Source organism: Pseudomonas sp. NFACC08-1 (assembly GCF_900106735.1).
Classification (GTDB): domain Bacteria; phylum Pseudomonadota; class Gammaproteobacteria; order Pseudomonadales; family Pseudomonadaceae; genus Aquipseudomonas; species Aquipseudomonas fluorescens_Q.
Window position 1 is genome coordinate 1 of sequence record NZ_FNNL01000023.1, and the last position, 57,671, is coordinate 57,671.

The window sequence follows — 57,671 nt, forward strand, 5'->3', positions numbered from 1 at the left end:
TGGTAGTGTGGGGTTTCCCCATGTGAGAGTAGGTCATCGTCAAGATTAAATTCCGAAACCCCTATCTGCTGATGCAGGTAGGGGTTTTGTTTTTGCCTGAAACAAAAAGCTTTAGCCAAAAAAAGGATGACCTGTAGAGTTCATCCTTTTTTGCATCCGGCCCTTAAGCCCCGGGTACTGGGCAGCTCAGATCCCCTTCCTTGCACTTGAGATAGGTCTTGAATGCCTCGATCCGGGCTTTAGTCTGGGCGGTGATGCAGTTGCTGTAGATCAGCGGGTAGACGCTACCGCCCTCGACTCCGGAGGCGGAGAAATTGCATTCGGCATCACGGAAGCCTATCCAGGCACGCTGCGCCTTGACCAGCATCTGTTTGGCCTGCGGGTTGTCCTTCAAGCGTGCTGTGATCAGCTTGTACAAGCTGTTCAGCTCGTTGTCGGCGGCCTTGTTTTCTTTGGCTGCGCATTGGTTCATTTCGCCTTGAGTGGTGGCGTCGGCGCAGTTGTCAGCCTGGGCAACAGTGACGAAAAGCAGCGGCATCAGGGCCAGAAGCAAGCGCAGGGACATGTTTGGTCTCTCCTTGAGGGGATTGAAGACGCCGGGTGAGTTTACATCGCTCCCTGCGGTTTTAAAGAAGGCGATACTGATACAACTTTCTGGTTGGCGTTGTGGTCTTACAAGCCTACTGTTGAAACACAGGAGGTGACCCATGCATTCATCCGACCGCATTGAAAGAAAGATCCTGCTCAAGGCCCCGCGCTCCCAGGTATGGCGTGCCCTGGCCAATGCCGAAGCTTTCGGCCAATGGTTCGGTGTTGCCCTTGAGGGGAAACGGTTTGTGGCAGGGGAGCGTACCCAGGGGCAAATCACTTATCCAGGTTACGAGCATCTCATCTGGGACGTGGCGGTGGAACGGGTGGAGCCCGAGCGGGTGTTCTCGTTTCGCTGGCATCCTTACGCTGTCGAGCCGCAGGTGGATTACTCTCAAGAGTCCGAAACCCGGGTGCAATTCGAACTTGAAGACATGGATGGCGGCACCCTGCTCAAAGTCGTGGAGTCGGGTTTCAACAACATTCCCGAGGCTCGCCGGCTCAAGGCTTTTCGCATGGACAGCCGTGGTTGGGACGAGCAGATGGCCAATATTGAAGCCTTCCTGGGCAAGTCTTGATAGGAGGGACTGCTGAGGGGCTAAGGGTTTTCGGAGGGGGCGGTGTAGCGAATGTCTTACACGAGATGGTAGCTATGTCGTCTATTTCGTTTTGGATCCGAGGCGTAATCTGGACTCATCCACTGAAGCACAGGAAGTGCTCAGGATCAGGGACGATCGACCTTGCAAGGAAAGCTATCGACAGGGAGTCGTAATGGTCTTGGAAAAACCCGCTTCGGCGGGTTTTTTTTCGCCCGCAAAAATCTGAGAAGGCCCTATAGCGAAACGCTTACACGCCTTTGCTGCTTTCTCGTCTTTTTCCAAGATCCCCATGGGCCTAATCTATGTTCATCCACTGGGTACAGGGAGTGCTCGGGGTCATGGATGATTGGACCAGGCATGGAATGCCGGACAGGGAGTCAAATTGGTCCTCAAAAAACCCGCCTAGGCGGGTTTTTTTTCGTCTGCTAAAAAGTGGCCTGATCATGCCAGGCGCCGGGTCATGGTGCGGTCGGAACCATCGGCAGCCAAGGTCTGGCCTCCCGGCGTCCGGTCCGCACCATCGGCAGCCAGGGTCTGGCCCCCAGGCGTCCGGTCTGCACCATCGGCAGCCAAGGTCTGGCCCCCAGGCGTCCGGTCTGCACCATCGGCAGCCAGGGTCTGGCCCCCAGGCGTCCGGTCCGCACCATCGGCAGCCAGGGTCTGGCCCCCAGGCGTCCGGTCTGCGCCATCGGCAGCCAGGGTCTGACCCCCAGGTGTCCGATCCGCGCCATCGGCAGCGAGAGTCTGCCCTCCAGGCGTCCGATCCGCACCATCAGCGGCCACAGGCTGCTGGTAATCGCTAGCCTGGGTAAAGAAGCGGTCTTGCTGCTGGCTCGGCAGGGCAAACGCACTGACGCTCAGGGCGAAGGTGGTAACGGCGATCAAGGTGTTGAACGTTTTCATGGTAAAGACTCCGGTCATATCAAGGGTTGAGTGCCGGGTCGTTCAGATGTCGTGATCTGCTGAACCCGTTGCAGCGGCGACGGTTGTCTTGCTGCATGGGTTCAGATTAGGGGCGAGGCGGCGGTGGGCGTTAGATGGATACTGTCCTGGTTTTGCCTGATCCTGTTTGTGTGCAGGATCAGGCGCTACTGGCTTGCAGCGCCTGGGCACGCAAACGAGCGATGTCCTTGCTCGGGGAGGCGCCAAATAGACGGCTGTATTCACGGCTGAACTGCGAGGGGCTTTCATACCCCATCTTGTAGCCGATTGACGAAACGTCGCTGTTCTCCGCCAACAGTAACCGTCGGGCTTCCTGCAAGCGCAGTTGTTTCTGGTATTGCAGCGGACTCATGGCGGTCACGGCTTTGAAGCGGTGGTGCAGCGCCGAAGGGCTGAGATTGATCATTTGTGCCAGGCTGTCGATGCTCAACGGCTCGGCGTAATGGGTATTGAGCCATTCGATGGCACGGCTGATGCGATGGGTCTGGGTGTCGGGAATGGCGATTTCGTGCAAGCGCTGGCCTTGGGCGCCACGCAGCAGCCGGTAGAAAATCTCCTGTTGGGCCAACGGCGCGAGGGTGGCGATATCGTCCGGGCTGTCCAACAGCCGCAGCAAGCGCAACACTGCGTCGAGCAATGGCGCATCAATGCGATCCAGGAACAGCCCGCGCCCGGTTCTTTCGGCCGGCACGCCGATAGGGCTGGCGTCGGCAATCAAACGGCAGATCTGTGCCGGGTCGATGTCGAGGCGGATGCACAGGTAGGGGCGCTCGGGGCTGGCTTCAATCACCTGGCCGGCCAGTGGCAGGGTCACCGAGACGACCAGATAGTTGAGCGGGTCATACACGTAGCATTCGTCCGCCAGGCGCACTTCCTTGCGCCCCTCGATAATCACGCATAAACCGGGTTTGTGCACGGTGTGCAGGGCTTCGGTTGGCTGGTCGCTACGGATCAGGTGCAAGGCCTCGATGGCCGTAGGGTGGACGCCGAATTCCGGGGCGAAGCGCTTCATCAGGCTCGCCAGTTCGGCGCGGCGCTGGCTGACGCCGTCGTCTGGCGCAATGTGGATGGACGTGGATACCGACATGCCGATCAATCTCCCTGGCCAAAATGAATAGACCGCGCTAGTAAAGCCGATTGCGCGGCTGTCGACCAGAGTCGGATCTATCGCTACAGGATCGTGCAAGTGCGCAGGAGGATCCGGCTAACCCAGGCCGTGGTCGGTTCCCTAATCTGGACCTGTCAAAACGCTCCCACCGGGGCCATCACATCCAGACGAGGAAACCATCATGTCCGACATTCAAAACAAAGTAGTGGTCATCACCGGCGCCAGCAGCGGAATTGGTGAAGCCGCGGCGCGGTTGCTCGCGGCTCGCGGTGCCCGTGTCGTGCTTGGCGCCCGGCGCATCGATCGTCTGCAAACACTGGTGCAGGAACTCGAAACCGCCGGCCAGCAGGCTGTCTGCAAAGCGGTGGACGTGACCCGCCGCGACGATGTCCAGAACCTGATCGACTTCGCTGTCCAGCGTTTCGGCAGGGTCGATGTGATCATCAATAACGCCGGGGTCATGCCGCTCTCCAAGCTCGAGGCGCTGAAAGTCGAGGAGTGGGACCGCATGATCGACGTCAACATCCGTGGCGTGCTCCACGGCATTGCCGCCGGCCTGCCGCTGATGCAGCGCCAGCGCAGCGGGCAGTTCATCAACATCGCGTCGATCGGTGCCTACACCGTCAGCCCGACTGCCGCCGTGTATTGCGCCACCAAGTTTGCCGTGCGGGCGATTTCCGAGGGCTTGCGCCAGGAGGTCGGAGGGGATGTGCGCGTGACGGTAATTTCCCCCGGCGTGACCGAATCGGAACTGGCCGAGAGCATTTCCGATGAAGGTGGACGTGCCGAAATGCGCGAGTTCCGCAGGATCGCCATTCCGGCCGAAGCCATCGCCCGGGCAATCGCCTACGCCATCGAACAACCAGCGGACGTAGACGTCAGCGAATTGATCGTGCGGCCCACCGCCAGTCCATTCTGATCGACTTGACCGACAGGAGGAGATGTCCCATGAGAAAGGCATTTGGAGACCAGGATAAATTCGTCGGCCTATGGGTGACGGCTGATGGCATGATTCGCCATAGGCTGCTGCCGGGCGGACGCTATGACGAAGCGCGAGGTGCACGTGAGCGCGCATATCAGGGCGACTACTGGCTGCAGGATGACCATATCGAATACCACGACGACACCGGTTTCACCGCCGATGGGGATTTTCGTGAAGGCGTGCTCTACCACGCGGGGATGGTGTTGTATCGCCAGGAGGGATGATGAACCGATAACCTTTGCGGTGAGGGGACAACTCCCCCTCACCACGGATTTCATTTCCATCGGGACTGATCGTTACGCCCGTTCCAAGCGCGCCGCAGCACGCTGGGTGATTTGCGAGCGCACCCGGAACGACTCGGCCGCACGCCGGTTCGCTTCTTCCAGCACGCGCGTCGGCGCGGTGTCCGGGCTGCCGGCGTTGAACGGCGGGGCAGGGGCGTACTCGAGTTGCAGTTGGACCAGCTCGGCGGTGTCCTGGTCGAACAGTTCGGCCGCCAGGGTCAAGGCTAAGTCGATTCCGGCCGTGATGCCGCCACCGGTGAGCAGGTTGCCGTCGCGGACCACGCGCTCCTTGATCGGCGTCGCGCCCAGGGTTTGCAGCAGGCTGTGATAGGCCCAATGGGTGGTGGCGCGCTTGCCTTGCAACAGGCCCGCGGCACCGAGCACCAGCGAACCGGTGCACACGGACGTGATGTATTTCGCCTCGGCGGCCTGCCGCTTGATGAAGGCCAGTGTCTGTTCGTCTTCCATCAGCGGCCCGACGCCGGTCCCGCCGGGAACGCAGATCACGTCGAGCTTCGGGCAGTCCTCGAACGTGGTGGTGGGCAGCAACACCAGCCCGGTGCTGGCAGTGACCGGCGCCAGGTCCTTCCAGACCAGATGGACCTTCACGTCTGGCAATGAGGCCAGTACGTCATAAGGGCCGGTCAGGTCCAACTGCTGGACTTGGGGGAATAACAGCAAACCGATCTGCAGCGTCATGTCGCGTGCTCCTTTGGATGATGCCCGAGGGGTGGACGGTTTTACTTTAGATCCGTAGGCTCTGGCGTATACGCCAATAAGCCCACGAATCACGCCAATATGCCCAACGCTCCGAAAACTGTTCATGTCCTGGCCTTCGCCAACGTGCAAGTGCTGGATGTCACCGGGCCCTTGCAGGTCTTCGCATCGGCCAACGACCTGGCTCGCCAGCAAGGCCTGCCGCTGCCGTACACGCCGACGGTCATCGCCGTGGGCGGTGGCGCGGTGATGTCCTCGGCAGGCTTGGCGCTGATGGCCGAGCCGCTGCCGAGTGAAGGCAGCGACACGCTGTTGATCGCCGGTGGCTGGGGCGTGTACGAAGCGGCGAAGGATCCGGCGCTGGTGGCCTGGGTCAAGGAGCACGGCCTGCGTTCGCGAAGGGTGGCGTCGGTGTGCACCGGGGCGTTCCTGTTGGCCGCCAGCGGCTGGCTGGACGGACGGCGCGTGGTGACGCACTGGACCCGCTGCGAACAACTGGCCGAGCAACATCCGCAATTGCGGGTGGAACCCAACCCGATTTTCATCAACGACGGCCCGGTCTGGACCTCGGCCGGGGTCACGGCCGGCATCGACCTGGCCCTGGCGCTGGTCGAGGAGGACCTGGGCCGTGCGGTGGCGCTGGAGGTCGCCCGGCACTTGGTGGTGTTCCTCAAGCGTCCCGGTGGGCAATCGCAGTTCAGCGTGACCTTGTCGCTGCAAAAGCAGGGCAGTCGGTTTGATGACCTGCATGCCTGGATCGCCGAAAACCTCACCCGCGACCTGGGCCTGTCGAGCCTGGCCGCCGAGGTCGGTATGAGCGAACGCAGCTTTGTGCGGCACTATCGCGCCGACACTGGCCAGACCCCGGCGCGGGCGGTGGAGTTGATTCGCGTGGAAACCGCTCGCCGCCTGCTGGCCGACACGGCGGTGTCGATCAAGCGGGTGGCGGTGCAATGTGGCTTCGGCAGCGAAGAAACCCTGCGTCGCAGTTTCCTGCGGGCCATGGGCGTGACACCCCAGGCCTATCGCGAGCGGTTCGCCGTCAGCCCTCAAGCAGATCCAGCAATGCCTTGAGCGTGGCCTCGGGGGCTTCCTGGGGAATGTTATGGCCAACACCGGGCAGCACTCGGCGCTCATAGAAACCCGTGAAATGCTCGACGTCTTCGTCGTGTTCCGACGCGGGCCCCACGCCGTCGTCGGCACCGCACAGGGAAATGCTCGGCACGCTGATGGCCGGTTGTGCCGCCAGCCGTTCCTCCATCCACTCCAGCGTCGGGTCGCCCGGTGCGTACATGAACCGATGACGGTAGGAGTGGATCACCACGTCGACGAAGTCCGGGTTGTCGAACGACGCAGCACTGAGGGGATACCGTTCGGCGCCACGTTTCCAGGTCGGTGACCACAGGCGCCAGAGCAATTCACACAGTTCACGTCGGTTCTGGGTCAGGCCCTCGACACCCCGCGCCGTGTGGAAATAGTACTGGTACCACAGGCGATGTTCGGTTTCCGGGTCCAGCGGCTGCGTGGAACGTGGAATGTCCTGCAGGTTGTAGCCGTCGCCGGTCACCAGGCAGCGAACGCGCTCGGGCCACAGCGCCGCGACGATACACGCCGCCCGACCGCCCCAGTCGTAGCCGCACAGCGCCGCCTGGGGGATGGAGAGTGCGTGCATCAGGTCCAGCAGGTCCTGGGCCAACGCCGCTTGCTGGCCGGAGCGCAGGATGGCCGGGTTGTTGAACCGGGTCGGGCCGTAGCCGCGCAGGTAGGGCACGATGACCCAATATCCACGCTCGGCCAAGGCGGGCGCGACTTCATCGAAAGCCCTGGGGTCGTAAGGAAAACCGTGCAGCAGGATGACTGGCTCGCCGCTGGCGGGACCCTGTTCTTCGTAGGCGATGCGCAACAGCGGCGTCACTGCGAAGTTGACCTTGGGATCGAGGTTCATGTTGGCCTCCGGCATTGCTCGGTTGCGGTCAGGCGGGTTCCTGGTTCACGTATTTGGCCCGATCCGGCGTGAACGTCACGATCATGTTCGTGCTGGAACAGGTCAAGGTGCGCTCTTGGCTCATGTCGATGTCCAGGTCCTCACCGCGCAGCCCCTGCCATTGGGCGAGATACTTGAGACAGCCGAATTTTTCGTTTCTCTTCAGGCTGCGGCTGACGCCACCTTTCCAGCCCAGTACCGGCAACTCACCCTCCAGGCAGCGTTGCGCCAGTTCGGGAAACTTCATCGCGCGGTCGCGGCCGATTTCCCAGCATTTGATCAAGCCCCGGTCCTGGCCTTCCCAGAGGTCTTCGCGGGTCAGGCCTGTTCGGGGTGGGGTGGTGATGGGGCGTTTGATATGGGTCATGTCAGGTCCTTGAGTCGGGTTTTTATCGGGCAGCTCCGCTGCACCCGTGAGCATCGATCTTAGGAGGGGTTGGCGGGGCTGGCAACTTCTAACGGGACGTCACGATAAATGGGAAGCCGGTACTGCAATGCTCTTGTGGCGAGGGAGCTTGCTCCCGCTGGGTTGCGAAGCGACCCCACGATTTTTGCGCCTGCTACGCAGTCGAGCGGGAGCAAGCTCCCTCGCCACGGGGTTTGTGTCCTACAAAAAATTAGGTGAACCGGAATTTTCTGACGAGTCGTGTCGGTTGCCGGTTCGGAAGGGGCGGGGATAGGCTTTGCTCGTCGCTGCAAAATCAGCGACCGGGTTTGGTCACCCGTCCAATGTCAGGCGCACACGCGCCAACCTCAGCATGTCGGCGCTTTTTTGTGTGCTTGTCGGTATGCTTTGCGGTGGGCTGTGCGCGGGGCACTTTCGAGTGCGCCGGGTGCCTGACTTCCCGGTTGACCAACCTGCGTATAGCCCACCACCCTCGTTTGGTCACGAGGTGGGTGAGCTCAACTTCAAGTCAGGAGTTTCACAATGGTCAAGATCACCCCCAACCCTCCACGCGCCGAAGACCTTTCTGCCTACACCACCCTCGACACAAAAAAACTCCGCGAAGCCGCCGACCGGGCGTTGAACATTCACTTGTCTCCCACCCCAGCCAAACCCGATACCCAGGACGGCCAGGTGTTCACCGTGGTCCCCGGCCTCAACACCGAATCGGTGCTGACCACCCTCAGCGAAACCCTGGCTTCGGCCGATGCCATGGTCAGTGATCTGGCGTTCGAGCTGGAAGGGTCGCGGCGGCATGTGGCGTTGGGTATTCAGCAGTTGATCGAGCTGGCCAAGTTGCTGGCCAATCGAGCTTTGGATGACATCGAATTGGCCGACTCAACGCGATAGCCAGCGCACCGCTTTCCCTGTGGCGAGGGAGCTTGCTCCCGCTGGGTTGCGAAGCGACCCCCATACCAGACGCTGATTCTTTGGAGGCTGGAAGATTTTGCGCCTGCTGCGCAGTCGAGCGGGAGCAAGCTCCCTCGCCACAGGGACTGTGCCCAGTCTGAAGGGCTACTCAGTTCACGGCTGCCAATGAGTCTTCTCCCCACTCAACTTGCGATCCAGGAAGCTCGCCGCGCTGATCAACGCCAGATGGGTCAAGGCCTGGGGCGTGTTGCCCAAGTGGTAGCCGTGGCTGTCGAATTCTTCAGCGTACAGCCCCAGCGGGTTGGCGTAGCGCAGCAGTTGTTCGAATTCCAGCTGGGCTTTTTCCACGCGGCCGGCGCGGGCCAGGCATTCGACGTACCAGAACGAGCAGGCCGCGAATGAGCCTTCGATGCCGCTGAGGCCGTCGATGGGGCTGTCGTCGTTGCGGTAGCGATAGACCATGCCGTCGCGCACCAGGTTTTTTTCGATGGCATCGAGTGTCGAGAGCCAGCGCGGGTCGCGGGCGCTGACGAACCGCACCAGCGGCATCAACAGCATCGAGCCGTCCAGGGCGGTGCTGCCCAGGCGCTGGATGAAGTGCTGGTGTTCGTCGTTCCAGAAGTTCGTCCAGATGTCCTGGTAGATGGCCTGGCGCGTTTCGTCCCAGCGGGCGAACGGGGCGGGCAGGGAGCGTTTTTCGGCCAGGCGGATGGCGCGATCCACCGCGACCCAGCACATCAGCCGCGAATGCAGGAAATGCTGTTTGTCGCCGCGCATTTCCCAGATACCCACATCCTTGTCCTGCCAGACCTTGCACACTTGATCGACCACGTCGACGGTGTGTTTCCAGCCTTGATGGGAGATCGCTTCGCCGTATTTGTTGACCAGGTACACCGCGTCCATCAGCTCGCCGAAAATGTCCAGCTGCACCTGTTTGTAGGCCAGGTTGCCGATGCGCACCGGTCGGGCGTTGCCAAAGCCACTCAGGTGCGGCAGCTCGGTTTCCGGCAGTTCCAGCCTGCCGTCCAGACCGTAGAGAATATTGAGTTTGGTCGGTTGATCACAGCAGTCACTGACCCGACCGCGCAGCCAGCGCATGTAGGCGTTGGCTTCTTCGACGAAGCCCAGGCGCATGAACGCATAGACGGTAAAGGAAGAGTCGCGGATCCAGGTGTAGCGATAATCCCAGTTGCGTTCGCCGCCGCGGGTTTCTGGCAGGCCGAAGGTGGCGGCGGCGAGGATGGCGCCGTGTTTGCGCGAGGTCAGCAGCTTCAGCGCCAGGGCCGAGCGGTTGACCACTTCCCGCCAGCGTCCGCGGTAGGTGGACTGGCCGATCCAGCCGCGCCAGAACGCCAGGGTGCGTTCCAGGCAAATCGCGCTGACATCGTCCTGAAGGCGCGGGTCGTCGATGCCACCCAGCAGGAATTCGGCGCTCTGGCCCTGCGCCAGGGTGAACTCGGCCACCGCCGCATTGCCGTCCAGCGTCATGGGCTGGTCGGAGCATAAGCGCAGGCTCGGTTGCCCCGGCGCCTCGAAACAGATGTGGGCAGCGTCCTGGCGCGCAGTGGTGGCGGCCCGGGCGTAGTCATGCCGTACGGCGCAGCGCATGCGAAACGTCGCGCTGCCGACGGTCATGTGCACTTTGCGCATCAGCACCGGTAAATCATCCTCGCTGTCACCGATGGGCAGCAGGTCGGTGACTTCCACCACGGCGCCGTCGCTCAGCCAGCGGGTTTGCAGCACGTTGGTGTCGGGCAGGTAGATCTGCTGGCGGCGGGCATTCGGCAGGTCCGGGGCCAATTGGAAAATGCCCGCTTCGGGCGTATCCAGCAGCGCACAGAAGATCGATGGGCTGTCGAATTCCGGCCAGCAGAAAAAATCTATGCTGCCTTGGTCATTGACCAGCGCGGCGCTGCGCATGTCGCCGATGATGCCGTGGTTCTCGATGGGGCTTTGCGGTTCGTCATGATCAGCCATTGCCGCGAAACCCCGGATAAAGGCTCATCCCGCCATCGATGAACAGCGTGGTGCCCACCACATAATCGGACAGGTCCGAGGCCAGCCAGACCACCGCGTTGGCGACGTCCTCCACAGCGCCGACGCGACCGTAAGGAATCAGCTCCAGCAGTTTCTGTTCCTGCTCGCCCTCGGTGGCGTCATGGTTGATGGGCGTGCGGATGGCGCCGGGGGCGATGCTGTTGATGCGGATGCGTTGGTGGCTGGTTTCCTGGGCCAGGCTCTGCATCAGCAGATCGACCCCGCCCTTGGACGCGGCGTAATTGGCGTGGCCCGCCCAGGGAATGCGCTGGTGCACCGAGCTCATGTGGATGATCTTGCCGGCGGCCCGGGACACGCCCTGGCGAATGCCCTGGCGGGTGAAAATCCGCAGGGCGGCACGAGCGCAGAGGAACTGGCCGGTGAGGTTGGTGCCGATCACGGTGTTCCAGTCTTCCAGGCGCATGTCGACGGTGGCGGCGTCTTTTTGCAGGCCGGAGTTGGCGACCAGGATATCCAGCGCGCCAAACGCTTCGAGGGTCTGGGCGAACAGCCGCTCGACGTCCGGCTCCTTCGACACATCGGCCCCGACGGCGATGGCGCGGCCGCCGTTGGCGTTGATTTCACAGGCCAGGTCTTGCGCCGGGCCTTCGCTGGAGTGGTAGTTGAGTACCACCGCGGCACCCGCGTCTGCCAAGGCCCTGGCCGCGCCTGCACCAATGCCGGAGCTGGCACCGGTGACCAGGGCAACCTGTCGGGCGAGGGATATCTGCATGGGCTTAGCACCTTGAGTGGAGGGCTTTACCTGCTGACTGGTGTGAGGTGGTTGGAGTTCACTTGGGTGAAGCGATCTTCACACTTCAGCCACGTACGGACGCTAAACCTGTGGCGAGGGAGCTTGCTCCCGCTGGACTGCGCAGCAGGCCCTCCAAAGGTAATCTCAATCTACCTGAATGATCGAGGTGTCAGGTTTTGGGCCTGCTTCGCAGCCCAGCGGGAGCAAGCTCCCTCGCCACAGGTCTGTGTTCACACAAGTAGTGTTTGACCGCTACCAACCCCGCCCCGAATTCACCCAGAAATTCACCGACAACGACGTGGACACTGACTCCACCTGATGGAACCAGCCTTCCGGCAAAAACAGCAAATCCCCAGCCTCCAATGTCACGCGCAGGAAGGTCACGTCGCGAGCGTGGGGGAAGCGTTGGTAGTCCGGCGCGTCCGGGTTGAAATCACAGCCGTCCAGCCCACCTTGGGGCGCCGTGGACCAGGTGCCCAGGGCCTCGCGGTGGTGAGGCGCGGCGAGGGTGAAGGTTTTCTGGCCCCAGACCTGGGCGAACAGGTTGTCGGTGTCGTCGCGGTGCAGCGGCGTCAGGGTGCCCTTGGGGCCGATCCAGATGCGCGGTGGGATGAACAGCGACGGGTCGAAATAGGGCGGGTATTGGATCTGCTCCATCAATTGCGCCGGCAGGATGTTGTTGCCCATGTAGGCCGGTGGTTCGCCGTCGGCGCCCTTGACCGCCGGGCTGTCGAGGGAGGCAATGAAGTCGGCCATGGACGTGGAGCGGAAGTCCCGTTCGGTAGAGAAGGTTTTCTTCACGTAGTCGCCGTGACGGGTGATGCCTTGCAGTTCGGCAAAATGCACCAGGGACTCCTCGCGGCTGAGCTTGAACAACGGCCAGTCCTGCAAGGCATCGCTGATAACCACCGGAATGCCATGGGGCAGATAGCGTGCTTGAAACTCCTGCACCGACAGCTCGCTGCGAGGACGACGCTCGACGCTGCGTTGAGTGGGCAGGCTGGCGGTGAGTTTTTCGCTGAAGCGCGACGGGGTGGGGTAGCGCTTGTTCATGTCGACCTTTTCCACCACGCCACCGCCATGCCGGGCATGGTCGATGATCTGCGGCAGCAACGTCGCCAGGCCCATGTTACCGCCGATCTTCAGGCGCCCGCTGGCGAACAGTTCTTCGACATTGGCCATGCCCGCCATGATCCCGAGAAAATCCTTTTCCGCCACCTCGATGGTGACGTCGGGGCTGCTGTGGCGGCCAACCTGGGTGCGACTGCTGGCCTTGACCTCGGACCAGTACGCCTGGTGCGGGCCGAACACGAATTGGAAGACGCCTTCGATACCAACGGCGCCGGCATTGGCGAACAGCTTGCCCAGGATGGTTTGCAGGTCCACGGCGGTCACTCTTGCGGGTTTTTGGTCTTAGTAGGTAACGAGGGCCTGGAGCAGAAATTTAGCCCCCATCGCTGCGTCATCGACCGTCGCCCTAGCGCGTCGCGACCATGAACACCCGGGGAAATGGCAGCAGCACGGTGCCATCGTCCAGGGCGGGATAAGCCTGTTCGATCGCCTTGAGGTACTGCGCCAGATACTGCTCGCGTTGCGCCTCATCCAGCGGTTCGAGGAACGGGCGCAAGCCGCTGCCCTTGAACCACTCCACCACGCCTGCGGCGCCACCGGCCAAGGGGTGATGGTAGGTGGTGCGCCACACATCGACGCGGCTGCAGTGGGGCTTGAGAATCGCGTAATAGGTGCTGGCGTCCTCTACCTCGGTCCGTGAATCAGCCGCCCCGGCCAGTTGACTGGCCCACGGGCCGTTGGCGGCGATTTCCCGCATCAGGCGGTGGGAGGGCTGGTGCAGGGTGTCGGGCATCTGGATCGCCAGGCTGCCACCGGGGGCGAGTTTGCCCACCAGCGAGGGCAGCAGGGTGGCGTGGTCGGGCAGCCATTGCAGCACGGCGTTGGCGAAGATCACGTCGTACGGCCCGGGTTCATCCCATTGGCTGATGTCGGCGGTGTCGAACGCCACGGCGGGCAGGCGTTTGCGTGCGGCCTCGACCATGTCGCTGGAACTGTCCAGGCCGCGCACCGTGGCGCCGCTGAAATGTTCCACCAACAGTTCGGTGGAATTGCCCGGGCCACACCCCAGGTCGATCACCGAACGGGCCTGTGTGGGGGGAATGGCGGCGAGCAGGTCCCGGGACGGACGGGTGCGTTCCTGTTCGAAGGTGACGTATTGCTTGGCGGACCAGCCCATGGCGTTCTCCTGTGCGGCGCAGTGAGTCGAGGTGCCGTCAGTATAAGGTCGGGCGAAGACGATGTAGCGAACGTAACGGTTTTGACTAATTCTGTAGGTTACGATTTCGTTATCTTCCCTACACGACCGATCGGAGAAAACCGCAGTGACCCAACTGACCCTGCTGTGCCTGCCTTATTCCGGCGCCAGCGCGATGGTGTACAGCCGTTGGCGGCGCACATTGCCGCAGTGGCTGCATGTGCAACCGGTGGAACTGCCGGGGCGCGGGGCGCGCTTCGACGAGCCGCTGCACACCGACATGGGGCCGTTGGCGATGCAACTGGCGCGGGAGTTGTCCGCGACGCTCCAGGCCCCTTACGCCTTGTTCGGTCACAGCCTGGGCGCGCTGCTGGCCTGCGAGATCGGCCATGCCCTGCGTGAGCTCGGCTGCCCGGAGCCGGTGGCGCTGTTTGCGTCCGGCACCGCGGCACCGACGATGCGGGCCGACTACGACCGCGGTTTCGCCGAACCGAAAACCGACGCTGAACTGATCGAGCAACTGCGCACCCTCAACGGTACCAGCGAGGAAATATTGGCCAACGAAGAGCTGATGGCCCTGACCTTGCCGGTCCTGCGAGCCGACTTCCTGCTGTGCGGACGTTTCCAGCCGCGAATCCGACCGCCGCTCAACTGCCCGGTGCATGTGCTCGGTGGCGCCGCCGACAAGGCCACCACGGAGCAACTGATTGGCTGGCGCCGGGAAACCACGGGCAGCTTTTCGGTGGACATGCTGGCCGGTGGGCACTTCTTCATTCATGAGCACGAGGCCAAGGTGTTGCGGCTGATCAAGGATCAGTTGAGCGTGCATCATCGGCGGCATGGGTTGGCCATCAGCGCCTGATCCACAAATAGCCAGCTGTTGTGGCGAGGGAGCTTGCTCCCGCTGGGTTGCGAAGCAACCCCTACCAATTCTCCTTCTTGCAAGGCCGGGAGCTGTTGCGTCTGCTGCGCAGCCGAGCGGGAGCAAGCTCCCTCGCCACGGATTTCTCCCCTTCCTGATACAAATTCCCAAACGCTAATTTTTCCGGTCTGCATTCGTTTTATAGGGACGACTTGCCTTTGTGCCTTGTGCCCACTGATTCCGGATACCCCAGAAATGAATGCTGAAGACGCCTTGAAACTTGCTCGCCGGTTTATCGGGTTGCCCCTGGACAAGCGCCGGATGTTCCTCGCGGCGCTGGCCAAGGAGGGCGTGGAGTTCAGCGGTTTCCCCATCCCCCAGGGCGTCGAGGCCGAGGATCGCCAGGCGTTGTCCTATGCCCAGCAGCGCATGTGGTTCCTTTGGCAGCTGGAGCCGGACAGCGGCGCCTACAACCTGCCCGGGGCGGTGCGGCTCAGCGGAGTGTTGAGCCTGCCGGCCCTGGAGCAAGCCTTCGCCAGCCTGGTGGCGCGGCATGAAACCCTGCGCACGGTGTTCCAGCGCCAGGCCGACGACCGTCTCCTGCAGGTGCCGGCCAGCGCGCCGCTGGTGATCGACCACGCGGACTTCAGTGCCATGCCGGCCGACGAGCGCGAGCAGGCGGTTCGCCTGGCCGCCGAGGCCCAGTCGATGCGGCCCTTCGACCTGGCCTGCGGCCCGTTGCTGCGGGTCGAATTACTCAAGCTCGATGAGCAGGAGCACGTGCTGCTGCTTACCCTGCACCACATCGTTTCCGATGGTTGGTCCATGAACGTGTTGATCGATGAGTTCATCCGTTTCTACGACGCCCATGAGGCGGGCGTTGCACCGCAGTTGGCCGACTTGCCGATCCAGTACAGCGACTACGCCCTGTGGCAACGCCGTTGGCTGGAGGCCGGCGAGCTGCAGCGGCAACTCGATTACTGGCAAGCGCAACTGGGCGACGAGCATCCGGTGTTGGAGCTGCCACTCGACTACCCACGCCCGATGCTGCCGAGCTATCGCGGTCGTCGCCTGGAACAGGTGGTGGAGGCCGAGCTGGTCGAGCAACTGCGCGGCGTGGCCCGGCAACAGGGGGTGACCTTGTTCATGCTGTTGCTGGGTACCTTCAGTATCCTGCTGCACCGTTACACCGGACAAGACGACCTGCGAGTCGGCGTCCCGGTCGCCAACCGCAACCGCCAGGAAATCGAAGGGCTGATCGGTTTCTTCGTCAACACCCAGGTGTTGCGGGTGCAAGTGGATGGCCAGGCCCGCCTTGGCGACCTGTTGCGTGACGTCAAGGAAACCGCCCTCGGCGCCCAGGCCCACCAGGACCTGCCCTTCGAACGACTGGTCGAGGCGCTGAAGCTTGAGCGCAGCCTGAGCTACAACCCATTGTTCCAGGTGATGTACAACCACCAGCCGGAAGTGGCCGACGTCACCACGCTGAAAGTCGGCAGCGGTCTGGAGCTGGGGGTCATCGAATGGGAATCGCGCAGCACCCAGTTCGACTTGAGCCTGGACACCTACGAAAAGGGCGGCCAATTGCATGCCGCGTTCACCTACGCCAGTGATTTGTTCAACCCCGAAACCATCGAGCGCATGGCGCGGCACTGGACGCTGCTGTTGCGCAACATCGTCGCCGACCCACAGCAGCGGGTCGGCGAACTCGCGTTGCTGGCGCCGGCTGAATATCGCCAGTTGGTGACAGAGTGGGGACGCCACGACACGACCTGGCCGAGCGAGCGCCCGGTACACGAGCTGTTCGAGGCGCAAGCTGAACGCAGCCCGGACGTCATCGCCTTGATCTGCGACGGACAACGATTGACCTACGGCCAGCTCAACGCCCGATCCAATCGCCTGGCGCGCACGTTGGTGGCGGCGGGTGTCGGTCCTGACGTGCTGGTGGGCATAGCTGTCGACCGCAGCCTGGAACTGGTGGTCGCCATCCTTGCCGTGCTCAAGGCCGGCGGTGCGTACGTGCCGCTGGACCCTCAGTACCCGGTTGATCGCCTGCGGTTCATGATTCAAGACAGCGCCAGTCGCCTGCTCCTGACCCAAAGCCATTGGCTTGAACGCCTGCCTGTGCCCGAGGGCGTGCGTTGCTTGTGCCTGGATCAGAGCCCGTCTTGGGAAGACACTGAGCCCGGCAATTTGCAACGCCAGGTGTGGGCCGACAGCCTGGCCTACGTCATGTTCACCTCCGGCTCGACCGGGCGCCCGAAAGGCGTCGGCATCAGTCATGGCGCGCTGAGCAAGCATGCGTTTGCCTCGCAGCACTATTACGGTTTGAGCAATGCCGACTGCGTGCTGCAATTCGCCACGTTCAACTTCGATGCCTTTGGCGAGCAACTGTTCGGGCCGCTGACCTGCGGCGCCTCGGTGCTGCTGCGTGGCAACGAGGTGTGGGACAGCGAAACCCTGTACCGCCACATCGTCGAGCAGGGCATCACGGTCATGGACCTGACCACCGCCTACTGGAACATGATCGCCAAGGAGTTCGCCGCTGCCGGCCCGCGTGACTACGCGGTGCTGCGCCAGGTGCACAGCGGTGGCGAGGCGATGCCGCCCGAAGGCGTGCAGGCCTGGCGTCGGGCCGGGCTCGAGCGGGTCAAGCTGCTCAACACCTACGGCCCGACCGAAGCCACGGTCACCGCCACCACCCTTGATTGCAGCGATTACGTCTTCAATCGCCGGCCGCTGCCGCTGACCTTGCCCATTGGTCAACCGCTGCCAGGCCGGCATACCTATCTGCTCGATGGGCACCTCGAACCCACGCCGGTGGGCGTGGTCGGCGAGTTGCTGATTGGCGGCGAGCTGCTGGCGCGCGGTTACTTCCAGCGTCCGGGCTTGACCGCTGAACGGTTCATTCCCGATCCGTTCTCCACCACCGGCGCGCGCCTGTATCGCACCGGCGACCTGACACGTTTCAACACCTTGGGCCAGATCGAATACGTCGGGCGCGTTGATCATCAAGTAAAGATCCGCGGTTTGCGCATCGAGCTGGGCGAAGTCGAAGCACGCCTGCTGGAACTGGACGCGGTAAACGCAGCCGTCGTGCTGGCGGTGCAGGGTGGCAGCAGCCTGCAACTGGTGGGCTACGTGGTGCCCCAGGATGCATCGCTGGTGTCGGCCTCGGCCGAGGTGCAGGGCGCGGCGCGGGACACCCTGAAGGCGCAGCTCAAGGATCACCTGCCGGATTACATGGTGCCCACGCAATGGCTGTTCCTGGCGCAATTGCCGCTGAGCCCCAACGGTAAGCTCGACCGCAAAGCCTTGCCTTCAGCCGATGCCAGCCAGCTGCAGCAAGCCTTCATCGCGCCCCGCAGTGAGCTGGAACGAGGCATCGCGGCCATTTGGCAGGACGTGCTCAAGCTTGAACAGGTCGGCCTGACCGACAACTTTTTCGAGCTGGGCGGCGACTCGATCATCTCGATCCAGGTGGTCAGCCGTTCGCGGCAGGCCGGGATCCATTTCACCCCCCGTGACCTGTTCCAGCATCAAACCGTACAAGGCCTGGCGAGTGTCGCGCAGCAGGGCGGCAGTGGCCTGCAGATCGATCAAGGGCCGGTCAGCGGCGAGCTGCCGTTGCTGCCCATCCAGCAGGTGTTTTTCGAGGACACCATTGCCCAGCGTCACCACTGGAACCAGGCTGTCCTGTTGCGCAGCCACCTGCCGTTGCAGGCGCCAGCGCTGACGCAGGCCCTCAACGCCTTGGTGGCGCATCACGATGCCTTGCGTTCGCGCTTCACCGAAACCCCGACGGGCTGGCGCGCCGACGTGGCGCCGGTGGCGATCGACCCCGAGTTGCTGTGGACCGCGGATAACCTGAGCGCCGCTGAGCTGCAAGACCTCTGTGCCAAGGCCCAGCGCAGCCTGGATTTGCAAAGGGGCCCGCTGCTGCGTGCAGTACTGGCGAACATGGCCGATGGCAGCCAGCGTCTGTTACTGGCCGTGCACCACCTGGCCGTGGACGGCGTGTCGTGGCGCATCCTGCTGGAAGACCTGCAACGGGCTTATCAACAGACCAGCGTCGGAGCCGCTCTCCAGTTGCCGGCCAAGACCAGTGCCTACAAGGCCTGGGGCGAACATCTGCAGGCCTACGCGAGCACTGAAACGCTGCGCGCCGAATTGACCTTCTGGCAGCAACAACTGCAAGGCGCCATGATGGATCTGCCCTGGGACAATCCCCAAGGCAGCCGGCAAAGCCGATACGCAAAAGTGCTGCACAGCCGACTCGACAAAACCCTCACCCAGCAACTGCTGCAACAGGCCCCTGCGGCGTATCGCACCCAGGTCAACGACCTGCTGCTGACCGCCCTGGCGCGAGTGATCTGCCGCTGGACCGGGCATGCCGACACGCTGATTCAACTGGAAGGCCATGGCCGCGAAGAGCTGTTCAGCGACGTCGATCTGACCCGTACGGTCGGCTGGTTCACCAGCCTGTTCCCGGTGCGGCTGACTCCTGCCGATAGCGTGGGCGCCGCGATCAAGCAGATCAAGGAGCAGTTGCGGGCGATCCCGAACAAGGGCATAGGTTTTGGTGTGCTGCGCTACCTGGGCGACGACGCGGCACAAGCCTGTCTCAAGGCCTTGCCATTGCCGTGCATCACCTTCAATTACCTCGGCCAGTTCGACGGCAGCTTCGATGCCAGCGAGGGCGCGCTGTTCAGCCCGGCGGGCGAAAGCGCTGGGCTCGAGCAGAGCCTCGATGCGCCGCTGGACAACGGGCTGGGCGTCGAGGGTCAGGTCTATGACGGCGAGCTTGATTTGCGTTGGACGTTCAGCAGTGAGCAATTCAACGAGGCGACCATCGCCCGTCTAGCCGATGACTATGCCCGCGAACTGGAAGCGCTGATCGACCATTGTTGCCTGGCCGATGCCATGGGCGTCACGCCGTCGGATTTCCCGCTGGCGCGTATCACCCAGGCGCAGTTGGACGCGATCCCAGTGCCGGCTGCCGCTATCGAGGACATTTACCCGCTGTCGCCGATGCAGCAAGGCATGTTGTTCCACACCTTGTACGAGCAGGGCACCGGCACCTACATCAACCAACTATGCGTGGATGTCGATGGCCTCGACCCCGAGCGTTTCCGCGCCGCGTGGCAGGCGACCATGGACGCCCATGAGATCCTGCGCAGCGGCTTCATCTGGCAGGGTGAGTTGCAGGAGCAGTTGCAGATCATCCATCGCCGCCTGGCGCTGCCTTACACCCTGCTCGATTGGCGCGGGCGCCATGATGTCGCCCAGGCCCTCAAGGATTTCACCGCCGCCGACCTGGCCAAGGGGTTCGACCTGACTCAGGCCGGACTGCTGCGGGTCACGCTGATTCAGCTGAGCGATGAGCGTCATCACCTGATTTTCACCAACCATCACATCCTGATGGACGGCTGGAGCAGCGCGCAGATGCTTGGCGAAGTGCTGCAACGCTACGCCGGTCAACAGCCGCCGCGTCCGGTCAGCCGCTACGCCGATTACATCCAATGGTTGCAGCGCCAGGACACAGCCCTCAGCGAAACGTTCTGGCTGGGGCAACTGGCCGATCTCCAGGAGCCGACGCTGCTCGCAAACGCCGCCGCGGCGAGTGCTGAAGTGCGCAGCGAAAGCGCTCACGCGCTCAGGCATTACACGCTGGATGCGCCGCGCACGGGCCGTCTCAACGCATTCGCCCGCCAGCAGAAAGTCACCGTCAACACCTTGGTGCAAGCGGCGTGGCTGCTGCTGTTGCAGCGTTACACGGGTAGCGACTGCGTGGCGTTCGGCACCACCGTGGCCGGGCGACCGGCAGAACTGGTTGGCATCGAACAACAGGTCGGCCTGTTCATCAACACCTTGCCAGTGATCGCAGGCTCGCGTCCGGACCAGACGGTCGCTGCCTGGTTGGCCGCCGTGCAAGCCCGGAACCTGAGCCTGCGCGAATTCGAGCACACACCGCTGGCAAACATCCAGCGCTGGGCCGGGCAGGGCGGGGGAGCGCTGTTCGACAGCCTGCTGGTGTTCGAAAACTTCCCGATCTCCGCGGCGTTGCAACGTGGCACCGCCCAAGGCGTGGTGTTCGGCGAAGTCGCCAACCAGGATCAGACGCACTACCCGCTGACCCTGGGCGTGACCTTGGGCGAGACGCTGGCGCTGCACATGAGTTTTGACCAGGCGCATTTCAGCGTCGCGACCATCGAGCGCTTGAGTGCGCAATTGCTGCACCTGCTGGAACGGTTTGCCGAATCCGCCGAGCGTCGCCTCGGCGAGATCGCCCTGGCCAGCGCTGAGGAACACCAGGCGCAACAGGCTGCCAACCACCCGCAACCGTACCCGACCGACATCGCCGTGCATCAACGCATCGCCCATCTGGCGGCGCTGAAACCGCACAGCACCGCGGTGATCTTCGATGGACAACGTTTCAGCTACGGCGACATCGACCGTCGGGCCAACCAATTGGCTCATGCACTGGTCGCCCGTGGCGTGGGCCCGGAAACCCGCGTCGGCGTGGCCCTGCCGCGCAGCGAAGGGGTGATCGTCGCGCTGCTGGCGGTGCTCAAGGCCGGCGCTGCCTACGTGCCGCTGGACACCAGCTACCCCCGTGAACGCCTGGCGTACCTGATCGAGGATTCGGGGCTGGCGCTGTTGCTCACCGATTCTCGCGTGTCGGCGCAGTTGCCCCTGGAACGTGCCGCACAGGTGCTGGAACTCGATCGCCTGGACCTGAGCCTGCAACCCATTCATGCACCTGCGATCGAGGTCGATCCACAGAACCTTGCCTACGTGATCTACACCTCCGGTTCCACCGGCAATCCCAAGGGTGTGAGCGTGGCCCATGGACCGCTGGCGATGCACTGCCAGGCCATCGGCGAGTGCTATGAAATGCAGGGCAGCGATTGCGAATTCCATTTCATGTCCTTCGCCTTCGACGGTGCCCACGAACGCTGGCTCACCAGCCTGACCCACGGCGCCTCGCTGCTGATTCGCGACGACAGCCTGTGGACCTCGGAGCAAACCTACGACGCGATGCGCGAGCATGCCGTGACCGTGGTGGCGTTCCCGCCGGTGTACCTGCAACAACTGGCCGAACACGCCGAGCGCGAAGGCAACCCGCCCAGGGTGCGCATCTATTGCTTCGGCGGCGATGCGGTGCCCAACGCCAGTTTCGAACGGGTCAAGCGCGCCCTCGATCCGGACTTCATCATCAACGGCTACGGCCCGACCGAAACCGTGGTCACGCCGCTGATCTGGAAGGCCGGCCGTGACGTGACGTGCGGCGCCGCGTATGCGCCCATCGGCAGCCGCATCGGCGACCGCAGCGCCTACGTGCTGGATGCTGACTTGAACCTGCTGCCCCAAGGCATGGCCGGCGAGTTGTACCTGGGCGGCAGCGGCCTGGCCCGGGGCTACCTGAACCGCCCGGGGCTGACGGCTGAGCGGTTTGTCGCTGATCCATTCAGCGCGGAAGGCGGCTTGCTGTACCGCACCGGCGACCTGGTGCGCCAACGCGCCGACGGCACCTTCGATTACCTGGACCGTATCGACAACCAAGTGAAGATCCGCGGTTTCCGCATCGAACTGGGCGAAGTCGAGGCCAGCCTGCAAGCCCTGGATGGCGTGCGCGAAACGGTCGTCGTGGCCCAGGAAGGCCCGGCTGGCAGTGGCAAGCGTCTGGTGGCCTATGTGGTGGCCGATGCGTCGGCGGCCCCGCGTGAGGCGTTCGCCGAGCACCTGCGCGAACAGCTCAAGGCGACCCTGCCAGCGCACATGGTCCCGGCCTATCTGCTGCTGCTTGAACGCTTGCCGCTGACCCCCAACGGCAAGCTCGACCGCAAGAACCTGCCCAAGCCCGACGTCAGCCAATTGCAGCAAACCTACGTGGCGCCGCGCAGCCCGCTGGAGCAGCAACTGGCGACCATCTGGCAGGACGTGCTCAAGCTTGGGCAAGTCGGCCTGCAGGACAATTTCTTCGAACTGGGGGGCGATTCCATCGTCTCGATCCAGGTGGTCAGTCGCGCCCGCCAGGTCGGTATCCAATTCACGCCGAAGGATCTGTTCCAGCACCAGACCATCGAGGCCCTGGCCGCCGTGGTCCAGACGGGCGCGCCGCTGCAACCGATCGACCAGCAACCCGTGACTGGCGAAACCGCACTGCTGCCGATCCATCAATGGTTCTTCGCCCAACCGATCCCCGACCGCCATCACTGGAATCAATCGGTGATGCTCAAACCGACGCAGGCGCTGGATGCACAGGCGCTGGAGCAAGCCTTGGGCGCGCTGATCGAGCACCACGACAGCTTGCGCCTGGACTTTATCGAACAGGGCGAAGGCTGGATCGCGCGTTACCGTGACGTCGAGGCGCAGGCCGCTGGCACGCTGCTGTGGCAGGCCGACGTCGCCGATCTCGCTGAGCTGGAAGTGCTGGGCAACCGGGCCCAGCGCAGCCTGCAACTGGACGGCGGCCCGCTGCTGCGCGCGCTGCTGGCGAACCTCGCCGATGGCACGCAGCGGCTGTTGCTGATCGTGCATCACCTGGTGGTGGACGGGGTGTCCTGGCGGATTCTGTTCGAAGACCTGCAAAGCGCTTATCGGCAGATGCTCGCGGGCACGGCGGTGCAACTGCCGGCCAAGACCAGTGCGGTCAAAGCCTGGAGCGCCGCGTTGCAGGACTACGCGGCCAGCGCACCCTTGCAGGCCGAACTGGGCTTTTGGCAGCAACAGTTGCAAGGCGCTTCGGCGGGGTTGCCGTGGGATAATCCCCAGGGCGGGCAGCAACACAGCCAAGCCGTGACGATCCGCTCGGCACTGGATAAAACCCTCACCCGGCAACTGTTGCAGCAGGCCCCGGCGGCCTACCGCACCCAGGTCAACGACCTGCTGCTGACCGCACTGGCGCGGGTGATGGTGCGCTGGACCGGCGACGACAGCGTGTGGGTGCAACTCGAAGGCCATGGCCGCGAAGAGTTGTTCGCCCACGTCGACCTGACTCGTACCGTCGGCTGGTTCACCAGCCTGTTCCCCGCGAAGCTGACCCCGGCTGCCGATCTCGGCGCCTCGTTGAAGCAGATCAAGGAACAACTGCGTGCCATCCCCAACAAGGGCATTGGCTTCGGCGCCTTGGCGCACCTGGGCGATGACTCTGCGCGCCAAACCCTGCAAGCCTTGCCGAAACCGCAACTGACCTTCAACTACCTCGGCCAGTTCGACGGCAGTTTCGAGGGGGCCGACGAAGCCTTGTTCGTGCCGACCACCGAGCGCGGCGGCGAAGAAGTGAACCTGCAAGGCCCGCTGGGCAGCCCGCTGGCCCTCGACGGCCAAGTGTTTGGCGGCGAGCTGGACTTGAGCTGGACCTTCAGCGGCGACAGGTTCGACGCCGCGACCATCCAGCGCCTGGCCGATGACTATGTACAGGAACTTACCGCGCTCATCGCCCATTGCTGCGACGACAACAGCCGTGGCGTGACGCCGTCGGATTTCCCCTTGGCGCGGCTGACCCAGGCGCAACTCGACACCCTGGTCCAACACCCCCAGGCCATCGACGACATCTACCCGCTGTCACCGATGCAGCAGGGTATGCTGTTTCATACCGTGCTCGAGCAGGGCAGTGGCGACTACATCAACCAGATGCGCCTCGACGTCGAGGGCATCGACCCACAGCGTTTCCGCGCCGCCTGGCAAGCCGTGGTCGATGCCCATGACATCCTGCGCAGCGGCTTCTTCTGGCAGGGCGACCTGGCGCAGCCGGTGCAGATCGTGCAGCGTCAGGTCGAGGTGCCGTTCCGTGTGCTCGACTGGAACGGGCGCACTGATATTGATGATGCCCTGCAAACCCTCGCCGACGCAGAACGTGCCCAAGGCGTGGACCTGACCCGGGCGCCGCTGATGCGCCTGGTGCTGGTGCGCACCGCCTCCGACCGTCATCACCTGATCTACACCAACCATCACATCCTGATGGACGGGTGGAGCAGCGCGCAGTTGCTCGGCGAAGTCTTGCAGCATTACCGGGGTGACAGCGTGGCCCGTCCGGCCGGTCGTTATCGCGATTACATTGCCTGGCTGCAACGCCAGGACGAGGCCGCCAGCGAAGCGTTCTGGACGCCTGCGCTGCGACGCCTGGAGACCCCGACGCGCCTGGCCGACGTCATGGCGAAGCCGGCCCAGGCCCAGGCCGGTCATGGCGATCATGTCCAGGTGCTGGACGAAGCGCTGACCCGACGCCTGGAGGCCTTTGCCCGCGCCTCGAAAGTCACCGTCAACACCTTGGTGCAGGCGGCATGGTTGCTGCTGTTGCAGCGTTACACCGGTCGAGACACGGTGGCCTTCGGTGCGACGGTCGCCGGCCGCCCGGCGGATGTGCCCGGCATCGAGCAGCAGATCGGCCTGTTCATCAACACCTTGCCGGTGATCGCCAGCCCGCGGGCCGAGCAATCCCTGGACAGTTGGCTGCAGGCCGTGCAAGGGCAGAACCTGGCGCTGCGGGAGTTCGAGCACACCGCGTTGCTGGACATCCAGCGCTGGGCCGGGCAGGGCGGTGAAACGCTGTTCGACAGCCTGCTGGTGTTCGAGAACTACCCGATTGCCCAAGCCTTGGAGCAAGGCGCGCCAGACGGCCTGCGCTTCGGCCCGGTGGCCACCCAGGAGCAGACCAACTACCCGCTGACGCTGTTGGTGGGCCTCGATCGGCAGTTGTCAGTGCACATGAGCTACCAGCGGGCCAGTTTTGAGCCCGCCACCGTGGCACGGCTGGCGGCGCACCTGGCTCAACTGTTGGGGCAGATGACCGCCCATGGCGAGCGCTGCCTGGGTGAACTGTCGATGCTTGAGTTCGATGAGCATCAGCGTCTGACCCATGACTGGAACCCGGTGGACGCCCCGTTCGAGCAAACGCTGTGCATTCACCAGATGATCGCTCGTCAGGTCGAAGCCACGCCAGAGGCCCTGGCGGTGACTTTCGCCAACACCCGTCTGAGCTACCGCGAATTGGACGGCCAGGCCAATCGCCTGGCCCATAGACTCATCGAACTGGGTGTGGGCCCGGAAGTGCGAGTGGGCGTGGCAATGCCGCGTTCCGAGCAGTTGCTGATCGCCTTGCTGGCGGTGCTCAAGGCCGGTGGCGCCTACGTCCCGCTGGACCCGGACTATCCGGCCGAACGTGTGGCCTACATGCTCGACGACAGCGGCGCGCGGGTGCTGCTGACCGAGCAAGCGGTGGCGGCGACGCTGGCCGTTGCGACCGAGACCGCTGTGTTGATGCTGGATCAACTCGACCTGACGCACTACCCGCTGAGCACACCCCACACCCAGGTCATGCCAGACAACCTCGCCTACGTGATCTACACCTCCGGCTCCACCGGCCAGCCCAAGGGCGTGGCGATTGCCCATCGCAACGTGCTGGCGCTGATCGACTGGTCGAAATCGGTCTACAGCTGCGACGATATCCAAGGCGTGCTCGCATCGACTTCCGTGTGTTTCGACTTGTCGGTGTGGGAGCTGTTCGTGACCCTGGCCAATGGCGGCTCGCTGATCATCGCCCGTAATGCCCTGGAACTGCCGCACCTGCCGGCCCGGGATCAGGTGCGCCTGGTCAACACCGTGCCATCGGCCATCGCCGCGTTGCAGCGCAGCGGTGAAATCCCGGCCAGCGTGCGCATCATCAACCTGGCCGGTGAGCCGTTGAAGCAGAGCCTGGTGGAAGCGCTGTACCAGTGTGGCAGCGAGCATGTCTACGACCTCTACGGCCCATCGGAAGACACCACCTATTCCACCTGGACCCGCCGCACCGTCGGCGGCACCGCGAACATCGGCCGGCCCCTCAAGCACACCGCCAGTTACCTGCTGGACGCTAACCTGCAAGCGGTGCCCCAAGGCGTCTCGGCCGAGCTGTACCTGAGCGGCGCGGGCATCACCCGTGGCTACCTCGGCCGTGCCGCGATGACCGCCGAGAAGTACGTGCCCAACCCGTTTTCCAGCAACGGCGAGCGCTTGTATCGCACTGGCGACCTGAGCCGTTATCGCGTCGATGGCGTGCTCGAATATCAGGGCCGGATCGACCATCAGGTGAAGATCCGCGGCTTCCGTATCGAGTTGGGGGAAATCGAAGCGCGGCTGCTGCAACAACCCGAGGTGCTTGAGGTGGCCGTCCTGGCCCAGGACGCGGCGGGAGGCCAGCAACTGGTGGCCTACGTGGTCGCCCCAGCGCTGGACCTGGACGTCACCGAAGCGCTGCGTGCCCTGCGCGATCAGCTCAAGGCCGGTCTCAGGGAACACTTGCCCGACTACATGATTCCGGCGCACCTGCTGTTCCTCGATCAACTGCCGCTGACGCCCAACGGCAAGCTCGACCGCAAGGCCTTGCCGGCCCCGGAGACCGGCTTGCTGCAAACCGGTTATGTCGCGCCGGCCAGTGAACTCGAGCAGCAGGTCGCGGCGATCTGGGCCCAGGTGCTCACGGTGGAACGCGTGGGTTTGAACGATCACTTCTTCGAGCTGGGCGGCCATTCGCTGCTGGCGGTCAATGCCGTCTCGCGTCTGGCCCTCGAATTGGGGCTGAGCCTGACCCCGCAACTGATTTTCCAGCATCCCGTCCTGGGGGATTTTGTCGCGCAACTGGACATCGGGGACGGGCCAATCAACGAACAGAAACTGAACAAGCTGGAAGCCCTGCTTGATGAAATGGAGGAAGTCTGATGGATAAGAGTGTTGCTTTGAGGATTGCCAAGCGCTTTATCACTCTGCCGCTGGACAAACGCCGGCTGTACCTGGAAAAAATGCTCGAAGAGGGCGTCTCGCCGGCCAACCTGCCGATCCCCGAGGTGCGCTCCGGGTTTGAACACATCGCGCTGTCCTATGCCCAGGAACGCCAGTGGTTCCTGTGGCAGATGGACCCGCACAGCTCGGCCTATCACATCCCCAGTGCCCTGCGCCTCAAGGGGCCGTTGGACGTGGCCGCCCTGGAGCGCAGCTTCAACGCCCTGGTCGAGCGCCACGAGAGCTTGCGCACCACTTTCATCGAGCATGGCGAGCAGGCCGTGCAGGTCATCCACCCGCACATGCCGCTGCGTATTGCGGTCCACGCGTTGCCCGCCGGTTCGCCAGCCAGCCAGGACGACAGCATCAAGGCCTTCGTCGAGGCGCAAAGCGCGCGCCCATTCGATCTGCGCCAGGGGCCGCTGCTGCGGGTTTCACTGTTGAAAATCGCCGAAGACGACCATGTGCTGGCGCTGATCCAGCACCACATCATCTCCGATGGCTGGTCGATGCAGGTGCTGGTGGATGAACTGGTGCGCTACTACGCCGCCGACACTGCCGGCCAGCCACTGGAACTCCCGGAACTGACCGTGCAGTACGCCGACTACGCCATCTGGCAGCGCCACTGGCTCGAGGCCGGTGAGCGCGAGCGGCAACTGGCCTATTGGCTCCAGACCCTGGGTGGCGAACAACCAGTTTTAGAGCTGCCCCTCGATCACCCACGCCCACCCGTGCAGAGTTTTCGCGGTGCGCGCCTGGACCTGAACCTGTCGCCGGAACTGGGCGCGGCGCTCAAGCAACTGGCCCAACGTGAAGGGGCCAGTTTGTTCATGGTGTTGCTGGCCTCGTTCCAGGCGTTGCTGCACCGCTACAGTGGCCAGCCGCAGATCCGCGTCGGCGTGCCCGTGGCCAACCGCAACCGGGTCGAGACCGAGGGCCTGATCGGCTTTTTCGTCAACACCCAGGTGCTCAGCGCCGATGTCGATGGGCAGTTGCCGTTCGATCGCTTACTCGCTCAGGTCAAGCAGTCGGCCATGGCCGCCCAGGCTCATCAGGACTTGCCCTTCGAGCAGTTGATCGAAGCCCTGCAACCGGAACGCAGCCTGAGCCACAGCCCGATCTTCCAGGTCATGTTCAACCACCAGACAGCCAGTGATACCCAGGACCGGCAGTTGCAGCTGCCACGGCTGAGCATCGAGGACCTGGTGTGGGAAGGGCGCACCGCCCAGTTCGACCTGACCCTGGGCACCTATGAAACCGAGCAGGGTGTTGCCGCCGAGCTGACCTACGCCACCGACCTCTTCGAAGCGCAGACCATCGAACGCCTGGCCCATCACTGGCAGAACCTGCTGCAAGGCATTGTCGAGACGCCGCAACAACGTATCGGTGAGTTGCCGTTGCTTGACGCCGCCCAGCAGCGCCTGACGCAGCAAGACTGGTACCGCGTGGCCGACCACGGTGCCGGAACCGGATGCGTGCACTGGTGCATCGCCGAACAAGCGCGCCAGACTCCCGACGCGCTGGCGCTGACCATCGATGGACAGACCCTGACCCATGGGCAACTGGACGCGCGCGCCAACCAGCTCGCCCACCGCTTGATGGCCCTGGGCGTGACGCCTGACCAGCCAGTGGGCATCGCAGTGGAGCGCAGCGTCGAGATGATCGTCGGCCTGCTGGCGATCCTCAAGGCCGGTGGCGCCTACGTGCCCCTGGACCCGGCGTATCCCGAGGATCGCCTGGCCTACATGATCGAGGACAGCGGCATCGAACTGCTGTTGACCCAGGCCCGTTTGCAGGCGCTGCTGCCGATTCCGGCCACCCTGCAGACCCTGTTGCTGGACCAGCCCGACGCCGCGCTGCAGGCCGCACCGCGCAGCTGTCCGGTGGTGCCACTGAGCGCCGAACATCTGGCCTACGTCATCTACACCTCCGGTTCCACCGGCAAACCCAAGGGCGTGATGGTGCGTCATGGCGCGCTGAGCAATTTCGTCGCCAGCATGATCGCCCAGCCGGGGCTTGCGGCCAGCGACCGCATGCTCTCGTTGACGACGTTTTCCTTCGACATTTTTGGCCTGGAAATCTACGGCCCGTTGTCGGCCGGGGCCAGCATCGTACTGACCGGCCAGAACGTCCACCAGGATCCGCAAGCGGTGCTGGCGCTGATCGAGCGCCATGACGTGACCGTATTGCAAGCCACCCCTTCGAGCTGGCGCATGCTGCTGGATCACGAGCAGTCTGCGCTGTTGGCCGGGCGCACGTTCCTGTGTGGCGGCGAGGCGTTGCCCCTGGAACTGGCGCAACGCTTGTTGGCCCTTTCGCCGAAGGTCTGGAACCTCTACGGCCCGACCGAAACCACGATCTGGTCGGCGGTGCACCCCTTGAGCCCGGAAAGCAGCCGTCCGTTCCTGGGCAAACCCCTGGACAACACGGCGCTGTACATCGTTGGCAGCGACCTGACGCTCAACCCACCCGGTGCGCCGGGTGAGCTGCTGATTGGCGGTGAAGGCCTGGCCCGCGGCTATTTCCAACGCCCGGCCCTGACCGCCGAACGTTTCGTGCCCGATCCGTTTTCCAGCACGGGCGAGCGGCTGTACCGCACTGGCGACTTGACCCGTTATCGGGCCGAAGGCGTGGTCGAGTACATCGGCCGTATCGACCATCAAGTGAAGATCCGTGGCTTGCGGATCGAACTGGGGGAAATCGAAGCGGCGTTGCTGGCCCAGGCGAGCGTGCGTGAAACCGTGGTGGTGGCCCATGAAGGCCCGACCGGGGCGCAACTGGTGGGCTACGTGGTGCCGGTCACGGCTGAGGTGTTGGACGCCGAGGCCGAGGCCGCGTTGCGCGCCTCGCTGAAAACCGCGCTCAAGGCGCAGTTGCCCGAGTACATGGTTCCGGCGCACCTGTTGTTCCTGGCGCAACTGCCGCTGACGCCCAACGGCAAGGTCGATCGCAAGGCGTTGCCGGCCCCGGATGCCAGCGAATTGCAACGTGCCTACGTGGCGCCCCGCAGCCAGCGCGAGCAGCAAGTGGCGCAGATCTGGCAGGAGGTCCTCAAGCTTGAGCGTGTCGGGCTGCACGACAACTTTTTCGAGTTGGGCGGACACTCGTTGCTGGTGACCCAAGTGGTCTCGCGGGTTCGTCGGCTGCTGGACATCGAGGTGCCGCTGCGCAGCCTGTTCGAATACAGCACGTTGCAGGATTTTGTCGCGGCCCTCGACGCCGGGTCGGGCGTACAGCCCCAGGCCATGGCCGCCGTGGCGCGGGATAAGCCACTGCCGCTGTCGTTTGCCCAGGAGCGCCAGTGGTTCCTGTGGAAAATGGACCCGGACAGTGCCGCCTACAACATTCCCACGGCGCTGCGATTGCGCGGCACCCTGGACAAAGTCGCCCTGCGCCGCAGCTTTGAAGCGCTGGTGCAACGGCATGAAAGCTTACGCACCGTGTTCGTGGAGGACGATGGACGCACCTGCCAGGTGATTCGCCCGCAGGGGCAGGTCAGCTTCGTCGAACAACGTCTGAGCGCAGCGGATGAGGCCAGCATTCAGGCCTTCCTCGAGGAGCAGACACAACGCCCGTTCGACCTCTTGAACGATGCGCTGCTGCGCGTGGCATTGCTGGAGCTGGGTGAGCAGGACCACGTCCTGGCGCTGACCCTGCACCACATCGTTTCCGATGCGTGGTCGTTGCAGGTGATGGTCGACGACCTGATGAGCCTGTATTCGGCGTTCGCCCAGGGGCAGCCCGCGCAGTTGCCCGGGCTGGAAGTGCAATACGCCGACTATGCCGTCTGGCAGCGCCAATGGATGGCCGCCGGCGAACAGGATCGGCAACTGGCCTACTGGACCGCGCAACTGGGCAGCGAGCAACCCCTGCTGGAACTGCCCACCGACCATCCGCGCCCGGCCCAGCAAAGCCTGCGCGGGGCGCGGCTGCCGATTGTGCTGGATCCTGCGTTGAGCGATGCCCTCAAGGCCCTGGCCCGGCGGGAAAACGTCACGCTGTTCGTGCTGTTGCTCGGTTCCTTCCAGGCCCTGCTGCACCGCTACAGCGGCCAGGCCGACATCCGCGTCGGGGTGCCGATTGCCAACCGTCAACGCCTGGAAACCGAACGGTTGATCGGTTTCTTCGTCAATACCCAGGTGCTGCGCGCCGAGTTCCACAGCGATCTGACCGGTGCCGATTTGCTGCAACAACTCAAGCAGACGGCCATGGCGGCGCAGATGCATCAGGACCTGCCGTTCGAGCAATTGGTCGATGCCTTGCAGCCCCAGCGTAACCTGAGCCACAGCCCGTTGTTCCAGGCCATGTTCAACCACCGCAACGAAACCGCCTCGGTCTTTGAAGACGCATTGCCGGGCCTGGCGGTCGAACCCCTTGGCTGGGCGCAGCGCACCGCGCAGTTCGACCTGAGCCTGGAGACCACCGACAGCCCGCAGGGCCTGCACGCTGCGTTGATCTACGCGACGGACCTGTTCGAGCCGGCCACCCTCGAACGCATGGGCCAGCATTGGCTCAACCTGTTGCACGGCTTGGTGCAGGACCTGGATCGCCCGGTTGCGCAGTGGACGTTGCTGGACGCTGTCGAGCGTCGGCGCCTGCTCGTCGACTGGAATGCGACGGCGGTTGCGTATCCGCTCGATCGCAGTGTCCAGGGTTTGATCGAAGAACAGGTACGCCGGACCCCGGATGCCCCGGCGCTGGTGTTCGGCGAGCAACGCCTGAGCTACGGCGAACTCAACGCCCAGGCCAATCGCCTGGCTCACACCCTGATCGAGCATGGCGTCGGCCCGGATGTGTTGGTGGGCATCGCCGTGGAACGTTCGGTGGAAATGGTCCTGGGGCTGTTGGCGATTCTCAAGGCCGGCGGTGCCTATGTGCCCCTGGACCCGGAATACCCCCGGGATCGCCTGGCCTACATGTTCGAGGACAGCGGCATCGGTTTGCTGCTGACCCAGCAGCATTTGCTCGATCAGTTGCCGATTCCGCAGGGGATCGACAGCCTGGTGCTGGACCTGCCTGATGGCGGGGTGTACGCAGGTTGCGACACAAATCCGGACGTGGTGGTCGACGGCGAGAACCTGGCCTACGTGATCTACACCTCCGGTTCCACCGGCAAGCCCAAGGGCGCGGGCAATCGTCATTCGGCGCTGGTCAACCGTCTGTGCTGGATGCAGCAGGCCTATGGGCTCGATGCCACCGACAGCGTGCTGCAAAAAACGCCGTTCAGTTTCGACGTGTCGGTGTGGGAGTTCTTCTGGCCGCTGCTGACCGGCGCGACCCTGGTGGTGGCCGCGCCGGGCGTGCATCGCGACCCGACGCAACTGATCGAGTTGATCACCGCACAGCGCATCACCACGCTGCACTTCGTGCCATCGATGTTGCAGGCTTTTGTGCAAGACCCCCACGTGGCCGAATGCACCAGCCTCAAACGCATCGTTTGCAGCGGTGAAGCCCTGCCGGTGGACGCCCAGCAGCAGGTGTTCGCCAAACTGCCGAACGCCGGCCTGTACAACCTCTATGGCCCGACCGAGGCGGCCATCGACGTGACTCACTGGACCTGTGTCGAGGAAGGTCGCGACAGCGTGCCGATTGGCCAGCCGATCGCCAACCTGGGCACCTACATCCTGGATGATGAGCTTTCGCCGGTTCCGGTGGGCGTGATCGGCGAGTTGTACCTGGCGGGCGAGGGACTGGCCCGTGGATACCACCGCCGCGCCGCGCTGACGGCCGAGCGGTTCGTGACCGGCCCCTTTGGCCACGGCCAGCGGCTGTACCGTACTGGCGACCTGGCGCGCTACCGCACCAACGGTGTGATCGAATACGCCGGGCGCATGGACCATCAGGTGAAAATCCGTGGCCTGCGCATCGAACTGGGGGAAATCGAAGCGCGCCTGGCCGAGCACGATGACGTGCGCGAAACCGTGGTGATCGCCCAGGGCGGTAGTCTGCTGGTGGCCTACGTGGTGCCGACACGCACTGAATTACTGAGCGCCGAAGAGGCCGTGCGCCAGGCACTGCAAGGCCGCCTCAAGGCGCATTTGAGCCAGTCCTTGCCCGACTACATGGTGCCGCAGCACTGGTTGTGGCTGGAAAAAATGCCGGTCAGCCCCAACGGCAAACTGGAGCGCAAGGCGCTGCCCCCAGCCGATCTCAGCGCCAGCCCCAAGGCTTACGTCGCAGCGCATACCGCCATGGAACAGACACTGGCCGGTATCTGGCAAAGCGTGCTCGGGCAAGCGCAAGTGGGTGTCAGCGACAACTTCTTCGAACTGGGGGGCGATTCGATCATCTCCATCCAGGTGGTCAGCCGGGCCCGTCAGGCCGGGATCCATTTCAGCCCCAAGGATTTGTTCGTCCACCAGACCATCCAAGGCCTCGCCAGCGTGGCCACCCTGGATGACAGCCGCCCCGGCATCGACCAGGGCCCGGTGACGGGGAACGCGGTGTTGCTGCCGTTCCAGCAGTTGTTTTTCGAACAGGACATGGCCGAGCCTCACCACTGGAACCAGTCGGTACTGCTCAAGGGCTTGCGACCGATCCACGGCGGGCACCTGGAGCAGGCGCTCCAGGCCTTGGTGACCCACCACGATGCCTTGCGCCTGGCCTTCAAACGCGAAAATGGTAGCTGGACCGCGCACCATCAAACCCTCGCCGAGCAGCAGGCGGCTTGGCAACGTTCACCGCTGTTGTGGACCGCCGAAGTGGCCGATGCCCCGGCGCTCGAACGCTTGGCCGAACAAGCCCAGCGCAGCCTGGAACTGGAAAGCGGCACGTTGTTGCGCGGGGTATTGGCAAACCTCGCCGACGGCAGTCAACGGCTGTTGCTGGTGATTCATCACTTGGTGGTGGACGGGGTGTCCTGGCGCATTCTGCTGGAAGACCTGCAACAGGCTTACCAGCAGTTGCAAGCCGGCCAGGCCCTCAAGCTGCCGGCCAAGACCAGCGCTACGCAGGCCTGGGCGCAACGCTTGAAATTGCACGCCGACAGTGCGGCGTTGCAGGCGCAGATGACGTATTGGCAAGCGCAACTGGAGGGCGCTCGTCACGATCTGCCTTGCGACCGTCCTCAGGGCGAATTGCGCAGGTGCGATGGGATGCAGGTTCAGACGCGACTGGACAAAGACCAGACCCGCCGGCTCTTGCAGCAAGCGCCAGCGGCTTATCGAACCCAGGTCAACGATCTGCTGTTGACCGCCCTGGCCCGGGTCATCGGTCGATGGACCACCGATGGCTCGACCTTGATTCAACTGGAAGGCCATGGCCGTGAAGCGCTGTTCGATGACGTGGACCTGAGCCGCAGCGTCGGCTGGTTCACCAGTCTGTTCCCGGTGCGTTTGACACCGGCAGCGACCGCTGGGGAATCGATCAAGGCCATCAAGGAGCAGTTGCGGGCGATCCCCGACAAAGGCCTCGGATTCGGTGTGTTGCGCTACCTGGGCGACGAGCAGACGCGGCGTACCCTTGAGGCGCTGCCGAAGCCGCGGATCACCTTCAACTACCTGGGCCAGTTCGACAGCGGTTTTGCCGAGGAGGCCGACGGGCTGTTCAGCCCGGCCAGTGAAGCGGCAGGCGAGCCACAGAGTCCCCTGGCGCCGCTGGACAACTGGTTGACGCTCAACGGCAGTGTCTACGCCGGCGAGCTGAGCATCGACTGGACATTCAGCGCGCAGATGTTCGACGCCTCGACGATCCAGGCGCTGGCCGTGGATTACGGTCAAGAGTTGCAGGCGCTGATCGAGCACTGCTGCCAGGCGCAGCACCAGGGCTTCACACCGTCGGACTTCCCCCTGGCCGGGTTGACCCAGGCGCAACTGGACGCCTTGCCGCTGGCGCCGCGACAGGTCGAGGATATCTATCCGTTGTCGCCGATGCAGCAGGGCATGTTGTTCCACACGTTGCTTGAGCAACAGGCCGGCAACTACATCAATCAGTTGCGGGTAGATGTCGAAGGCCTGGACGTCGAGCGCTTCCGCCAGGCCTGGCAGGCGGCCATGGACGCCCATGACGTGCTGCGCAGCAGTTTTGTCTGGGAAGGCGAATTCAAGCGCGCCTTGCAGGTGGTGCACAAACGCTTGGAGGTTGCGTTTGTATCCCACGACTGGCGCGCCAGGCCGGATTTGTCACAGGACCTTGAAGCCCTTGCATGGGCACAGCGCCAGGGCTTTGCACTGGATGCGGCGCCGTTGCTGCGGCTGGTGGTGGCGCGCGTGGCAGAGGACCGCTATCACTTGATCTACACCAGCCATCACATCCTGATGGATGGCTGGAGCAACTCGCAGTTGCTCGGCGAAGTGCTGCAACGCTACAGCGGCCAGGTCTTGGCCCGGCCATCCGGACGCTACCGCGACTACATCGAGTGGCTGTCGGCTCAAGACCCTCGGGCCAACGAGCAATTCTGGCAGGCGCAACTGGCCGAACTGGACGAGCCGACGCTGCTGGCGGGGGCTTTTGCCCGGGACAACCGCACCGATGCCCGCCATGGCCACGGCGAACACGAGCAGTTGCTCGATGCCCAAACCACGGCGCGGCTGCAGCGCTTTGCCCGTGAGCAGAAAGTCACGGTCAACACGCTGGTGCAAGCGGCCTGGCAGTTGTTGCTGCAACGCTGTACCGGACATTCCACCGTTGCCTTCGGCGCCACCGTGGCCGGACGTCCGGCACAGATTCCCGGCGTGGAGCAGCAGATCGGCCTGTTCATCAACACCTTGCCGGTCATCGGCCAGCCCCGGGCCGAGCAGAGCGTCGGCCAATGGTTGCAGGAGGTCCAGGGGCGCAACCTGAGCCTGCGCGAGCACGAACACACGCCGCTGTTCGATATCCAGCGCTGGGCCGGGCAGGGCGGTGCGGCGCTGTTCGACACGCTGTTGGTGTTCGAGAACTACCCGGTTGCCCAGGCTCTGCAAGAGGGGGCGCCGGCCACGTTGCGCTTCGGCGAGGTGGCCAATCACGAGCAAACCAACTACCCGCTGACCCTGGCGGTGAACCAGGGGGAAACGCTGTCGTTGCTCTTGAGTTACAGCCACGACAGCTTCACGCCGGCCGACGTGAGCCGTATCGGCGGGCACCTGCGCCATCTGCTGGAGCAACTGACCCTGGGCGGCGAGCGCTCGGTCGGGCAATTGGCATTGCTCGATGCCGAACAGCAACAGGTCCAGCAGGGTTGGAACGCCACCGCGATGGATTACCCCCTCGATTGCAGCGTGCATCGACTGATTGAAGCGCAGGTGGCTAAAACCCCCGACGCCTGTGCCCTGGTTTTTGCATCCCAACGGCTGAGCTATGCCGACCTCAATGCCCAGGCCAACCGCCTGGCCCATGTGCTGATCGAGCACGGGGTCGGCCCGGATGTGCTGGTGGGCATCGCCGTGGAGCGCTCGGTGGAAATGGTGGTCGGCCTGTTGGCGATCCTCAAGGCCGGTGGCGCCTACGTGCCGCTGGACCCGGAGTATCCCCAGGATCGCCTGGCTTACATGTTCGACGACAGCGGCATTGGCTTGCTGCTGACCCAGGGGCATTTGCTGGAACAACTGCCGCTGCCGACCGGCCTGCGCAGCCTGGTACTGGATCAGCCCGGCGACTGGCTGGCCGGTCGCAGCGACCGCAATCCAGCGGTCGCGGTCGATGCTGAAAACCTCGCCTACGTGATCTACACGTCGGGCTCCACCGGCAAACCCAAGGGCGCGGGTAACCGTCACTCGGCGCTGGTCAATCGGTTGTTCTGGATGCAGGACGCCTATGGGTTGGCGGCGAGCGACCGTGTGCTGCAAAAAACGCCGTTCAGTTTCGACGTGTCGGTCTGGGAGTTCTTCTGGCCATTGCTGACCGGTTCGACCCTGGTCATGGCGCCACCCGGTGCCCACCGCGACCCGGCGCAGATGATCGAGCTGATCAGCGCGCAGCAGATCACCACCTTGCACTTCGTCCCGTCGATGTTGCAGGTGTTCATGCAAGACCCGGAGGTGGGTCGTTGCCAGAGCCTGAAGCGGATCATTTGCAGTGGCGAAGCCTTGCCGGTGGATGCCCAGTTGCAGGTGTTCGCCAAACTGCCCGCTGCCGGCCTGTACAACTTGTACGGCCCCACCGAAGCGGCCATCGACGTGACGCATTGGACCTGTGTCGACGAAGGCCGGGACGCGGTGCCGATTGGCCAACCGATCGCCAACCTGAGCACGTTTATCCTCGACCCGGACCTGTCGCCGTTGCCGGTAGGTGTCACCGGCGAGCTGTACTTGGGAGGTGAAGGCCTGGCACGGGGTTACCACCGTCGCCCGGCGTTGACCGCCGAGCGCTTCGTCACCAGCCCGTTCGGTGACGGCGCGCGCCTCTACCGTACCGGCGACCTGGCGCGCTACCGGGCCGACGGTGTGATCGAGTACGCCGGGCGCCTGGATCATCAGGTGAAAATCCGTGGCCTGCGCATTGAACTGGGCGAGATCGAGGCGCGCCTGGCCGAACATGCCGAGGTCCGCGACAGCGTCGTGATCGCCCAGGACGGCACGCTGCTGGTGGGCTATGTGGTGCCGCAATCCTCGGCGCTGTTGAATGCCGAGGCCAGTATCGGCCTTGCCTTCGAGCAGGCCTTGAAGACCCACTTGGGCCAGCACCTGCCGGACTACATGGTGCCGCAGCATTGGGTATGGCTTGAGCGCATGCCGGTGAGCCCGAACGGCAAACTGGAGCGCAAGGCGCTGCCCCGATTCGACGCCAACCAGTCGCAGCAAGGCTTCGTGCCGCCCGAGGGTGAGCTGGAGCAACGGATTGCCTGCATCTGGCAAGAAGTACTGGAGGTAGAGCAGATCGGGCGCAACGATCATTTCTTCGAACGCGGCGGCCATTCGTTGCTGGCCACCCAGGCCGTCTCACGACTGCGCAAGCTGACGGACTATCCGCTGAGCCTGCGGGACCTGTTCAATCATCCGCAGCTCAAGGCGCTGGCGGCCCTGATGGCTGGGAGTGCGGATGGAGCGGTTCGGGCGGGCGACTCCAGTGGGATCCGGCTCAAGGCCCATGGGCCGCGACGTTCGGCACCGTTGTCGCTGGTGCAGCGGCGCCTGTGGATCGCCGAACAATTGTCCGGCGGCACCTCGGCCTATGGCATGCCCCTGGCGTTGCGCTTGTCTGGCGAGTTGTCGGTGGAACACCTGTTGAGCAGCTTCGCCGAAGTGGTCCGCCGCCATGACGTGCTGCGCACGGCGTATACCCAGGACGACGAAGGCGATCCGCTGGCGCTGATTGCCGATGAGATCGAAGGGGACTTCCCGGTGATCGATTTGTCGGGCCTCTCGCCCAGCGCCCAGCAAGAACAGGTGGCCCGGGCGACGCTGGAAAACGCGCGCACGCCGATTGACCTGCAACAGGCTCCGCTGTGGCGCGGGCGGATCCTGCACCTGGGACCGACCGAGCATGTGTTGTTGTATGCCATGCACCACATCATCTCCGATGGCTGGTCGATGGGGTTGTTGATCAACGAGCTGGTGCAGGTCTACGAAGCGTCCCTCAACGGCCAGCCGATGCCGCTGCCGCCCCTGGACGTTCAGTACTACGACTTCGCGTTGTGGCAGCAGGCGCTGGAAGACCAGGGCGTGCTGGCGCGTCAGGCCGACTACTGGAAACACCGGCTCAGTGGCTATGACGGTCGCCTGAGCCTGCCACTGGAAAACCCGCGGGGGCTGACAGCGTCCTATGACGGCGATGCGTTGCAATTCCACCTTTCCCCCGGGTTGACGGCGGCATTGCGGCGCTTGTCGAGCGAGGCCGGTGTTACGCTGTACAGCACGCTGCTGGCGTCGTTCCAGGTGTTGTTGCACCGGGTCTGCGCGGCGCAAGACATCGTCGTGGGTGCCGACGTGGCCGGTCGTGAACAGCCTGAGCTTGAGCGCCTGATCGGTTTCTTCGTCAACGTGTTGCCTCTGCGTTCGCGTTTTGACGCCGAACTCACGTTTGCGGCGTTCCTGGCCCACACCCAGGACAACCTGCTCGGTGCGCTGGAGCATCAGGACCTGCCGTTTGACCAGATTGTCGAGGCGTCGGGCGTACCGCGACACAAGGGGATGAATCCGTTGCTCCAGGTGTTGTTCGTGATGAACAACGTACCGGTACGCAGCCGAACCGTGGCCGGATTGAACGTGGAAGCCCTGCCAGCCCTTGAGACCCATTCTAAATTCGACATGGCGTTGTTCGTTGACGAAGAAGAAGGGCAACTGCGCGGTAATTGGCAGTTCGCCACAACCTTGTTCGGACATGAGCGCATTCAGCACCTGATTCAGGCCTGGACAGCCCTGTTGGAACAGATCGTCGCTGATCAGGACATTCAATTGGGAGCTATCCGCATGCCAGTCAACCACTTGGCGGCAGCCGCCACGCCTGCCACCGTCCCGGGGCCCAAGGCCGATAAACTGGGCAAGTTTCTCAAGCGTTCCGCGACCCCGGTCGCCAGGCCCCGGCCAACGCGGGTGCGCGAATCCCTGGTGGCGGCGCCGCAACGATTCCCGCTGATGCTGGAGCCGGGCGAGCCCCATCTGGATGTCATCGAGTGGATCCAGCAGAACCGGCCGTTCATCGAACAAAAGCTGGCCGAACATGCGGGCATCCTGTTTCGCGGTTTCCAGCTGGACGGCATCCAGGGCTTTGAAGCGTTCGCCGAAGCGATCCAGCCGGGCCTCTATGGTCAGTACGGCGACCTACCCAAGAAGGAAGGAGGCAAGAACACCTACCGCTCCACGCCGTACCCCGAGCGCAAGATGATCCTGTTCCACAACGAGAGCTCCCATCAGGACCGCTGGCCGCGCAAGCAGATGTTCTATTGCGAGCAAGCCGCGCCCGTGGGCGGCGCGACCCCGGTGGTTGATTGCCGCTTGATGTACGAAAAGCTGCCGGCGGACCTTCGTGAAAAGTTCGAGGACAAAGGCCTGCTCTACGTGCGCACCTTCACCGACAAACTCGACGTGTCGTGGCAGCACTTCTTCAAGACCGAAGACCGCGGCGAAGTGGAGGCCCGCTGCCGGGCAGGTGGCATCCAGTGGCGCTGGCTCGATAACGACGAGTTGCAAACCCGCACGCCGGGCCCGGCGATCATCACCCACCCGATCACCGGCGAGAAGTCGTTCTTCAACCAGGTGCAGTTGCATCACATCTTCTGGCTGGAGCCGGATGTACGGGAAGACCTGCTGTCGATGTTCGGCCTCGAACGCATGCCACGGCAGGTGTATTACGGCGACGGGACACCGATTGAGGATGAGGTGATGGCGCGTATCGGTGAATTGTACGAAGCCTGTGCGGTGCGCTTCGACTGGCACAAAGGCGACGTGATCCTGCTGGACAACATGTTGGTGGCCCACGCTCGCGATCCGTTCGAAGGCCCGCGCAAGATCGTGGTGGCCATGGGCGATATGTACGACCACAGCAGTCTTGAGCACCGGCCTGCCGCCGGGCAAACCACCCAGGGCGCACTCAACACCGAGGAAAGCGGAGCATGAACGAGGTCACGATGGACGCGCACGATTCAGGTTTCGCCCTGACGCCCGAGCAACAAACCGTGCTTGAGCAACTGTCGACCACGGCGACCTGTGGCGACGCCTTGCGCTGGCTGAACGTAGTCATTGACGGCGACCTCGATCCGCAGCGCTTGCAGGTGGCGTTCGATACGCTACTGGCGCAGCAGCCGATGCTGCTGGCGCAATTGGGCAAAGTCGCCGGGTTCCACGGTTTGCGTCAGGCCGCCGCTGGTGCCGGGCGCTTCCCACTGACGGTGCAGGCCGGTGAGCAACGGGCCGAGGAAGTCCAGGCGCAGATCAACGAATCGATGGGCCGCGCGTTTGTGCCTGGCGAATCGGCTAGCGTCCAGGCTGTGCTGTATCGCCTCGGGCCCCAGCAATGGCAACTGGTGCTGGGCGTCGCCCGCTGCAGTGCCGATGGGCAGTCGCTGAATCTGCTGCTTGAGCAAGTACAGCAGGCGTACGCCGGGGTTCTGGCATCGGAAGACGAAGCACCGGGCGAGTTTGCCCAGTACCTGGAGTGGCGCAGTGAAGTGGTGCTGGATGAGGATGCCGCCAGCGCACGCAGCTACTGGCAGCAACACCTGCAAGGCCAGCAGGCGGACATCGCCACGCCATGGTTGGCCGGCCGCAGCGCCAGCCGCGAGACCCGCGCCGCCGACGCCTGCGTGGCCCTGACGCTGGAGCCTGCCCAGCGTGAGGCTTTGCAACGTCTGGCCACGCAGCTCGGGCAGCCGCTTGCCACGCTGCTGCAAGGCGCCTGGTGGGTGTTGCTGGGCCGTTTGAGTGGACGTGAGCAGGCGCTGGTCGGTGTGCGCCATGACAGCCGCAGCGACTACGAATACTTCGCCAGTGCCGTGGGCGTGTTCGAGAAAACCTTGCCGCTGTGCGTTTCGTTGCCCGCCACCCAGTCGTTCAATGAGTGGCTGGTGGCGCTGGCGGCTCGTCTCGAAGAACACCGCACCTGGCAGGAATACTGGACGCCGGAACTGAGCCCTGACGCGGCGCGCCCGGCCTACGGTTTTACGGTGGCTCAGGCGAGTCGTGCCCAGGACAGCAGTGGTCTGCACTGGGCGCCAGTGTCGGTGCCTGTGCGGGCCGATGGGTTCGAGTGCTTGTTGCAGGTGCAATTGAACGGTGCCGAGCAGCTTGCCGGGGTTGATCTGTATTACGCCAGCGCGCTGTATTCGCCAGCCTCGGCCAATGCCGTGCTGGAGCAGTACGGCGTGCTGTTGGCGTCGATCCTTGCGGCCGGGCACACCCCACTGGCGCAGCTCAGCCTGCTGAGTCGCGCCGAAGAACAGCGCTTGCGAGCGATCAACCCGCCGATGCAGGCCTTGGCGGATGGCCGTTATCTGCCCCGGCGCATTGCCGATTGGGCGATTGACAGGCCGGATGCCATCGCCCTGACCGACGCCCATCAGTCATGGAGCTATGGCCAGTTGCAAACCCGGGTCGACAGCCTGGCCCAGGGCTTCAAGCAACAAGGCCTGGGCAAGGGTTCGATTGTCGCGCTGGCGTTGCCGCGCTCGGCGGAGCTGGTGATTGCAATGCTGGCGAGCTGGCGCATGGGGGCGGCGTATCTGCCCCTTGATGTGCAATGGCCCCAGGCGCGCCAGGCGCTGATGCTGGAGCAGGCTGGCGCGGCTGTGTTGCTGACCGATGCGGCGCATCTGCCGGCCTGGCAGGATCAGCCCTACAAGGCGCTGACCGTGGCGCAGCTGAGTCAGTCGGCGGGGGCATTGCCAGACCTGGTCACTCAGGGCAACGACATGGCCTATGTGTTGTTTACATCCGGCTCCACCGGGGTGCCCAAGGGCGTGGTGATCGAGCATCGGCAATTGCTCAACTACACCGCCCAGGCCAGCCAGGCCCTGGGACTTGAGCAATGCAAGGACGTCGGTTTCACGTCCACTGTGGCGGCGGACCTGGGCAACACGACGTTGTTTGGCGCGTTGTTCAATGGCGCGACCCTGCATGTGGCCAGCGATGAGCAGATGCAGGACGGCGCGTTGTTTGCCGGGTACCTGCAGCAGCACCGGATCGACTGCCTGAAAATCGTACCGTCGCACCTTGCGGCACTGCTCGACAGTGAGCACGCGACCCTGCCGCGTACGCTGGTACTGGGTGGCGAGCCGATTCCGCCGCCGTTGATCGAGCGCATCGCCCGGTTGCGCAGCGATTGCCGGGTGTTCAACCACTATGGGCCGACCGAAGCCACGGTGGGGGTGATGATTCATCCGTTGTCGCTGCACGGCGCGGTCGACGATTGTTCGGCGCTGACTCAGGTGCTGGGCAACAACCAGGTTTACGTGCTGGACGCCGATCTGCGCTTGGCGCCGGTGGGCGTGCTGGGTGAGGTGTACCTGGGCGGCGCGCAGTTGTGCCGGGGTTATCTGAATGCCAAGGCGGATGAGCAGACGTTCATCCAGAGCCCGTTCGATCCGGCCCAGCGCTTGTATCGCAGCGGCGACCTGGCGCGTTATCGCGCGGACGGGGCGATCCAGTTGCACGGTCGGCGTGATCAGCAGGTCAAGGTGCGTGGGTTCCGTATTGAGCTGGCGGAGATCGAGGCCGAGCTGCTGCGTGTGCCGCAAGTGGCCGAAGCATTGGTGCTGCCGGCAACCTCGGCCGAGCAGGGACTGTTGGCCTTTGTCGTGGCGCAGCAGGGCAGGTCGGCGGGTCTGCTGGACGCCGTCCGTGCTGAGCTGAGCGCTCGCCTGCCCAGTGTGATGGTGCCGCAGCAGTTGCAACTGATCGAACGGTTCCCGCGGCTGGCGAACGGCAAGATCGATCGCAAGGCGTTGCAACAGTGGGCGGGTGCGGCGATGGCGGACGAAGACGCGGCCCCACGGGATGCACTGGAGCAATTGCTTGCCGCGCGCATGGCGCAATTGCTTGGGCTTGAGCGATTGGGCATCGACCGCGACTTCTTTGCCGCCGGTGGTCATTCGCTGCTGGTGATCAAGTTGGTGGCCGGTATTCGCAAGTTGTTGCAGTGCGACATCCACCCGGGGTTGGTCTTCGATCATCCGACCGTAGCGTCGCTGGCACTGGCCTTGCGGGCAGTGGAAAGCAGTCCGGGACAACTGGAGAAAATCGCCCAGGTGCGCCTGCGCATGGAAGCGATGAGCCCCGAGGAAAAGGCCCTCCTGACCGAACAGGCCCGCCAGCTGCAAGCCGCCAGGGCGGCGCCGCTGGGCTGATTCCGGGGCGGGTCAGATCTTAAAAACCATGCAGAACCCTGTGGTGAGGGGATTTATCCCCTCGCCACAAAGGCCGAGTTGCCAATGAATAGGTCTGCCCGACGCTGACGAATCCGAATAACCCACCATCAATCCCGCCATACACCAACCCCCGTGGCGAGGGAGCTTGCTCCCGCTGGACTGCGTAGCAGTCCTGAAACAGGCTGCCGCTATTTGTCTGGCTCACCGCGTGAGGGCTTTTGGGGCTGCTGCGCAGCCCAGCGGGAGCAAGCTCCCTCGCCACAGGTGTGTTCACAGCTTTGGTATTGGCGGTGTTGGTAAAAAAGCCGGCGCCCATCAGCGCCGGCCTTTTTTTAACTTTTTACGCGAATGATAAATAAACTCATTCCGGTTTTTGGCAGGTGCTGCGTCTTACTTAGGTATGTGGGCAAATCGGGTCGGGCAGGACGCCCAGGCACCGGGTTTGTTCAGCAAAGATTTCGCCGTCGTCCAGCCAGATGACCGTGCCCGGGGAGGGGCCGGTCGGCCACGCACTGACATTGCCTTGGGGCAATCGACCGTGCGGGCTCACGTGTGCTGGCGAGCGGCGGGCCCTTCGGCCCCATGGACTTTTACTTCTACCAATAATAGAGAGCACGATGTCATCCATTCATGAGTTGAAACCTCTGTTCAAGGCACTCGTCATGTCCCGCGGCCTGCGTTCGCGGCGGGTGTTGGCCGGTCTGGGGTTGGTCTGCGTACTGCCCCTCAGCGCTCAGGTGATGGCGGAAGACGTCAGCATCAACATTCCTGCGCAACCGCTGCCGCAGGCACTGCAAGCGTTCGGTCAGCAGACCAACCAGCAAGTGATCTACAACGCTGCTGACATGGCCGACCTGAAGAGTACCCGCGTCAGCGGCAAGATGAGCCCGCAGGCGGCCATCGCCGAACTGCTCAAGGGCACTGGTGTGCGCTACAGCCTCGAGGGCAATACTCTGATGCTGATGCGCGGCCCTGCCACCGGAGGCCTCGAGCTGGGCGCGACCACCGTCAAGGCAACGGCCCTGGACGCGACGACCGAAGGCAGCCAGGCCTACACCAGTAACGCGGTGACCATCGGCAAGGGCACTCACACCCTCAAGGAAATTCCCCAGTCGATCACCGTGATGACGCGCAAGCAGATGGATGACCAGAACCTGGTCAGCCTCAAGGACGCCGTCAACCAGACCACCGGTATCGTTGGCCTGCAGGGCGTCGGCCAAGGCATGATCCTGTCGTCGCGCGGTTTCCAGATCGACGACTGGCAGTACGACGGTGTGCCGATCCTGCGGAACAACTATTCCCTGGGCAACTGGGCGACCCAGGACCTGATCTTCTTCGACCGCCTGGAAATCATGCGCGGCGCCGCCGGCCTGCTGCAAGGCACTGGCAGCCCCGGCGGTGCCGTCAACCTGGTGCGCAAGCGTGGCCAGAGCGCTCCGACCGTGACCCTGACCGGCAAGGCCGGCTCGTGGGATCACTACGGCCTGCAACTGGACGCTGGCGGCCCGCTGAATGACGCCGGCAACATCCGCGGCCGTATCGTCGCCGACGAAGACCAGAGCAATTCCTTCGTCGACCATGCGTGGAGCAAGACCCATTCGCTGTACGGCGCGCTGGACATCGACCTGAGCGAAGACACCACCCTGGGCTTCGCCGTCAGCCAATCCAACGGTGAATCACGCGGCAACATCCGCGGCTTGCCACGCTACGCCGACGGGTCGATGCCGGACGTGTCGCGTTCGACCTACACCGGCGCGCGCTGGAACCGTTCCGACATCGATGTCACCACCTACTACACCGACCTGGAGCATCGCTTCAACGAGGACTGGGCATTCAAGGTGGGTGCCGTGTACATGACTGAAGACAACCAGGCGAAAAACCAGCGAGTGCAAAGGCTTGGCGGCCTCAACCCTGATGGCACCGGCGTGCAATATGCCGATTTCGTGACCGATTTCCAGTCCACGAAGTCCGGTCTCGACATGAACCTGACCGGCAAGTTCGAAGCATTGTCGATGGAGCAGGAAGTCATGTTCGGCGGCAATTTCTCGCAGTTGGAGACGGATGATAAATACGCCCGTACCTTCAACAGCACCAGCGACTCCATCTTCGACCTGAACAATGACCGACCGGACATCAGTTACGAAGACCTGATCAACGCTCCGCTCGGGCGGGGCGTCCTCAGCAAATACGATATCCGCCAGAAGGGCGTGTACGGCACCTGGCGCGTCAAGCCGGTTGAAGACCTGACGCTGGTGCTGGGTTCCCGGGTCAGTTGGTATGACTTCAGCTACAAGGCGAAAACTGAAACCTCAGCCGGTATTACCCCCTACTCGGGAACCACCGGCACTGAAACCGGGGTGGTCACGCCCTACGCCGGTATCATCTATGACCTGAGCCGTGAGTGGGCGGTGTATGCCAGTTATACCGACATATTCCAGCCCCAGACCGAGGTCGATACCAGCGGTTCGGTGCTTAAGCCCATCGTCGGCACCAACTACGAAGTCGGCCTCAAGGGTGAGCTGATGGACGGTCGGGTCAATACCTCCCTGGCTATCTTCCGTTACGACCACGAGAACCGTGCCATCGAAGACACCGCCGGAGGGATGCTATGTGAGGGCGGGTATTGCTCGACAGCCTCGGGGAAAGTGCGCAGTCAGGGTTTCGATGCCGAAATCAGTGGTGAAGTGATAGACAACCTGCAGCTGTTCGCGGGCTACACCTACAACACCACCAAGTACCTGGAGGAGCCGGGGAAGGACGGTGTTGTCTTCAGTAGCTGGACGCCAAAACACATGCTGCGGGTGTGGGGCAACTACCAACTGACCGGCGACTGGAGCCGCGTCAGCACTGGCCTGGGCTTTACCACCCAAAGCCACACACTGGTTTACGAAGAAAAGACCCACATACCGGGTTATACCGTGTGGAATGCCCGTGTCGGCTACCAACTGACACCGGAAATCGCTTTGGCGGTCAACGCCAACAACTTGTTCGACAAGACGTACTTAACGTCCGCTTACAACCAGCTTGATGGCAACAACAACTTCGGTGACCCACGCAACCTGATGTTCACCGTGAAGTACACCCCGCAGTTCTGATTCTCGCGCGCAGAAAAAACCGACCCGCCTTGTGCGGGTCGGTTTTTTTATGGGGTTTGCCAGGCCGTCCAGCCAGTTTTCAGGGGAATGCAAAACCTGTGGCGAGGGAGCTTGCTCCCGCTTGAGTGCGAAGCGCTCACAAAAAAGGGCTGCTGCGCAGCCCAGCGGGAGCAAGCTCCCTCGCCACAATGACGGTGCCTGACGCTACTTATCGGGTGTCGTACTGCCCAGAAAAACCTCGATCAGCGAATCAAGCAACCCCTCATCAAAGATCATGCTGCGATGGCGCAACGGCGAATACACCGAGCATTGCAGCTCGCCGGTCAGGCTGTAGCCCTTGATCAGGTTCTCGCAGAAGGCCAGTTCTTCCGGCGTTTTTTCCGCCTGGGTCCACCAGCAGCTCGGGCGTACCCGTACCGGTTTGAAGGTGAATGCGTCAAACGCTTCCAGCAACCGATCATGCACCGAGAACGCCTGGGCATTCATGACTTCATCCTTGACGCTCTGCACGATTGACAACAAGTCGCCTCGCCCCGGCTCGATCTGGCTGGCGGCCCATTCGTGGAATGCCTGGACCGTGCTGTCGGGGTTCTGTTGCCGGTAAGCCGCCGTGCGCTCGGTGAGGGTTGGAAACAGCAGGTCGAAATATTCGATGGCCCCAAGCAGATCCTGGGAGGCCGGGTCGGTTTGCCCATCGCCTGGCAAATGCCGATGACGCGATAGGGTTGCCGGGTACAGGTGTTCCGGAATCGTGCTGTCCACCAGGCCAAGGAAACTCACCGTATGGCCCTGGCTTTCCAGCGTCGCCGCAATGTCCAGGGCGATGGTCCCGCCCAAGGACCAGCCCATCAGGTAATACGGGCCCTGGGGCTGGGCGTTGACGATTTCCTGGCTGTAATCGGCGATCATCTCGCGCCAGGCTTCAGGGCTCGCATGGGGCTCGCTGAAGCCACGGTGCATGACGCCAAAGGTGCGCGCCCGGTGTTGGAGTTTGCGCGCCAGTGGCTGATAGCAGAAGACGATGCCCCCGCTGGGATGCAGGCAAAATAATTGCGGTGCGCTGGCGGGGGCGTTGTTCAATTCCACAAGGCATGGGGTCTGCTCCCGATGTTTTTGCGAAATGAACAGGGCCAACTCGGTGATGCTCGGGTGGGCCAGCAGCTCTTGCAGCCGCACCGTGATATTCAGGCGGGCCTTGAGGTTGGCGATCAGCTCGATGGCCAGGATCGAATGCCCGCCCAGTTCAAAGAAGCTGTCGTTGACACCCACGCGCTCAACCTTGAGGGACTGTTGCCAGAGCTGCGCCAGGGCCTCTTCCAACTGAGTGCGGGGCGCCACGTAGTTCGAATGCCGGAGGCTGGCGTCAGGCTCCGGCAAGGCCTTGCGGTCTAGTTTGCCGTTGGCGTTGAGAGGGAACCGGTCGATGAACAGCAGGTGGCTGGGCACCATGTAGTCCGGCAGATGCGCTTTGAGCGCGCTCAACAAACCTTCGCGTAACTCGGCGCTGGGCGGTTGCGTGGCAATCACGTAGGCGACCAGTTGCAGGCCGGTCGGGCCGTCATGGGTCAGTACCACACAATCCTGGACCGCCGGCAGCGCTTGCAAACGTGCCTGGATTTCGCCCAATTCAATGCGGAATCCGCGGATCTTGACCTGATGATCCAGGCGCCCGATGTACTCGATGCTGCCGTCGGTGCGGTAGCGCGCCAGGTCGCCGGTGCGATACAGGCGGCCACCCGGCAGCGGATCGAACGGATCGGGGATAAACCGGCTGGCGGTCAGGTCGGCGCGCTGGTGGTAGCCACGAGCCAGGCCGGCCCGGCCGACATACAGCTCACCGATGCACCCCTTGGGAACCGGGTTCAGGTGCGCGTCGAGCAAGTACCAGGACAGGTCGACGATGGGCTGGCCGATCGGGCTCGTGGTCTCGCTGTGCAAGTCGTCGATCGACAGCGGTCGCCAGGTGACATGGACCGTGGTTTCCGTGATGCCATACATGTTGATCAATTGCGGCGACTCGTCGCCGAAACGTTCGAACCAGGGGCGCAGGCTCTGCACGTCAATCGCTTCGCCGCCAAAAATCACCTGCCGCAACCGATGAGCAAGCGGCTGGTGAGCGTCGCAGGCGACCTGCAACAACGACTTGAACGCCGAAGGTGTCTGGTTGAGCACCGTAACGTTTTCCTGGCAAAGCAGGGCGTAGAATTCCTGCGGCGAACGGCTCACGGCGTGGGGCACGATGACCAGTCGGCCGCCGTGCAGCAACGCGCCGAAAATCTCCCACACGGAAAAGTCGAAGGCATAGGAATGAAACAGGCACCAGACGTCCTGGTGATCGAAGCTGAACCAGTGCTCCGTGGCCTGGAACAAGCGGCTGACGTTGTGATGCGCCAGCAGTGCGCCCTTGGGCTTGCCGGTCGAGCCTGAGGTGTAGATCACGTACGCCAGGTTATCCGGGTGTATCGGCACATCCGGATTGTGTTCGGGATAGGCGCTATCGGCGTCGCCCGAATCCAGCAACAGGCAGTTTATGGTGGCGGGCAACGCCAGCGATTCACGCAGATGGGCCTGGGTCAGGATCTGCGTCACGCCACTGTCCTCGATCATGTACGCCAGGCGGTCAGCCGGGTAGGCCGGGTCCAGTGGCACGTAGGCACCGCCGGCCTTGAGGATTGCCAGCAGGCCGATGATCATCTGCGGTGTGCGCTCGACGGCGATGCCGACCAGTACGTCGGGTCCGACGCTTTGCTCGATCAGCCGGTGGGCCAATTGGTTGGCCCGTCGGTTGAGCTCGGCATAGCTCATGTGCAGCCCTTCAAAGGTCAGGGCCATGGCGTCGCCCGTGGTGGCGGCATGGCTTTCGATCATCTGGTGCAGGCAACGCTCACGAGGCAGTTGGGTCGGCTGGCGGTTCCAGTCGTGCAGGGTTAGCTGGCGTTCATCAGCACTGAGCAATGGCAGCTCGCCGAAGGCGCGTTCAGGTGTTTCGATCAGGCCCCGCAACAGGTTCTGCCAGTGCTCGGCCATGCGCTCGATGGTGTCAGTGCGATAGAGATCACGGCTGTATTCGAAGGTCGCCACTATCTGCTGTTGTGAATAGTCGACATCCAGCGACAGGTCGAACTTGGCCTGGCTGTCGCCTGTGTCGAGAAATTCCAGGGCCAGTTCGCCTTTGGGGGAGATCGGCAGGGCCGGTGAGCCGGTGCGCCAGTTGAACAAGACCTGGAACAAGCCCTGTGCGCCGGGGTGTTGCAGTTGATCGAGGATCAGCTCCAGCGGGTAGTCGGCATGTTCAAGGGCGGCGAGGGACTGCCCGCGCAGATCCCGCAGAAAATCCAGCCCGCTGCGGCTCGAGTCGATTCGCGTGCGATACACCTGGCTGCTGACGAAAAAACCTACCAGCTCTTGGCTTTCATGGCTGTTGCGGTTGGCGTTGGGGACGCCGACGGTGAAATCGTCCTGGTTGCTGTACCGGCCCAGCAACATTTGCCAGGCCCCCAGCGCCACCACGAAAGGCGTCAGCCCCTGGCGTTGGCAGAACGTGTCCAGGGCCCGGGCCATTGCGGGGGCAAGTGACAGATGTACGCGTCCGGCCATATGTTGCTGGCCCGTGGCGCGGGGGAAATCCTGGGGCAGCTCCAACGTGGGCAGGTCCTGCCCCAAGTAGCGACTCCAGTATTCGCCACTGCGTTGGCAGGCCGTGCTTTGTAAATACTCGCCTCGCTGGTGGGTGGCGTAGTCGGCGTATTGCATGGGCAGCTGTGGCAGCGGCGATGGATCGCCGAGCAAGGCCCGGGCATAGGCCTGGGTCATGTCCTGCATGAGGATCGTGTTGGACCAGGCATCGGAGACGATGTGATGCATGTTGAGCAACAGCACATGTTCGTCGCTGTCCAGCCTCAGGAGCGTGGCCCGCATCAGCGGCGCGCGGCTGAGATCGAACGGTTGCCGCGCGTGCCGCTCGATGCGCTGTGAGAGCGCCGTGGCACGCGCCTGGGGGGCGAGGTCGCCGAGGTCTTCCCGGTGCAGGACGAGGCAGGCGTCACGCTCGACCACCTGGACCGGCGCGCCGTCGATGTCATTGAACGCGGTACGCAGGATGTCGTGTCGGTCGATGACGCGATTCAGGGCTTGCTCCAGGGCGTCGGCATCGAGCTCACCGCTCAGGCGCAGGGCCCGTGGCAGGTTGTAGGCCGAACGGGCCGGGTCACGCTGGTGCTCCAACCACAAGCGTTGCTGGGCGAAAGACAGGGGGGCGCGGTCCAGTCGGCGGCGGCTGGAGCTGGCGTGCGTGTCGCCCGCCAGGTCATCGAGCAGCAGCGTCAGCAGATCATCATCTAGCAGTTCGTTCATGGTGTTCTCGCGGTAAACAGCATTGCGTCGGGCGGGTTCAGGCAAACGCCGCCGGAGCTTTTTCACTGACCACCTGACCGGCCTGCATCCGGACCAGTTGATCGGCGATGTCGAAATAGCGGTCGTCGTGGGAAATGACGATGATGGTTTTGCCCAGCGCCTTCAGTTCCGGCAGCAGTTCGGTATAGAACACCCGCCGGAACAGCGGATCCTGGTCGGCGGCCCATTCGTCGAACACCAGCACGGGACGCTCCTCGAGCCAGGCATTGAGCAACGCCAGGCGTTTGCGCTGGCCGGTGGACAGGTCGGTGGTGCTGAAGGCACCGTCGCGGATACTGACCTTGTGGGCGATTTCCAGGCGCTCCAGGTAGCGGTTGGCGTCCTTGGGCACCTGTTGATCGCCCTGGACCAGCTCATCGAACAGGTAGTAATCGGCAAAAATCGTGGTGAACAACTGGCGATAATCGTCCCGTTGAGCGGCGCCTACCGGCGCGCCGTCGAGAAGAATTTCACCACCCTGGGGGAAATAGAGGCCCAGCAGCAGCTTGATCAGCGTGGTCTTGCCTCCACCGTTTTCGCCGACGATGAACACGATGTCACCTTGGGCGATGGACAGGTTGACCGGTCCCAGGGCGAAGGGTTGGCTGCCTTCGACCACCGGGAAGGCGTAGTGCACATCACGCAGTTCCAGCTGTTGGATCGTGGGCTTGCGCAGGTGCTTGTCGTTGAGCAGCAGGTGCGGCTCGGGTGAGGAGAATTGCTCGGCCAGTTCGGCAATGCGCTTGAAGGCGATGTTCGCCCGGCTGATCACCGGCAAGGTCATCACCAGGTATTCCAGCGGGCCCTTCATGTACAACAGCACCAGCACGAAGCCGCTGAGCACGGTTTTATCGATGCCCAGCCACAGTGATTGCAGGGCCAGGACCAGGCCAATGACCACAAAAAACAGCATCGAGCCGAAGGTCTTGGCCACCACGAACGTGTTGACCGAGCGGATGTTGGTCGCGCAGATGTAGTCGGCGGTCGCTTCGATGCGCTGGCTGAACATGCGCTGGCGGCGCGGGCGATGAATGCGCAGTTCCTTGGCCCCGGCGGCGATGGCGCCGTAGTGTTTCTGCAGCGCATCCTCGGCCTCACGGGCCGCTTCGAAACCGCGGATGCCACGGGCACGCGCCAGGTATTGCACGACCGTGCCGATCACCAGCGCCACCAGCAGCAGGAAAAACATCGGCAGTGACAAGTAGGCCAGGTAACCCAGGCAACCGAGGGTGACCGTGAAGGCGATGGCCAGCGGCGCGAAGGAAAACGCGAAGTCGCTGACGGTGTTGACGTCGTGGGTCAAGACTGGAATGAGCCGATGGCTGCGATAGCGTTCGATCTGTTCGATGGGCGCCAGCAGGACTTTCTTGCCCAGGGACTTACGCAGCTCGGCGATGATGTTCTGGCCGACATGGTTGGTGCCGATGTCCGACAGAATCGAGGCCAGCAGCGCCGCCGCGCAAAGCCCGGCGAACGTCGCCAGCAGCCGGGGCGTGGGCGTTGTGGCGGCGTTCAGGGCGTCGTTGATGGTCGCCAGCAGGGCGGTGATGCTCAGGCCGCCCAGCATGCCCAAGAGAATGGAACCTACGACAATCAGCCGGAAGGGTTTGAGCAGGCTGAACATTTCATTGATCACCCCGCGGGTTGGTTGGCTCATGGAGGTTTCCCTGCTTGATGAAAGGGCGAAGGCCAGCGCGGGCATTCACCGCATGGGCTGGAGGACGGCGGCACGCCGGTTGGGGCGCGCCCACCTGTAGAACGATTGGTAGGGGAGGGGATTTAACGAGGAATCGCCTGACACACATTATTGTGGCGAGGGAGCTTGCTCCCGCTGGGCTGCGCAGCAGCCCCAAAAGCCCTCACGCGGTGAGCCAGACAAATAGCGGCAGCCGGTTTCAGGACTGCTGCGCAGCCCAGCGGGAGCAAGCTCCCTCGCCACAAAAGCGGATCTTCAGGCGGGCAGTTGATTACAAATCCCGCGCCACCCGAAAACCAATCCAGTCCCCCCGATCGCTGGGCACCAATGCGTTGCGGTTGCCGGAGCGGGAGAACACCGGGGCTTCGCCCCAGTCATTGCCACGGATACGCTTGAACTCGCACTTTTGTGGCAGGGGATTTAACGAGGAATCGTCTGACACACATTATTGTGGCGAGGGAGCTTGCTCCCGCTCGGTTGCGCAGCGACCGCAAAATCTGGGGCCGCTACGCAGCCCAGCGGGAGCAAGCTCCCTCGCCACAAAAGCGGGTCTTCAGGCGGGCAGTTGATTACATATCCCGCGCCACCCGAAAACCAATCCAGTCGCCGCGATCGCTGGGCACCAGCGCGTTGCGGTTGCCCGAGCGGGAGAACACCGGTGCTTCGCCCCAGTCGTTGCCACGGATGCGCTTGAACTCGCACTTGCCGGTCAGCCAGGCGCTGCCATCGCTCGGTGCGCCGACGTAGCTGTCGTTATAGCAATCGGCCGTCCACTCGTAGACGTTGCCGTGCATGTCGTAGACGCCGAAGGCATTGGGCGCGTAGCTGCCGGCCGGTGCGGTGAAGTTGTAGCCGTCGGCCGCGCCGTAGGTGTTGGCATGTTGGGCGATGCTGTATTCCTTGCCTGCATCGAACGGAAAGGGGAACGGGCCGGCGCTGCCGCCGCGCGCTGCGTACTCGCGCAGGGATTCGCTGACCAGTCGGTACTGTTTGCCGGTTTTTTTCGACAGCCAGGCCACGTAAGCGTTGGCCTCGGCGAAGTCCATGCACACCGCCGGGTGTCGGTCGGTGTATTGCTTGCGTGGGTCGCTGCCCTGGTAATCCGGGATGCCGGCCTTGCAGGCGCGACCGGGACGCTTGTCGCCGTCGGGCATCGTGTAGCCGGTGTCGCGCAGGTAGGCGAACCATTCGCCCTTGAGCACCTGGAAGCGGCTGATCGCCAGGGGCTTGGCAAACGTCACCGGGTGCATCGGACCTTCGTCGGGTTCGCGGCCCACTTCATCTTCCGGGGTACCCATCTGGAAGGTGCCGGTGGGCAGCACGACCATTTCCGGGCAGTCCTTGCAGTCGCGAAAGACCTGACCCGGTTGCGAGGCCTGGGCGCCGGAGGGCAGCAGGGCGGCGAGGGTCAATGCCGGGAGTAGCTTCAACGAAAAACTGTTCATCCGTCTCTCTCGATAAGTCAGGTTCAGAGTGTCTTGTCCAACAAGCCCATGAAGCGATCGATCTCGGCTTCGCTGTTGAGCAACCCCGGCGCGGTGCGGATTACCGGTCCTGCGTCGCGATGCACGGCGTCGGCAATCACTCGGTTCTTCATCAGGTAGGCGGCCACCTCGTCGCTCTCGCGGCCTTTGACCCGGAAGAAGGTGAAACCGGCGGACAGGTCCGGGCTCAGCGGCGTGACCAGCTCGATTTGCGGCAGTGCCACCAGCTGTTTTTTCAAGTAGCTGTTGAGGGTATGAATGCGCGCCTGCACCTCGGCCTTGCCCAGTTGCAAGTGCAGCTTGAACGCTTCGTCCGCCGCCCAGCGATGCTCGAAGGCGTGGTAGCCGCCCGGCGTCATGGTGGTGGAAAACGCCGTGGCTTCGGAGAAGGTCGGGATGATCGGCGTGACGTACTTGAGCTCTTCGCTGCGGCTGCACACCAGGCCCGTGCCGCGCGGGCCGAACATCCACTTGTGGGTCCCGGCGATGAAAAAGTCGCAATTCATCTTGGGGAAACTGAGGTCTTCGACGCCGAAACCGTGCACGCCATCCACCACATAAATGATCCGCTGCTCGTCGCTGCGGCCCTGGTTGTGCTTGTCCACCAGGGCGCCGATCTTGTCGATCGGCAGCTTCACGCCGCTGCCCGAATGCACCCAGGTCATGCCCAGCACCCGCGTCTCCGGGCGGATGTTGCGGTCGATGGCTATGAGGATTTGTTCGTGACTGGCGTCGTGGGCGTTGTCGAACAGCTTGATCTTGCGCACCCGGGTGCCGCTGCGTTGGGTGCGCAGGTCGAGAATGGTGTGGGTGGCGTAGTGTTCGTGGGCGGTGGTGAGGATTTCCTGGTCGGCCGCCACATGGACGCCGCCGTAGATCATCGCCAGGCCCTCGGTGGTGCTGCCGGTGAGGGCGATTTGCTTCGAGCTTGCTTGCAGGTAACGGCCGGCCCAGATGCGCACGTTTTCCTCACGCTCTTCGGTGACGCCCAGGTCCCAGTCCATCAACAGCCCCGGGTTTTTATCCAGGGCCGCGCGGTGCTTTTCGATGGCCTCGCGCACCGGGCGCGGGTGAGTGGTGACCAGGAAATTGGAGAAGTGCAGGTAGTCCGGGTCCTGGTCGAACAGCGAGCGCAGTTGTGCCCATTTATTCTTGGGCAGCGGCGGCAGAGGATCGGCACTGGCCGTGGCGGACAGGCTGGTGGCCAGGGGCAGGCCGGCGGCGAGGATCCCGGCCTGCTTCAGGAAGGTGCGACGTTCATTCATGGCTGGACGGTCTTCTGGGTCGAGGCGATGGCGGGGCGTGCGGCTTTCTGGACCTGATCCCAGACCCGCAGGAAATTGCCGCCCCACAGTTTGGCGATGTCGGCTTCGGAGTAGCCGCGGGTCAGCAGTTCGGCGGTGACGTTGCGGATGTCGCCGACGTTTTCCCAGCCTTTGACGCCGCCGCCTTCATTGAAGTCGGAGCTGATGCCGACGTGGTCGATGCCGATCTTGCGCACGGTGTAGTCGATGGCGTCCCCCAGGTCCTTGAGGCTGGCCTTGGGTTCTTCTTCCAGGATGGCGTAGAGCTGGCTGGCGTACTGGCCGAACTTCTGCTCGGGCCAGGCGGCGATGATGGGGTCGCCGGGCATCAGTGCCATCGCCAGGTTGGGCAGCGGTTGCAGACCAAAACGCTCGCGCAAGGCGTTGAGTTTGTCCTGGGTTTTTTGTGTCAGGGGGCGCAGGTATTGGGAGAAGCCGACGATCTGCACCACGCCGCCGCTGGCCTTGATCAGTTGCATTTCCTTGTCGCTGAGGTTGCGCGGGATGTCCACCATCGCCCGTGGCGCCGAATGGGAAGCCACCAGCGGCGTGCGGCTCAGTTGCGCGACTTGCTCCAGGGCCAGGGTCGACATCTGCGACACGTCGATGATCACGCCCAGGTCGTTCAGGCGCGACACCGCTTGCTTGCCGATGTCCGACAGGCCGCCGAGGGCGTCGGGGGAATCGTTGAAGAACGGCAGCGGACGCGAGGAGTCGGCCCAGTCGTTATTGCCGATGTAGCTGAAGCCGAACATGCGCATGCCCCGCGCCGTCCACAGGTCCAGCAGGCTCAGGTCGTGGCCCAGGGGATAGGCGTTGAGCATGCTGATGAAAATCGCGAACTTGCCTTCGCCGTGCAGGCGGCGGAAATCATCCGGGGTGTAGGCAATGGCGACCTGGTTGGGAAAGTCCCGGACCAGGCCGGTGATGATCTTGTAGCGCACTTCCTGTTGGTTGCGCGCTTCCTCGACGAAACCGGCAGTAGGCTTGTGCGGCGCGTTGTCACCGTTCCACAGCTCGGGCCAGCCGAACACCGTCAGGGCCGCGCCGGACAGCTGCCCGCGGTTGGCTTTGACCAGGTCGAACTGACCGTTGCCGTCCTTGTCGGCTTCGTTACCAGCAGTGCCGAAATCCAGCGGCACGGTGATGTGGCTGTCAAAGGACAGCAGGCGTTCGTGCAGTTCCCGGGCTTCTTTCATCACCTTGACCGGGTAGCCGGGATTGTCCCGCCACCAGTGGTCCCAGGCTGCCAGACCGCCACCGACGGCCAGCGCCAGGGCCAATGGCAGGCCGATGAAAAGAGCCTTTTTCGAACGTCGTGTTGTCATTGCCGATCTCAGTCAGGTTCGCCTTGGAAGGACAGGCGCGGGGGCCTTTGCTATCTGGGGAGAACGAGTGATCGGTGGGGAAATTTAGGCGGCTTCGAGGGCCTCTATAAATTTGTTGGCCCACCCATCGTTCTAGCTTGGATAAAGCCCGTTCCAGGGCTGGACACAGGTAAGGCAATGACGATTTCTCGACGATGGTTCATGGCAGGCCTGGCGCTGACCGGTGCCGCCGTGCCTGCGGTGTATTACGGGCATCGCGAACTGACCCGACCGGACCCGACCATCACCCCCGGCGAGGCCTCGTTCGATGTGGCCGACATGGCGGGCCAGCGTCGGGCCGATACGTTGCGGGGCATCTGGACGATCCGCTTCACCGGTCGCGACGCTGGCCTCGATGGCTTGCCCCAGGACGGTCTCCAGGTGTTCCTCGATATCGGCCACAAGGGCCGTGG

The 57,671-nt window shown here is 63.4% G+C and carries 26 protein-coding genes and 1 pseudogene (1 of these 27 running past the window's edge); 11 read left to right on the plus strand and 16 right to left on the minus strand.

Going from position 1 to position 57,671, the window contains the following annotated elements:
* Positions 1 to 163: 163 nt before the first annotated feature.
* On the minus strand, positions 164 to 565 hold the full coding sequence (locus BLU76_RS29025; RefSeq protein ID WP_092150310.1) for a lysozyme inhibitor LprI family protein: 402 nt from the start codon (positions 563 to 565) through the stop codon (positions 164 to 166).
* A 142-nt stretch (positions 566 to 707) separates the two neighbouring features.
* On the opposite strand from BLU76_RS29025, the gene BLU76_RS29030 reads away from it, so the two are divergent.
* Complete coding sequence (locus tag BLU76_RS29030; protein ID WP_092150313.1) at positions 708 to 1,166, plus strand: SRPBCC family protein; 459 nt, start codon at positions 708 to 710, stop codon at positions 1,164 to 1,166.
* Between the two features lie 462 nt (positions 1,167 to 1,628).
* Here BLU76_RS29030 and BLU76_RS29035 read toward each other — a convergent pair whose 3' ends face one another.
* Positions 1,629 to 2,090, minus strand: a complete 462-nt coding sequence (locus tag BLU76_RS29035) for a hypothetical protein (RefSeq protein WP_092150316.1) — start codon at positions 2,088 to 2,090, stop codon at positions 1,629 to 1,631.
* Between the two features lie 178 nt (positions 2,091 to 2,268).
* The gene (locus tag BLU76_RS29040) at positions 2,269 to 3,216 is read right to left on the minus strand and encodes an AraC family transcriptional regulator (RefSeq protein ID WP_092225558.1); all 948 of its coding nucleotides are present in this window, start codon (positions 3,214 to 3,216) and stop codon (positions 2,269 to 2,271) included.
* A 202-nt stretch (positions 3,217 to 3,418) separates the two neighbouring features.
* On the opposite strand from BLU76_RS29040, the gene BLU76_RS29045 reads away from it, so the two are divergent.
* The gene (locus tag BLU76_RS29045) at positions 3,419 to 4,156 is read left to right on the plus strand and encodes an SDR family oxidoreductase (RefSeq protein ID WP_092150322.1); all 738 of its coding nucleotides are present in this window, start codon (positions 3,419 to 3,421) and stop codon (positions 4,154 to 4,156) included.
* Between the two features lie 29 nt (positions 4,157 to 4,185).
* Complete coding sequence (locus BLU76_RS29050) at positions 4,186 to 4,443, plus strand: Atu4866 domain-containing protein (protein ID WP_092225560.1); 258 nt, start codon at positions 4,186 to 4,188, stop codon at positions 4,441 to 4,443.
* Between the two features lie 72 nt (positions 4,444 to 4,515).
* Here the strand turns inward: BLU76_RS29050 and inhA are convergent, their stop codons facing one another.
* A complete protein-coding gene (gene inhA / locus BLU76_RS29055; protein WP_092225562.1) occupies positions 4,516 to 5,202 on the minus strand; it encodes an isonitrile hydratase in 687 nt (228 codons plus the stop codon).
* A gap of 99 nt (positions 5,203 to 5,301) precedes the next feature.
* On the opposite strand from inhA, the gene BLU76_RS29060 reads away from it, so the two are divergent.
* Positions 5,302 to 6,294: a GlxA family transcriptional regulator gene (locus BLU76_RS29060; protein WP_092150331.1), complete on the plus strand. Its 993-nt coding sequence runs from the start codon at positions 5,302 to 5,304 to the stop codon at positions 6,292 to 6,294.
* Here the strand turns inward: BLU76_RS29060 and BLU76_RS29065 are convergent.
* Both BLU76_RS29065 and BLU76_RS29070 read right to left on the minus strand, forming a co-directional pair.
* Positions 6,263 to 7,165, minus strand: coding sequence for an alpha/beta fold hydrolase (locus tag BLU76_RS29065; protein WP_092225589.1), 903 nt, complete (start codon positions 7,163 to 7,165; stop codon positions 6,263 to 6,265). The two genes, BLU76_RS29060 and BLU76_RS29065, sit on opposite strands and share 32 nt — an antisense overlap.
* A 28-nt stretch (positions 7,166 to 7,193) precedes the next feature.
* Positions 7,194 to 7,571 carry a hypothetical protein gene (locus BLU76_RS29070; RefSeq protein WP_092150334.1) on the minus strand — a complete coding sequence of 126 codons (378 nt, stop codon included), beginning with the start codon at positions 7,569 to 7,571 and terminating at the stop codon, positions 7,194 to 7,196.
* A gap of 561 nt (positions 7,572 to 8,132) precedes the next feature.
* On the opposite strand from BLU76_RS29070, the gene BLU76_RS29075 reads away from it, so the two are divergent.
* Positions 8,133 to 8,498 carry a DUF6124 family protein gene (locus BLU76_RS29075; protein ID WP_092225564.1) on the plus strand — a complete coding sequence of 122 codons (366 nt, stop codon included), beginning with the start codon at positions 8,133 to 8,135 and terminating at the stop codon, positions 8,496 to 8,498.
* A 174-nt stretch (positions 8,499 to 8,672) separates the two neighbouring features.
* Here BLU76_RS29075 and BLU76_RS29080 read toward each other — a convergent pair whose 3' ends face one another.
* The 4 genes from BLU76_RS29080 to tam all read right to left on the minus strand — a co-directional run bounded on the left by BLU76_RS29080 (position 8,673) and on the right by tam (position 13,558).
* Positions 8,673 to 10,496 (minus strand): glycoside hydrolase family 15 protein, encoded by a 1,824-nt coding sequence (locus BLU76_RS29080; RefSeq protein WP_092225566.1) that lies wholly within the window; start codon positions 10,494 to 10,496, stop codon positions 8,673 to 8,675.
* On the minus strand, positions 10,489 to 11,289 hold the full coding sequence (locus tag BLU76_RS29085; protein WP_092225568.1) for an SDR family oxidoreductase: 801 nt from the start codon (positions 11,287 to 11,289) through the stop codon (positions 10,489 to 10,491). Before BLU76_RS29085 ends, BLU76_RS29080 begins: the two co-directional genes overlap by 8 nt.
* Positions 11,290 to 11,562: 273 nt before the next feature.
* Positions 11,563 to 12,696: a cupin-like domain-containing protein gene (locus tag BLU76_RS29090; protein ID WP_092150346.1), complete on the minus strand. Its 1,134-nt coding sequence runs from the start codon at positions 12,694 to 12,696 to the stop codon at positions 11,563 to 11,565.
* Between the two features lie 91 nt (positions 12,697 to 12,787).
* Complete coding sequence (gene tam, locus BLU76_RS29095; RefSeq protein WP_092150349.1) at positions 12,788 to 13,558, minus strand: trans-aconitate 2-methyltransferase; 771 nt, start codon at positions 13,556 to 13,558, stop codon at positions 12,788 to 12,790.
* 145 nt (positions 13,559 to 13,703) lie between these two features.
* On the opposite strand from tam, the gene BLU76_RS29100 reads away from it, so the two are divergent.
* From BLU76_RS29100 to BLU76_RS29120, 5 genes are all read left to right on the plus strand, one after another.
* Entirely contained in the window at positions 13,704 to 14,438 is a 735-nt protein-coding gene (locus tag BLU76_RS29100) for a thioesterase II family protein (protein WP_092225570.1), read from the plus strand.
* A 255-nt stretch (positions 14,439 to 14,693) separates the two neighbouring features.
* Positions 14,694 to 27,140 (plus strand): non-ribosomal peptide synthetase, encoded by a 12,447-nt coding sequence (locus BLU76_RS29105; protein ID WP_092225572.1) that lies wholly within the window; start codon positions 14,694 to 14,696, stop codon positions 27,138 to 27,140.
* A complete protein-coding gene (locus tag BLU76_RS29110) occupies positions 27,140 to 40,675 on the plus strand; it encodes a non-ribosomal peptide synthetase (RefSeq protein ID WP_092225574.1) in 13,536 nt (4,511 codons plus the stop codon). Before BLU76_RS29105 ends, BLU76_RS29110 begins: the two co-directional genes overlap by 1 nt.
* Positions 40,672 to 43,899 carry a non-ribosomal peptide synthetase gene (locus BLU76_RS29115; RefSeq protein ID WP_092225576.1) on the plus strand — a complete coding sequence of 1,076 codons (3,228 nt, stop codon included), beginning with the start codon at positions 40,672 to 40,674 and terminating at the stop codon, positions 43,897 to 43,899. Before BLU76_RS29110 ends, BLU76_RS29115 begins: the two co-directional genes overlap by 4 nt.
* Positions 43,900 to 44,537: 638 nt before the next feature.
* Positions 44,538 to 47,015, plus strand: coding sequence for a TonB-dependent siderophore receptor (locus tag BLU76_RS29120; protein WP_092225578.1), 2,478 nt, complete (start codon positions 44,538 to 44,540; stop codon positions 47,013 to 47,015).
* Positions 47,016 to 47,219: 204 nt separating this feature from the next.
* On the opposite strand, the gene BLU76_RS29125 is transcribed toward BLU76_RS29120, so the two are convergent.
* The 6 genes and pseudogenes from BLU76_RS29125 to pvdM form a co-directional block, all read right to left on the minus strand.
* Positions 47,220 to 51,368: a non-ribosomal peptide synthetase gene (locus tag BLU76_RS29125; RefSeq protein WP_092225580.1), complete on the minus strand. Its 4,149-nt coding sequence runs from the start codon at positions 51,366 to 51,368 to the stop codon at positions 47,220 to 47,222.
* A gap of 37 nt (positions 51,369 to 51,405) precedes the next feature.
* Positions 51,406 to 53,064 carry a cyclic peptide export ABC transporter gene (locus BLU76_RS29130; protein WP_063320267.1) on the minus strand — a complete coding sequence of 553 codons (1,659 nt, stop codon included), beginning with the start codon at positions 53,062 to 53,064 and terminating at the stop codon, positions 51,406 to 51,408.
* Between the two features lie 310 nt (positions 53,065 to 53,374).
* Positions 53,375 to 53,512, minus strand: a pseudogene (locus BLU76_RS31375) (formylglycine-generating enzyme family protein); the annotation flags it as partial.
* 160 nt (positions 53,513 to 53,672) lie between these two features.
* Positions 53,673 to 54,548 carry a dihydropyoverdine dehydrogenase gene (locus BLU76_RS29135; RefSeq protein WP_092150370.1) on the minus strand — a complete coding sequence of 292 codons (876 nt, stop codon included), beginning with the start codon at positions 54,546 to 54,548 and terminating at the stop codon, positions 53,673 to 53,675.
* A gap of 23 nt (positions 54,549 to 54,571) precedes the next feature.
* Complete coding sequence (locus BLU76_RS29140; RefSeq protein WP_092150373.1) at positions 54,572 to 55,852, minus strand: pyoverdine-tailoring periplasmic protein PvdN; 1,281 nt, start codon at positions 55,850 to 55,852, stop codon at positions 54,572 to 54,574.
* Positions 55,849 to 57,219 carry a pyoverdine-tailoring dipeptidase-like protein PvdM gene (gene pvdM / locus BLU76_RS29145; protein WP_092150376.1) on the minus strand — a complete coding sequence of 457 codons (1,371 nt, stop codon included), beginning with the start codon at positions 57,217 to 57,219 and terminating at the stop codon, positions 55,849 to 55,851. The genes BLU76_RS29140 and pvdM overlap by 4 nt, the downstream gene beginning before the upstream one ends.
* Positions 57,220 to 57,396: 177 nt before the next feature.
* Between pvdM and BLU76_RS29150 the strand changes: the two genes are divergently transcribed.
* A protein-coding gene (locus tag BLU76_RS29150) for a pyoverdine maturation tyrosinase PvdP (RefSeq protein WP_170867340.1) crosses the window boundary here: on the plus strand, positions 57,397 to 57,671 show its 5' portion. 1,348 nt of this gene lie beyond the right edge of the window; 275 of the gene's 1,623 nt are visible here — the first part of the coding sequence; its start codon is at positions 57,397 to 57,399; its stop codon lies beyond the right edge, outside the window.

Bases quoted from the DNA above. Each gene is read 5' to 3' on its own strand.
- BLU76_RS29025 (WP_092150310.1), bottom strand. From the start codon at position 565: ATGTCCCTGCGCTTGCTTCTGGCCCTGATGCCGCTGCTTTTCGTCACT.
- BLU76_RS29030 (WP_092150313.1), top strand. From the start codon at position 708: ATGCATTCATCCGACCGCATTGAAAGAAAGATCCTGCTCAAGGCCCCG.
- BLU76_RS29035 (WP_092150316.1), bottom strand. From the start codon at position 2,090: ATGAAAACGTTCAACACCTTGATCGCCGTTACCACCTTCGCCCTGAGC.
- BLU76_RS29040 (WP_092225558.1), bottom strand. From the start codon at position 3,216: ATGTCGGTATCCACGTCCATCCACATTGCGCCAGACGACGGCGTCAGC.
- BLU76_RS29045 (WP_092150322.1), top strand. From the start codon at position 3,419: ATGTCCGACATTCAAAACAAAGTAGTGGTCATCACCGGCGCCAGCAGC.
- BLU76_RS29050 (WP_092225560.1), top strand. From the start codon at position 4,186: ATGAGAAAGGCATTTGGAGACCAGGATAAATTCGTCGGCCTATGGGTG.
- inhA (WP_092225562.1), bottom strand. From the start codon at position 5,202: ATGACGCTGCAGATCGGTTTGCTGTTATTCCCCCAAGTCCAGCAGTTG.
- BLU76_RS29060 (WP_092150331.1), top strand. From the start codon at position 5,302: ATGCCCAACGCTCCGAAAACTGTTCATGTCCTGGCCTTCGCCAACGTG.
- BLU76_RS29065 (WP_092225589.1), bottom strand. From the start codon at position 7,165: ATGAACCTCGATCCCAAGGTCAACTTCGCAGTGACGCCGCTGTTGCGC.
- BLU76_RS29070 (WP_092150334.1), bottom strand. From the start codon at position 7,571: ATGACCCATATCAAACGCCCCATCACCACCCCACCCCGAACAGGCCTG.
- BLU76_RS29075 (WP_092225564.1), top strand. From the start codon at position 8,133: ATGGTCAAGATCACCCCCAACCCTCCACGCGCCGAAGACCTTTCTGCC.
- BLU76_RS29080 (WP_092225566.1), bottom strand. From the start codon at position 10,496: ATGGCTGATCATGACGAACCGCAAAGCCCCATCGAGAACCACGGCATC.
- BLU76_RS29085 (WP_092225568.1), bottom strand. From the start codon at position 11,289: ATGCAGATATCCCTCGCCCGACAGGTTGCCCTGGTCACCGGTGCCAGC.
- tam (WP_092150349.1), bottom strand. From the start codon at position 13,558: ATGGGCTGGTCCGCCAAGCAATACGTCACCTTCGAACAGGAACGCACC.
- BLU76_RS29105 (WP_092225572.1), top strand. From the start codon at position 14,694: ATGAATGCTGAAGACGCCTTGAAACTTGCTCGCCGGTTTATCGGGTTG.
- BLU76_RS29110 (WP_092225574.1), top strand. From the start codon at position 27,140: ATGGATAAGAGTGTTGCTTTGAGGATTGCCAAGCGCTTTATCACTCTG.
- BLU76_RS29115 (WP_092225576.1), top strand. From the start codon at position 40,672: ATGAACGAGGTCACGATGGACGCGCACGATTCAGGTTTCGCCCTGACG.
- BLU76_RS29120 (WP_092225578.1), top strand. From the start codon at position 44,538: ATGTCATCCATTCATGAGTTGAAACCTCTGTTCAAGGCACTCGTCATG.
- BLU76_RS29125 (WP_092225580.1), bottom strand. From the start codon at position 51,368: ATGAACGAACTGCTAGATGATGATCTGCTGACGCTGCTGCTCGATGAC.
- BLU76_RS29130 (WP_063320267.1), bottom strand. From the start codon at position 53,064: ATGAGCCAACCAACCCGCGGGGTGATCAATGAAATGTTCAGCCTGCTC.
- BLU76_RS29135 (WP_092150370.1), bottom strand. From the start codon at position 54,548: ATGAACAGTTTTTCGTTGAAGCTACTCCCGGCATTGACCCTCGCCGCC.
- BLU76_RS29140 (WP_092150373.1), bottom strand. From the start codon at position 55,852: ATGAATGAACGTCGCACCTTCCTGAAGCAGGCCGGGATCCTCGCCGCC.
- pvdM (WP_092150376.1), bottom strand. From the start codon at position 57,219: ATGACAACACGACGTTCGAAAAAGGCTCTTTTCATCGGCCTGCCATTG.